Origin of the sequence: Nocardia sp. NPDC006982 (assembly GCF_042869435.1) — a bacterium.
Classification (GTDB): Bacteria; Actinomycetota; Actinomycetes; order Mycobacteriales; family Mycobacteriaceae; genus Nocardia.
On the sequence record NZ_JBIAFV010000026.1, the window covers coordinates 1 to 57,671 of the forward strand.

General features: G+C 63.6%; 51 protein-coding genes, 3 pseudogenes, 1 CRISPR repeat array and 1 other annotated feature. Of the genes and pseudogenes, 35 read left to right on the forward strand and 19 right to left on the reverse strand.

The window, feature by feature from the left end; all coding sequences use genetic code 11:
* Window positions 1-96: 96 nt before the first annotated feature.
* From cas6e to ACFYOW_RS45005, 5 genes and pseudogenes are all read left to right on the forward strand, one after another.
* Window positions 97-780 (forward strand): type I-E CRISPR-associated protein Cas6/Cse3/CasE, encoded by a 684-nt coding sequence (gene cas6e, locus ACFYOW_RS44985; protein WP_387297503.1) that lies wholly within the window; start codon window positions 97-99, stop codon window positions 778-780.
* Window positions 781-807: 27 nt separating this feature from the next.
* A pseudogene (gene cas1e / locus ACFYOW_RS44990) lies at window positions 808-1,623 on the forward strand (type I-E CRISPR-associated endonuclease Cas1e); the annotation flags it as partial.
* A 5-nt stretch (window positions 1,624-1,628) separates the two neighbouring features.
* Window positions 1,629-2,015, forward strand: a complete 387-nt coding sequence (gene cas2e, locus ACFYOW_RS44995) for a type I-E CRISPR-associated endoribonuclease Cas2e (protein ID WP_387297644.1) — start codon at window positions 1,629-1,631, stop codon at window positions 2,013-2,015.
* 91 nt (window positions 2,016-2,106) lie between these two features.
* A CRISPR array of direct repeats spans window positions 2,107-4,025; the repeat unit is 29 nt; unit sequence GTGCTCCCCGCGCACGCGGGGATGATCCG.
* Between the two features lie 432 nt (window positions 4,026-4,457).
* A complete protein-coding gene (locus tag ACFYOW_RS45000; protein WP_387297505.1) occupies window positions 4,458-5,333 on the forward strand; it encodes a glycosyltransferase family 2 protein in 876 nt (291 codons plus the stop codon).
* Between the two features lie 307 nt (window positions 5,334-5,640).
* A pseudogene (locus ACFYOW_RS45005) lies at window positions 5,641-6,510 on the forward strand (proline--tRNA ligase); the annotation flags it as partial.
* 13 nt (window positions 6,511-6,523) lie between these two features.
* Here the strand turns inward: ACFYOW_RS45005 and ACFYOW_RS45010 are convergent.
* Window positions 6,524-7,285, reverse strand: a pseudogene (locus ACFYOW_RS45010) (aldehyde dehydrogenase family protein).
* Window positions 7,286-7,343: 58 nt separating this feature from the next.
* Between ACFYOW_RS45010 and ACFYOW_RS45015 the strand changes: the two are divergent.
* From ACFYOW_RS45015 to ACFYOW_RS45025, 3 genes are read left to right on the forward strand one after another with little or no spacing between them, the layout of a single operon-like run.
* The gene (locus ACFYOW_RS45015; RefSeq protein ID WP_387297507.1) at window positions 7,344-8,315 is read left to right on the forward strand and encodes a hypothetical protein; all 972 of its coding nucleotides are present in this window, start codon (window positions 7,344-7,346) and stop codon (window positions 8,313-8,315) included.
* 9 nt (window positions 8,316-8,324) lie between these two features.
* Entirely contained in the window at window positions 8,325-9,371 is a 1,047-nt protein-coding gene (locus ACFYOW_RS45020) for an asparaginase (RefSeq protein ID WP_387297509.1), read from the forward strand.
* A complete protein-coding gene (locus tag ACFYOW_RS45025) occupies window positions 9,371-9,829 on the forward strand; it encodes a PPC domain-containing DNA-binding protein (protein ID WP_387297511.1) in 459 nt (152 codons plus the stop codon). Before ACFYOW_RS45020 ends, ACFYOW_RS45025 begins: the two co-directional genes overlap by 1 nt.
* Window positions 9,830-9,943: 114 nt before the next feature.
* Here ACFYOW_RS45025 and ACFYOW_RS45030 read toward each other — a convergent pair whose 3' ends face one another.
* Both ACFYOW_RS45030 and ACFYOW_RS45035 read right to left on the reverse strand, forming a co-directional pair.
* On the reverse strand, window positions 9,944-10,426 hold the full coding sequence (locus tag ACFYOW_RS45030) for a GNAT family N-acetyltransferase (RefSeq protein ID WP_387297513.1): 483 nt from the start codon (window positions 10,424-10,426) through the stop codon (window positions 9,944-9,946).
* The gene (locus ACFYOW_RS45035) at window positions 10,423-13,575 is read right to left on the reverse strand and encodes an orotidine 5'-phosphate decarboxylase / HUMPS family protein (RefSeq protein WP_387297515.1); all 3,153 of its coding nucleotides are present in this window, start codon (window positions 13,573-13,575) and stop codon (window positions 10,423-10,425) included. Before ACFYOW_RS45035 ends, ACFYOW_RS45030 begins: the two co-directional genes overlap by 4 nt.
* A gap of 383 nt (window positions 13,576-13,958) precedes the next feature.
* Between ACFYOW_RS45035 and ACFYOW_RS45040 the strand changes: the two genes are divergently transcribed.
* The 10 genes from ACFYOW_RS45040 (at window position 13,959) to ACFYOW_RS45085 (ending at window position 21,934) form a co-directional block, all read left to right on the forward strand.
* Window positions 13,959-14,582, forward strand: a complete 624-nt coding sequence (locus ACFYOW_RS45040; RefSeq protein WP_387297517.1) for a hypothetical protein — start codon at window positions 13,959-13,961, stop codon at window positions 14,580-14,582.
* 132 nt (window positions 14,583-14,714) lie between these two features.
* Window positions 14,715-15,149, forward strand: coding sequence for an NUDIX domain-containing protein (locus ACFYOW_RS45045; protein ID WP_387297519.1), 435 nt, complete (start codon window positions 14,715-14,717; stop codon window positions 15,147-15,149).
* 38 nt (window positions 15,150-15,187) lie between these two features.
* Window positions 15,188-17,050 carry a radical SAM protein gene (locus ACFYOW_RS45050; protein ID WP_387297521.1) on the forward strand — a complete coding sequence of 621 codons (1,863 nt, stop codon included), beginning with the start codon at window positions 15,188-15,190 and terminating at the stop codon, window positions 17,048-17,050.
* Window positions 17,047-17,694 carry a hypothetical protein gene (locus ACFYOW_RS45055; RefSeq protein ID WP_387297523.1) on the forward strand — a complete coding sequence of 216 codons (648 nt, stop codon included), beginning with the start codon at window positions 17,047-17,049 and terminating at the stop codon, window positions 17,692-17,694. The genes ACFYOW_RS45050 and ACFYOW_RS45055 overlap by 4 nt, the downstream gene beginning before the upstream one ends.
* Window positions 17,663-18,400, forward strand: coding sequence for a hypothetical protein (locus ACFYOW_RS45060; RefSeq protein ID WP_387297525.1), 738 nt, complete (start codon window positions 17,663-17,665; stop codon window positions 18,398-18,400). Before ACFYOW_RS45055 ends, ACFYOW_RS45060 begins: the two co-directional genes overlap by 32 nt.
* A gap of 23 nt (window positions 18,401-18,423) precedes the next feature.
* Window positions 18,424-19,062, forward strand: coding sequence for a hypothetical protein (locus tag ACFYOW_RS45065; RefSeq protein WP_387297527.1), 639 nt, complete (start codon window positions 18,424-18,426; stop codon window positions 19,060-19,062).
* Window positions 19,062-19,952, forward strand: coding sequence for a protein kinase (locus ACFYOW_RS45070; protein WP_387297529.1), 891 nt, complete (start codon window positions 19,062-19,064; stop codon window positions 19,950-19,952). The genes ACFYOW_RS45065 and ACFYOW_RS45070 overlap by 1 nt, the downstream gene beginning before the upstream one ends.
* Before the next feature lie 97 nt (window positions 19,953-20,049).
* Window positions 20,050-20,175 (forward strand): hypothetical protein, encoded by a 126-nt coding sequence (locus tag ACFYOW_RS45075; protein ID WP_387297531.1) that lies wholly within the window; start codon window positions 20,050-20,052, stop codon window positions 20,173-20,175.
* A gap of 95 nt (window positions 20,176-20,270) precedes the next feature.
* Window positions 20,271-21,206 (forward strand): aKG-HExxH-type peptide beta-hydroxylase, encoded by a 936-nt coding sequence (locus ACFYOW_RS45080; RefSeq protein WP_387297533.1) that lies wholly within the window; start codon window positions 20,271-20,273, stop codon window positions 21,204-21,206.
* 275 nt (window positions 21,207-21,481) lie between these two features.
* Complete coding sequence (locus tag ACFYOW_RS45085; RefSeq protein ID WP_387297535.1) at window positions 21,482-21,934, forward strand: hypothetical protein; 453 nt, start codon at window positions 21,482-21,484, stop codon at window positions 21,932-21,934.
* Between the two features lie 70 nt (window positions 21,935-22,004).
* Here ACFYOW_RS45085 and ACFYOW_RS45090 read toward each other — a convergent pair whose 3' ends face one another.
* Window positions 22,005-22,976: an SUMF1/EgtB/PvdO family nonheme iron enzyme gene (locus ACFYOW_RS45090; protein WP_387297537.1), complete on the reverse strand. Its 972-nt coding sequence runs from the start codon at window positions 22,974-22,976 to the stop codon at window positions 22,005-22,007.
* A 64-nt stretch (window positions 22,977-23,040) separates the two neighbouring features.
* Window positions 23,041-23,589 (reverse strand): aminotransferase class IV, encoded by a 549-nt coding sequence (locus ACFYOW_RS45095; RefSeq protein WP_387297539.1) that lies wholly within the window; start codon window positions 23,587-23,589, stop codon window positions 23,041-23,043.
* Window positions 23,590-24,037: 448 nt separating this feature from the next.
* On the opposite strand from ACFYOW_RS45095, the gene ACFYOW_RS45100 reads away from it, so the two are divergent.
* Complete coding sequence (locus ACFYOW_RS45100) at window positions 24,038-24,217, forward strand: hypothetical protein (protein ID WP_387297541.1); 180 nt, start codon at window positions 24,038-24,040, stop codon at window positions 24,215-24,217.
* Between the two features lie 126 nt (window positions 24,218-24,343).
* Here the strand turns inward: ACFYOW_RS45100 and ACFYOW_RS45105 are convergent, their stop codons facing one another.
* Window positions 24,344-25,144, reverse strand: coding sequence for a hypothetical protein (locus ACFYOW_RS45105; protein ID WP_387297543.1), 801 nt, complete (start codon window positions 25,142-25,144; stop codon window positions 24,344-24,346).
* 260 nt (window positions 25,145-25,404) lie between these two features.
* Between ACFYOW_RS45105 and ACFYOW_RS45110 the strand changes: the two genes are divergently transcribed.
* The gene (locus ACFYOW_RS45110; RefSeq protein ID WP_387297545.1) at window positions 25,405-25,683 is read left to right on the forward strand and encodes a hypothetical protein; all 279 of its coding nucleotides are present in this window, start codon (window positions 25,405-25,407) and stop codon (window positions 25,681-25,683) included.
* A 20-nt stretch (window positions 25,684-25,703) separates the two neighbouring features.
* Here ACFYOW_RS45110 and ACFYOW_RS45115 read toward each other — a convergent pair whose 3' ends face one another.
* A complete protein-coding gene (locus ACFYOW_RS45115; protein WP_387297547.1) occupies window positions 25,704-26,453 on the reverse strand; it encodes a helix-turn-helix domain-containing protein in 750 nt (249 codons plus the stop codon).
* A gap of 129 nt (window positions 26,454-26,582) precedes the next feature.
* On the opposite strand from ACFYOW_RS45115, the gene ACFYOW_RS45120 reads away from it, so the two are divergent.
* The 3 genes from ACFYOW_RS45120 to ACFYOW_RS45130 all read left to right on the forward strand — a co-directional run bounded on the left by ACFYOW_RS45120 (window position 26,583) and on the right by ACFYOW_RS45130 (window position 28,543).
* Window positions 26,583-26,783 (forward strand): hypothetical protein, encoded by a 201-nt coding sequence (locus tag ACFYOW_RS45120; RefSeq protein WP_387297549.1) that lies wholly within the window; start codon window positions 26,583-26,585, stop codon window positions 26,781-26,783.
* 428 nt (window positions 26,784-27,211) lie between these two features.
* Window positions 27,212-27,694: a hypothetical protein gene (locus ACFYOW_RS45125; protein WP_387297551.1), complete on the forward strand. Its 483-nt coding sequence runs from the start codon at window positions 27,212-27,214 to the stop codon at window positions 27,692-27,694.
* A gap of 195 nt (window positions 27,695-27,889) precedes the next feature.
* Window positions 27,890-28,543, forward strand: coding sequence for a hypothetical protein (locus ACFYOW_RS45130; RefSeq protein ID WP_387297553.1), 654 nt, complete (start codon window positions 27,890-27,892; stop codon window positions 28,541-28,543).
* A gap of 214 nt (window positions 28,544-28,757) precedes the next feature.
* On the opposite strand, the gene ACFYOW_RS45135 is transcribed toward ACFYOW_RS45130, so the two are convergent.
* Window positions 28,758-29,738 (reverse strand): hypothetical protein, encoded by a 981-nt coding sequence (locus ACFYOW_RS45135; protein ID WP_387297555.1) that lies wholly within the window; start codon window positions 29,736-29,738, stop codon window positions 28,758-28,760.
* Between the two features lie 235 nt (window positions 29,739-29,973).
* Complete coding sequence (locus ACFYOW_RS45140; RefSeq protein ID WP_387297558.1) at window positions 29,974-30,561, reverse strand: GrpB family protein; 588 nt, start codon at window positions 30,559-30,561, stop codon at window positions 29,974-29,976.
* Window positions 30,562-30,873: 312 nt separating this feature from the next.
* Here ACFYOW_RS45140 and ACFYOW_RS45145 point away from each other — a divergent pair, with 312 nt between their 5' ends.
* The gene (locus ACFYOW_RS45145; protein WP_387297560.1) at window positions 30,874-31,362 is read left to right on the forward strand and encodes a hypothetical protein; all 489 of its coding nucleotides are present in this window, start codon (window positions 30,874-30,876) and stop codon (window positions 31,360-31,362) included.
* Window positions 31,353-32,366, forward strand: coding sequence for a hypothetical protein (locus tag ACFYOW_RS45150; RefSeq protein ID WP_387297562.1), 1,014 nt, complete (start codon window positions 31,353-31,355; stop codon window positions 32,364-32,366). Before ACFYOW_RS45145 ends, ACFYOW_RS45150 begins: the two co-directional genes overlap by 10 nt.
* Before the next feature lie 1,057 nt (window positions 32,367-33,423).
* On the opposite strand, the gene ACFYOW_RS45155 is transcribed toward ACFYOW_RS45150, so the two are convergent.
* Window positions 33,424-34,269: a class I SAM-dependent methyltransferase gene (locus ACFYOW_RS45155; protein ID WP_387297564.1), complete on the reverse strand. Its 846-nt coding sequence runs from the start codon at window positions 34,267-34,269 to the stop codon at window positions 33,424-33,426.
* A gap of 627 nt (window positions 34,270-34,896) precedes the next feature.
* Between ACFYOW_RS45155 and ACFYOW_RS45160 the strand changes: the two genes are divergently transcribed.
* From ACFYOW_RS45160 to ACFYOW_RS45175, 4 genes are all read left to right on the forward strand, one after another.
* Entirely contained in the window at window positions 34,897-36,057 is a 1,161-nt protein-coding gene (locus ACFYOW_RS45160; protein ID WP_387297567.1) for an IS110 family transposase, read from the forward strand.
* 277 nt (window positions 36,058-36,334) lie between these two features.
* Complete coding sequence (locus tag ACFYOW_RS45165) at window positions 36,335-37,273, forward strand: hypothetical protein (protein WP_387297569.1); 939 nt, start codon at window positions 36,335-36,337, stop codon at window positions 37,271-37,273.
* Window positions 37,274-37,444: 171 nt separating this feature from the next.
* On the forward strand, window positions 37,445-38,644 hold the full coding sequence (locus ACFYOW_RS45170; RefSeq protein WP_387297571.1) for a hypothetical protein: 1,200 nt from the start codon (window positions 37,445-37,447) through the stop codon (window positions 38,642-38,644).
* 227 nt (window positions 38,645-38,871) lie between these two features.
* Window positions 38,872-39,906: a protein kinase family protein gene (locus ACFYOW_RS45175; RefSeq protein WP_387297573.1), complete on the forward strand. Its 1,035-nt coding sequence runs from the start codon at window positions 38,872-38,874 to the stop codon at window positions 39,904-39,906.
* Between the two features lie 105 nt (window positions 39,907-40,011).
* On the opposite strand, the gene ACFYOW_RS45180 is transcribed toward ACFYOW_RS45175, so the two are convergent.
* The 3 genes from ACFYOW_RS45180 to ACFYOW_RS45190 form a co-directional block, all read right to left on the reverse strand.
* Window positions 40,012-40,224: an integrase core domain-containing protein gene (locus ACFYOW_RS45180; RefSeq protein WP_387297646.1), complete on the reverse strand. Its 213-nt coding sequence runs from the start codon at window positions 40,222-40,224 to the stop codon at window positions 40,012-40,014.
* A 64-nt stretch (window positions 40,225-40,288) separates the two neighbouring features.
* Window positions 40,289-42,214 (reverse strand): tyrosine-type recombinase/integrase, encoded by a 1,926-nt coding sequence (locus tag ACFYOW_RS45185; RefSeq protein WP_387297575.1) that lies wholly within the window; start codon window positions 42,212-42,214, stop codon window positions 40,289-40,291.
* Window positions 42,180-43,271: a tyrosine-type recombinase/integrase gene (locus ACFYOW_RS45190; protein ID WP_387297577.1), complete on the reverse strand. Its 1,092-nt coding sequence runs from the start codon at window positions 43,269-43,271 to the stop codon at window positions 42,180-42,182. The genes ACFYOW_RS45185 and ACFYOW_RS45190 overlap by 35 nt, the downstream gene beginning before the upstream one ends.
* A gap of 253 nt (window positions 43,272-43,524) precedes the next feature.
* Between ACFYOW_RS45190 and ACFYOW_RS45195 the strand changes: the two genes are divergently transcribed.
* Entirely contained in the window at window positions 43,525-44,853 is a 1,329-nt protein-coding gene (locus ACFYOW_RS45195) for an IS30 family transposase (RefSeq protein WP_387297648.1), read from the forward strand.
* On the opposite strand, the gene ACFYOW_RS45200 is transcribed toward ACFYOW_RS45195, so the two are convergent.
* From ACFYOW_RS45200 to ACFYOW_RS45210, 3 genes are all read right to left on the reverse strand, one after another.
* Window positions 44,750-45,481, reverse strand: a complete 732-nt coding sequence (locus tag ACFYOW_RS45200; RefSeq protein WP_387297650.1) for an IS3 family transposase — start codon at window positions 45,479-45,481, stop codon at window positions 44,750-44,752. The genes ACFYOW_RS45195 and ACFYOW_RS45200 overlap by 104 nt on opposite strands.
* Window positions 45,389-45,518 (reverse strand) — a sequence feature (AL1L pseudoknot). It overlaps the preceding gene by 93 nt.
* Window positions 45,478-45,804: a transposase gene (locus ACFYOW_RS45205; RefSeq protein WP_387297579.1), complete on the reverse strand. Its 327-nt coding sequence runs from the start codon at window positions 45,802-45,804 to the stop codon at window positions 45,478-45,480. Its footprint overlaps the feature before it by 41 nt. Before ACFYOW_RS45205 ends, ACFYOW_RS45200 begins: the two co-directional genes overlap by 4 nt.
* Before the next feature lie 841 nt (window positions 45,805-46,645).
* Entirely contained in the window at window positions 46,646-47,023 is a 378-nt protein-coding gene (locus ACFYOW_RS45210; RefSeq protein WP_387297581.1) for a DUF4870 domain-containing protein, read from the reverse strand.
* A 406-nt stretch (window positions 47,024-47,429) separates the two neighbouring features.
* On the opposite strand from ACFYOW_RS45210, the gene ACFYOW_RS45215 reads away from it, so the two are divergent.
* From ACFYOW_RS45215 to ACFYOW_RS45235, 5 genes are all read left to right on the forward strand, one after another.
* Window positions 47,430-48,308 (forward strand): NADP-dependent oxidoreductase, encoded by an 879-nt coding sequence (locus tag ACFYOW_RS45215; RefSeq protein WP_387297583.1) that lies wholly within the window; start codon window positions 47,430-47,432, stop codon window positions 48,306-48,308.
* Between the two features lie 133 nt (window positions 48,309-48,441).
* A complete protein-coding gene (locus ACFYOW_RS45220) occupies window positions 48,442-49,707 on the forward strand; it encodes a tyrosine-type recombinase/integrase (protein WP_387297585.1) in 1,266 nt (421 codons plus the stop codon).
* Entirely contained in the window at window positions 49,707-52,271 is a 2,565-nt protein-coding gene (locus ACFYOW_RS45225) for a tyrosine-type recombinase/integrase (protein WP_387297587.1), read from the forward strand. The genes ACFYOW_RS45220 and ACFYOW_RS45225 overlap by 1 nt, the downstream gene beginning before the upstream one ends.
* Window positions 52,216-52,428, forward strand: coding sequence for a hypothetical protein (locus ACFYOW_RS45230; RefSeq protein ID WP_387297589.1), 213 nt, complete (start codon window positions 52,216-52,218; stop codon window positions 52,426-52,428). Before ACFYOW_RS45225 ends, ACFYOW_RS45230 begins: the two co-directional genes overlap by 56 nt.
* A gap of 83 nt (window positions 52,429-52,511) precedes the next feature.
* Window positions 52,512-52,982, forward strand: coding sequence for a hypothetical protein (locus tag ACFYOW_RS45235; RefSeq protein WP_387297652.1), 471 nt, complete (start codon window positions 52,512-52,514; stop codon window positions 52,980-52,982).
* A 49-nt stretch (window positions 52,983-53,031) separates the two neighbouring features.
* On the opposite strand, the gene ACFYOW_RS45240 is transcribed toward ACFYOW_RS45235, so the two are convergent.
* From ACFYOW_RS45240 to ACFYOW_RS45250, 3 genes are all read right to left on the reverse strand, one after another.
* Window positions 53,032-55,872 (reverse strand): tetratricopeptide repeat protein, encoded by a 2,841-nt coding sequence (locus ACFYOW_RS45240; protein WP_387297591.1) that lies wholly within the window; start codon window positions 55,870-55,872, stop codon window positions 53,032-53,034.
* 376 nt (window positions 55,873-56,248) lie between these two features.
* The gene (locus ACFYOW_RS45245; RefSeq protein WP_387297593.1) at window positions 56,249-56,398 is read right to left on the reverse strand and encodes a hypothetical protein; all 150 of its coding nucleotides are present in this window, start codon (window positions 56,396-56,398) and stop codon (window positions 56,249-56,251) included.
* Between the two features lie 57 nt (window positions 56,399-56,455).
* Window positions 56,456-57,226: a GNAT family N-acetyltransferase gene (locus tag ACFYOW_RS45250; protein ID WP_387297595.1), complete on the reverse strand. Its 771-nt coding sequence runs from the start codon at window positions 57,224-57,226 to the stop codon at window positions 56,456-56,458.
* Between the last annotated feature and the right edge of the window lie 445 nt (window positions 57,227-57,671).

The following is a 57,671-nucleotide window of genomic DNA, read 5'->3' on the forward strand; positions in this document are numbered from 1 at the left end:
GCGCCGTGGTCCGCGGCACCGTCACCATCGCCAACCCCCACGGAACATCCGCCCCGGTCACCGAGCACGACGCCATGTCGGTGTTGGAGGCATGAGTTGTTCCTGACCAGAATGCCGATCAACCCCCGCCGCCGCGGCGCCCGCACACTGGTGTCCTCCCCACAAGCCCTGCACGCCGCGGTATGCAGCGGATTCGCCGACGCCACCGCCACCAACGAAGGCCGGATCCTGTGGCGCCTGGACAACTACGGCCCCCACCGCGTCGAGTTGTATATCGCCAGCCCCGACAAACCCGACCTCACCCACATCGTCGAACAAGCAGGCTGGCCTACCACCGAAACCTGGGACACCAAACCCTACGACCGGCTCCTGGAACGACTCACAATCGGCCAACAGTGGCAGTTCCGGCTCACCGCCAACCCCGTCCACTCCGCCCGCCGCGACGGCTGGACCGACACCAAACCCCTCGCCCACATCACCGTCGCCCAACAACAGCAATGGCTCCTCGACCGAGCCGCCCGCATCGGCATCCGCATCCTGCCACGCCGGGCACCCAATGCCACCGTCGACGAAGTCGAACTCACCATCACCGACCGCACCGTACGACGCTTCACCCGTGGCCAAGGGCGGGTCACCATCGCCACCGCCACCTACGAAGGCCTACTCGAAGTCACCGACGTTGCCGCACTACGACATTCACTCACCTTCGGTATCGGGCGCGCGAAATCCTACGGATGCGGACTGCTCACCCTCGCATACCCAACGACCGATCCGCGATGACCACCATCGGCCGCCGACGAGCGCGGCACCGTGCACGTCCCCGCCGCCGCAGTCGGTGTGTTGCTGCTCGGGCCGGGTACCACCATTACCCATCAAGCGATTTCGCTGATGTCCGACAGCGGATCGACCGTGGTGTGGGTCGGCGAACGCGGCGTGCGGTACTACGCCCACGGCATAGCACTGGCACGGTCCTCACGGCTACTCACCGCGCAAGCCGAAGCTGTCACCAACACCCGCGCACGCCTGCAGGTAGCGCGGGCCATGTATGCCATTCGTTTTCCAGGAGAGGACGTCTCGGAACTAACGATGCAGCAGCTGCGCGGCCGCGAAGGCGCCCGCGTCCGCGCGGTCTATCGCCAACACTCCGAACGCACCGGCATCGAATGGAAACGCCGCCACTACGACACCGAGGACTGGGACACCGGCGATCCCGTGAACCAGGCCCTGTCAGCGGCGAATTCCGCGCTCTACGGAATCGTGCACTCGATCATAGTCGCGCTCGGATGCTCACCCGCCCTCGGATTCGTCCACACCGGCCACCACCGATCCTTCGTCTACGACATCGCCGATCTCTACAAAGCCGAGCTGACCATCCCGATCGCCTTCGACATCGCAACCGAACAACCCGACGACATCGCCGCGGTGACCCGCCGACGCGTCCGCGACGCAGTACACAACGGAAAGCTGCTGCAACGATGCGCACGAGACATCCAAACCCTCCTACGCGGTGAAAACCCGACCGAGGAATCAGATTTCGACGAACTCGAATTCGACGTGATCTCCCTGTGGGACGACCGCGACCATCAAGTCGCCGGCGGAGTCGGGTACGGAGACGAATTTTGACGATCGTGGTCCTCACCGCCGTCCCACCCGGCCTGCGAGGCCACCTCACCCGATGGCTGCTCGAAATCAGTCCCGGCGTGTTCGTCGGCAACATCTCACCGCGAGTGCGAGAACTCATGTGGCAACGCATCATCGAGTTCGTCGCCGACGGCCGCGCACTCATGGTGCACTCCGCACGCAACGAGCAACGCCTCGCCTTCAAAGTCCACGGCCACGACTGGACCCCCGTCGATCACGACGGACTCACACTCATGGGCCGCACAACCGTCCCCGACTACATCCCCGCACAAGCACCCACAGTCACCCGCGACAGCTCATCAAACAATGCCGAACACCAATCCGAAACGGTATGGCGCCGCCGCACCGCCAGGCGAAAATTCAAACCGAAATAGCAGTCGAAGCGCAAACATTCCCAGTGACGACATCCGAATGAAACCGAATGAAAACCGTTGATCCCACCCGGGAAAGACCAGGTCAACAAGTGTGCTCCCCGCGCACGCGGGGATGATCCTCGCCTTAGTTCGGGGCTGCGGCGCATCGACCCGTGCTCCCCGCGCACGCGGGGATGATCCGTTCCAACACCACCCCGCGCCGATCGTCCCGGAGTGCTCCCCGCGCACGCGGGGATGATCCGTGTGCGACACGGTGAAAGTTTCCAGCGCCTACGTGCTCCCCGCGCACGCGGGGATGATCCGCACAGGTTCGGGGTGCACGAGGACAACGACGAGTGCTCCCCGCGCACGCGGGGATGATCCGACGACACCGCTGCTTGGGACCGCGGACACGACGTGCTCCCCGCGCACGCGGGGATGATCCGGTAGACGTGTTGTTGATGGTTCCCGACGTGGCGTGCTCCCCGCGCACGCGGGGATGATCCGCCCGTTGACCAGACTCAGACGCAAGACGTCTCGTGCTCCCCGCGCACGCGGGGATGATCCGAAAATCCTGGAGGAGGCGCACAATCTGGCCGAGTGCTCCCCGCGCACGCGGGGATGATCCTTGCACGCCAGGCGCTGGGCAATCTGGACGGTTGTGCTCCCCGCGCACGCGGGGATGATCCGCAAGGCTGGTCGGACTGGCGGCAACGGCGCCCGTGCTCCCCGCGCACGCGGGGATGATCCGCGTGTTGATCGGTACCTGTTTGCTTGTGGGGCGTGCTCCCCGCGCACGCGGGGATGATCCGGGCCAAGGTCCCACGCGCGTGAAGGTCAGGAGGTGCTCCCCGCGCACGCGGGGATGATCCGAAAATTGCTGGCAAGACCTTCCTTTCCCCCGGGTGCTCCCCGCGCACGCGGGGATGATCCGGCACCTGTCCTTAAGTGCACCGGGTGCTACCGTGCTCCCCGCGCACGCGGGGATGATCCGAAAACCGACCTCGCCGAGGCAACCATCCGCCAGTGCTCCCCGCGCATGCGGGGATGATCCGGTATCGGCGTGCCCGGTATCGTCTCGCCGCCGTGCTCCCCGCGCACGCGGGGATGATCCGCGTTGTGTCCGTTGGGCTTCCGCTCGACCATCGTGCTCCCCGCGCACGCGGGGATGATCCGGCACTCACCGAGACCGCCGAGTACTTCACGATGTGCTCCCCGCGCACGCGGGGATGATCCGGGTCCGTTCCCGATGGGCACCTGGGATGCCGGGTGCTCCCCGCGCACGCGGGGATGATCCGCACAACCGGTAGTCGTCGCGATCCACACCCAAGTGCTCCCCGCGCACGCGGGGATGATCCGGCGCCCAGATCTTTTCACGCCACTCGGTCGGCGTGCTCCCCGCGCACGCGGGGATGATCCGCCGGTGGTTGACAGGTATTCGATCATGGTGAGGTGCTCCCCGCGCACGCGGGGATGATCCGAACGGGGACCCTCGTGAGTGAGCCCGGCATGAGTGCTCCCCGCGCACGCGGGGATGATCCGCAGGTCGCCAAACATCGCAAGACGATCAACCAGTGCTCCCCGCGGACGCGGGGATGATCCGGCGTACGGCGCGAGGTACTCGAAGAGACCGGCGTGCTCCCCGCGCACGCGGAGATGATCCGCAGGACGAGCTGGCTGCTCGCTACGGTGTGAACAGTGCTCCCCGCGCTCGCGGGGATGATCCGGGGAGTTGATAGCGCTACTGAGCGAGCTCGACGTGCTCCCCGCGCACGCGGGGATGATCCGCGGTAGCGGCCCCGGCTCGAATCGGGCTTGATGTGCTCCCCGCGCACGCGGGGATGATCCGCCGGTTGCCGACCATTCAGCGAAGCCTTCCTCGTGCTCCCCGCGCACGCGGGGATGATCCGGCGCGGGTTTCCTCCGCGCGCAGCCGCGACCCGTGCTCCTCGCGCACGCGGGATGATCCGCTGGAGAAACTCCGCCAGGCCGGGTGGAACACGTGCTCCCCGCGCACGCGGGGATGATCCGGAGTTGACACCGACCAGTCGGTGAGGGTGGTGCGCTCCCCTCGTCTCCATGGTGCGACCTGCAAAAATTCCGTCTCCGACGGCGCGGTTCAGGGGACGGCGGTGAACAACTCGTAGCTGTGGCCATCGGGGTCGCGAACGTAGACCCCGCGCCCCCGAGGCTGGTGCCGAAGCGATCACGGCTGACGGGGACATCCGTCGAGATAGCGGTGTTGGCACGGGTTCTCCATATTTCCCCGGTTGTACAAATGACGGCCGAGGTTTGTGTAGACGGTGGTCGGCTTTTCGGCGGTTTGAGCTGCGGTGGTTATTAGCCGCTTTGGGTGCGTGACACGTTGTTTTGACTTGACAGGCCGCGGCAGTGTGATCGACTGCCTGGTCGATGATTTGATCTCCGGCGCGGACGCGGCCGGAGGGTGATAGGTTCGCCGTCGTGCCCAGCTCGGATGAGAAGACTGTTGGCCTGGCCCTGGTCACCTACCAGAGCGCTGAAGACCTCCCCAGATTCCTGGCCACGTTGCCAGCGTCGGTGGAACCGTACGCGGTGGAGGTGATCGGGATCGACAACGTGTCCACCGACCGCAGCGCCGAGATTGTCGAAGAATTCGGCGGGCGAGTCATCCGCAATCCCCGCAACGTCGGTCTGGCTGCGGCGATCAACCAGGGTGCCGCAGCCGCCAGCGCGGAATGGATACTCGTGGCGAATCCCGATACCCAGCTGACACCGGGTGCGATCGCGGCGTTGGTCGAGACGGCGAAGTCCGATGACCGGATCGGAATGATCGGCCCCCGCATTGCCCGGCTGGACGGCACTCCTTACCCGAGTGGGCGGCGGTTCCCGTCGCTGGCGGTCGGTATCGCACATGCGGTGCTCGGCGGTGTGTGGCCGGGCAATCCCGCCACGCGCCGCTATTTCGGTGAGCCTGCCACCGAGGTGAGTGATGTGGATTGGATTTCCGGGTGCTGCATGTTGTTTCGCCGCGAGGCGTTCGACGCGGTGGGTGGGTTCGACGACCGGTATTTCCTCTACTTCGAGGAAACCAAGATGGCCCTGGACATGCACCGGGCTGGGTGGCGGGTCGTGCTCGATCCGAGCGTCGAGATTCGCCACCGCGAGGGCGGCAGCATGCGGTCCGCGCCTTACCGCAAGGTCCGCACTCACCACCGCAGCGCCCTGCGGTTCTACTGCGACTACCACAAGGGCTCCGCGTGGATCGTGTTCGCGCCGCTGGTGGCGGCCGGGCTGATCGTGCGCGGCGCTGCGGCGGTGGCGCGTACCGCGCTGCGGCAACGGGTCTCAAGGCGCTAGTCGAACGGCTGCTCGTCCAGGCGGACACCGGCTTGGAGGTCGTCGAGGGCTGGGCTGTGGTGCACGGGCCGGTAGGAAGAGTGGAACCGGAATGGGATCACCGGGGCCGGTGGGATTCGATGACTCTGCGTCCGGACCTCGGCTGATACGCCGACGTAGGAGAAACCGGCACATCACGTCGATGCATCTCAGCACGACCCGGTTCAGTCCCAGCCGTATCCGAGCCGGGCGCGCCCTGGCCACCAGTGGCGGCCAAACAATTGCACCTGATTGGTAGTCGAACAGACCCTGCCACAGGCTGTCGGACGCGGCGATGCCGGTGGTGGCGGGTGAGAAGACCGCTGGTGAGCGGTTCGCGGGCGCGGTGTCGACGGTGACGATCGAGTCGATGATGCGTGACGGCAAGGCGCTGCAGGCCGGTACATCGCATTACATGGGCACGAATTTCGCGACCGCGTTCGGTATCCGCTACGCCAGCGCTGATGGGTGAGAAGAGTTGTGCCACACCACGTCGTGGGGGATGAGTACCCGAATGCTCGGCGGTGTCGTGTTGACTCACGGTGATGATCGGGGTCTGGTGTTGCCGCCTCGGCTGGCGCCGTATCAGGTGGTGATCGTGCCGATCACCCGAGGCGATGGCGCGGATGTGGTGGCGGCTGCTCAAGCGCTGGCCGAGAGGTTGCGCGGTGCAGGTGTGCGGGTGCATGTCGATGATCGCGATCAGCTCAGTCCGGGATTCAAATTCAACGATTGGGAACTCAAGGGAGTCCCGGTCCGGGTTGAGTTGGGGCCGCGTGATCTCGCGGCCGGGACTGCGGTGCTGGTGCGCCGTCTGGGTGATCAGGGTAAGCAGTCGGTGCAGTTGGATACGTTGCCGCAACTCATGCCGAGCATCCTCGAAGAGTTCCAGGCGTTCCTGCTGGCTCGGGCAGCCGATTTCCGCGACACCCACACCGCCGACGTCGAGGACTGGGACGCGTTCGAGACCGCTGTTGCGACGGGGTGTGCGCGAGCGCTGCATTGTGGGCAACCGGCTTGTGAGGACGACATCAAAGCGGTGACCTCGGCGACGCCGCGATGCGTGCCACTGAACGGGCCGCCGGAGACGGGACGGTGCGTGCGTTGTGGCTCACCGGCCATCTACGGCAAACGGGTGATCTTCTCCCGCGCCTACTGAAACGCCGGGTGGATCACGCTGAGTTCAGGGTGATCCACGTGGTCTTTAGGTCGGAGTATTTCTCCAGCACAGCAAGGCTTTTCGATCGTCCATACCCGGACGGCCCGCGGCCACCGGCTGGCACTGTCAGGTCGTCGGTCTCGAATCCGTTGACCCACACCGTGCCCACGTGTAGCCGTTTGGCCAGTCCTACGGCGGTATCGATGTTGCGGGTCTAGATCGAAGCCGCGATACCGGTTTCGAATCCGGCCGCGAGTTCGGCGGCGTGATCGGGGCTCTCGACTTCCAGCACGGTTGCGACCGGTCCGAAGACCTCTTCGGTGAGGATGTGGGCATGGGGTGCGGTGCCGGTGAGTAACGTCGGTGCGACATACGCCCCGCTGGTCGGTGCTGATCGGACAGGTCCGCCGCGCAGGATCGTCGCGCCGTCATCCACGGCGGTGTCGATGAGGTCGGTGATGGTGCGTGCCGCCGCAGCGGTGATCATCGGCCCGATATCGGTGTCCCAGTTCATCGGGTCGGCGAGCACCAGGCCGTCGATGGCCTTACTTAGCGCGGCGACGAGATCGGTGGCGATGGCGCGTTCGACGAGGACGCGACTGACACCGGTGCACATTTGCCAGTTCTCGGTGTCGCCGCTGTCGGGAATCGACCACTTCCCGCCAGTACCTGCTGGCATGGGCGTGGGTATCCGTATGCCAGCGGGTCGGTTCTTCGCCGGTTCGTTGACTCCGGCAGTTGTGTTGCCAGCGAAATCCGACGGCGACCGCATCATTGCTACCGTAAACACTGACACGGCAGAAGATTTCACAGTGCACCATGCTCAACGTGGCATGGTGATAGCAACTGTAGACACAAACGCGGGAACCGCATTCTACGGCCTCGACCGTCGCCGCGTACGTACCTGGCTCGCTGCCTCTAATGGTGGTGCGCCACTGCTGGTTCCGCCTGCATACCGCATCGACGATTTCACCCTGGCCATCTACTGGGCGGTGACGAATCTCGATGACGCTTTGCTCGATGACGATGCAGAATTGGCCGCGGCAGCACTGCGGTCGGCGACCCTTGCCAGCCAGCCGCGCTCGCTCGCCGGTTCCGACCTGGCCCAAGAGTTGTCGGCGGTATCTCAGATGTGGGTGGGTTCGGACTTCTGCGCGCGACATATCCTGCGCCATGCCGACCAGCTCTCCGGAACTCCCACGTTCTGGGCTCGCGAACAGCGCGGTGAGGAAGCCAGCACATGGCTGCTTTTCGCGCACAAGTACCAGTATCTGCAACGCACTGCGACGATGTTCGGCACCGGGAAGACCCTGATCAGAGCGTTCTGTATCCCACCTTCAGCCGTCTCGGAGTCAGGTGCGCCCGAGCGGGTGTTACTGCTGCTCACCGCCGCGCTGATCGAGTCGTTCGGCTTCACTGGCGCGGTCTGCACCGAAGCTGAATACACCGCAACGGCAGGATTCGTTCTCGATCACGCGCACCGTGCGATCGTCGCCACATGGATCAACACCGACCGGATCTGGCATACCGATGTCACTGATCAGCGCCCGATCTTGCGCGAGTTCAACGAGGCCGCCGGATGGGCACGTAGCCACTCCATCCTCGCCGCCGCCACACCCGCCCTGCGGCTACACGCGCTAGCCGACTACCTCGGGCTCGACTGGTCCTGGCTGACCGTGCGCGCTGCCGAAATCGCCGACTACGGGACATCCGGATTCAGCCGACCTCGCAGCCGCCTGCTCTCCCTGATCGGCCTGGACCGCGCATGCCGATTTCTGGCTGACCTCACCAGACAAGATGGCTAGGCTGCCGGGGTGCCCACCGTCCAAACACGTCGCCGCATCGTAGTTTTCGGTCTCGGCGGCACCATCGCCATGTCGACCATTACCTCCGGCGGCGTCGCGCCCACCCTGTCCGCCGACCAACTCCTGACCGCCGTACCCGGCCTCACCGACACCGGCATCACCGTAGACGTGGTGGACTTTCGCCAAGTACCAGGCGCATCCCTCACCATCTCCGATATCACCGCCCTCGCCGCCGCAGTCGATGATCGGCTCACTGATGCCGACGGTGTAGTCGTCACACAAGGCACGGACACCATCGAGGAAACCGCGTTCCTGCTCGATCTCCTGCACACCGGTCCGCAGCCGGTTGTCGTGACCGGCGCCATGCGCAATCCATCCCTCGCCGGACCAGACGGACCCGCCAACCTCCTCGCCGCGATTCAAACCGCAGCTGACCCCTCAGCTCGCCACCAAGGGTGTCTGGTCGTATTCAACGACGAGATCCACGCCGCCCGCCGCGTCCGGAAAACGCACACCATCAGCACGGCGACATTCCAGTCGCCCAACGGTGGCCCCCTAGGCTATGTCGTCGAAGGACGGCCTCGCCTGCTAAACCAACTCAGCCACCGCTTCACGATCACAGCCAAACCCAGCGATGACACCCACGTGCCGATCCTCACCGTCACCCTCGGCGACGACGGGACTGCCCTGCACGCACTCGCCGATCACATCGACGGTCTCGTTCTCGCAGCTGTGGGAGCTGGCCACGTTCCCGCCCGCCTCGTGCCTGGTATCGAATCACTGGCTTCGAGGATTCCCGCAGTCCTGGCCTCCCGCACCGGCGCTGGTTCCGTGCTCGAATCGACCTACGGATTCCCCGGCTCCGAGCGAGATCTGCTCGCCCGGGGCGTGCTCTCCGCTGGATACCTAGACCCGATCAAAGCACGAGTTCTCCTGCATACCCTGCTGTCCATCGGCACCGACATAGTCGCAATCAGGGCCGCTTTCGCAGCCGCAGGCGGCTACCGTCCCGCCGAAACCTGGCCCTGGCCAAACGATTCCAGCAAGGACCTCTGATGCGCTCACACGAACTCACACTCGGACGATCCTTCGGGGTCAGCTTCGATCACGGCGAGGACTTCTACCCCGCGCTGGCAGAGTTCTGCCGCAGCCACGACATCCGCGGCGGCTACATCCCGTCCTTCATCGCAGGATTCAGCCACGTCGACCTCGTCGGTACATGCGATCAACTCGAGAACCCGGCCGCACCCGTCTGGTCGCGAGTCCACCTGCGAAACGTAGAAGCCTTCGGCGGAGGCACCCTCGCCTACGACCCGGAAACCGGCCAGATCCAACCACACATCCACGTCGCGGTTGGCCTCAAAGAGTATTCAGCCACCGGATACACAAGCCATCTACTCGATGCCCACGTCCAGTTCCTCACCGAGATGCTCGTCATAGAAGTGACCCACCCACACATACGACGCACACCAAACCCGGACTTGTTCGATGTCCCCGTACTGAAATTCGAGTAGCCCGCTTACGAGGATGCCGTATTTCCAGAGCTGCGGGGCGATGTCCGGATCAGTGGGTCCCTTACGCGTGTCATATGACTGGGTGTCGGCTGTGAATCTCCGCGCAGCGCGGTTTCATTGGCTCAAGACTAATTCGTAGACGGCGCGGCTGCGTCCGGGCCCTTTGTAGTCGGTGATGACCGAGACGCCGTCGATCTGGTGGTCGCCGGGTACGTTGACGAATCCGAGGGTGGTCCATGTGGCGTGTGCTGCGTGGTTTTCCGGTTCCGAGGTCAGATATATCCGCTGACAGTCCCATTTTTCGGCTTGGGTGCGGATGCTGTTCAGGAGTGCTCGGGCGATGCCGCGTTGCCGGTGCTCGGGATGGATCATGACGTCCTGGATGTAGAGCTCTGCCGGGTTGTCTTGGCTGCGGAATGCGATCACGGCGCCGGTGATGTTGTTGTCCTCGTCGGTCATGACGGGGCAGGTCGAGGAGAACAGTTCGGCGTAGAGCCAGTAGTCGGACAGGCCGCGGGCGCGGATGTAGGGTTCGCCGAGTTCCATGAGGTGGTGGATGTCGTTGATGTGCTGGACCTGCAGAGGGGTGATGATCACGGGCGCTCCTGTGCATGGATTTTTCGGACGATGCTGGTCAACTGGTATGCGAGATCGGTAGGGGCGACGGCGTCGGCGATGCTGCGGCCGATGATGGCGATGTCCCAGTGGGTGCTGCTGGTGAGTTCGTCGTCGGCTGTGCTGAATCCGCCGGACACTGCGAGGGGGAGCTGGCTGTAGCTGCGGATCGTTCTGGCCGTCGCGAGGGGGTGGTCACTGCCGACGCCGAGGTCGATGTTGGTGGTGACGACGAAGCCGTCGATTCCGGTGCGTTCCATGTCGCGCAGCCACGCGGGGTTGACGTGGGCGTGCGGCGTGTCGAGGACGAGTGCGACGCCGAGGCGGCGTGCGGCCGTCACTGCGGCGGAGACGCTGGCGGTGGATGCTGGCCCGATGAGGAGCACGACGTCGGCGCCGGCTTCGGCCGCGAGTTCGACTTGGTCGCGCCCCCAGTCGGCGGACATCATTTCGGCCACGACCGTCGTGTCAGGTGCGGCGCGTTTGACCGCTGCGATCGCTGCGACGCCAGATCGTTTGATCAAAGGATCGCCGACCTCGATGAAATCGGATCCAGCGTCCACGGCGGCACGGGCGATCGTGATAGCACGATCGAGCGAATGCACGTCAAGAGCGACCTGGAGCGACCTGCGGCCGCGCCGCCGCCGGTACTGTTCGCCGACGCTTCCTATGTCCGACTGAACGGCGTACCGTCGCCGAGTTGCGCGGGCCTCACGGGTGGTGAGCCAGCGCGTAGATGATTCGCCGCGAGCGATGAGGGATTGTTCGAGGCCGGGCGGAAGCGCGATCCAGCCGGTCCGGATTTCTCTGAGTAGCCCGAAGAGGCTCTCGTCCACGGCTGCCGACGCCTCGAGGCTGCTGTCGGTGCCCAAAAGGTGAATTCGTGTCAGGAGTTTCATCGCTGACGCTGGCGGCGTAACCCAGTCCGTCTCGCTGGCAGCAGTGGCGATAACGGTGCTGGAAAGGGCGGGATCCGGTAGCGGCGTTCGCGTTCCGGACAGGACTCCCTGCAGGGCGCACTCGCGCACGTGCCAGTTGCGATCGGTGAGCAGAGTTCGCAGGCAAGTCAGCGCTGAGGCGGTGTCGAACGTTCCGACTACACGGGCGACGGCTGCTCGGACTTTGTAGTCATCGTCGCGAACGAGACGGTCGACGATCCGGCCGACGTGCACTCGGGCGATTGTGCGGTGTCCGAGTAGCGCTTCGGCGAGCGCGGCGCGTACCCGCCAATCCAGATGCGTCAGAAGCTGTTCGAGAAGGTCTCCGCCGTCGTGGCCGGCTGTGGTGAACAGATCGAAGTGGCGGGCGACAAACGCGGCTTCCCCCACATGGTCGAGGTCGATGCGCTCGAGTATGCGGCTGCTTATCCGAATATCGAGGACGTGCTCGATATGGCGGGCGATGTCTTCCCACATCTGCGAGCCATGGATCTGCAGTTGCTTGATCACCCAATGCGCGTGCTGACCGGCAAGCCCTGCAGGAAGATTCGGGGTGGCAAGGAGTGCGCGGGCGAGCTGGCGTGCCGGGGCCTGGGTGCAGCGGTGCGCACATGCGCGGAGAACATCATCGGAGACGGATATGCCCTGTGCCGCTGCTGATTCGATCAACATAGGCAGCGCGGCATCCAGTGTGGTCGATGGTGCCAGAGCGATCATGTCAACGAGGTTCGGCGCAGATGTGCTCAGGGCGCAGACGACGAAATCGAAGACGCCTTGCACCACTGCGGACCGGGTGGCGTGAGCGGCGAGTTCGTTGAAGGCGGTGACGCTCGCCGCGGATCGGCCGCGCGCGGTCATCTCCTCGACGATCCGGGTCGCCAGGAAATACTCGCGGAATACGTCATGGCTGAACCGAATTCCTCCGCCGGGCGCCTGCTCGACGACCGGCACCCCAGCTCGCCCGAGATCTATGCGAGAGAGGTCGCTCGGGACCAGTACCGCATCGGTCAGCGACTCGGGGATGACCTCGGGCATCAGTTCACAAGCGATCTGCGTCAGATGGTTGATGACAACCTCGACAGGGTGTCCGCCGCCGGAGGCGAGAAGTGTTCGTACGCAACGATCGACCAGGTGAAACGCTCCGTTGACCTGGCGGTCTTTCTCGGCAGAATCTCCTGCATTACATAGCATTTGCATGTACAGGGGGATTCTCGCGAGCGATTGCACCGACTCCGGCAGTGCCGTGAGCGGCACATGATCGTCGTGGCGCTGCTGTTCCCACACCTGCCTGGCCTCGGCCGGGGTCCACGCAGTCAGCGAGTACGACGCCGCGCCTGCGGTACCCGGGGGGCCGAAGGTAGCTGCTGCCAGGACCGGGTAGGCCGAAAGATCGAGTTCCGGCGGGGTGCGAGCGACGATGACGAAGCGCAGATTCTTCGAATTCGCCTGTCGCAGAATGCTGTCGACCTGGCGGCCGACCACGACGAGCTGATTGTCGTCATCCACTCCATCGATGACGACAACACATGGGCGCTCGAGCGAGCCAGAGGCCCGTTCCAGACTCAGCAGGGCATCGTCTGCGCTCCTCAAGGAGGCGTATCGAAGAATCTCGGTCGCAAGGTCCGTGCTGGCCGGAGTCCACGTCGAGCAGGTGTGGAATTGGAAATCGGCTTGGGCCGACATCGTGTCTGCCACGTGCTGGGTGAATCGGGTTTTCCCGCTCCCGGCGCGTCCGGCCAGTACGAATGCCCTGGACGGGGAGTCAAGGAACTGTGCGAAACGCTCGACGGCGGCTCGATCCGGTCGATAGCTCGCTTGTGCAAGTTCCGATCCGACGGCATCAAGAAGCACTGCTGTCCGCTGACCGGAGCGATCACCGAGATACGCCCGCGCTGATGGCTCCTCAGCCTGCACCTCCACAGGCGTTGGCTCGTCGGCCGTCTCGGTTCGCAGGATGAGTTCGAACCGATCGCCCACGTCGGGCCCGGACTGGGTGAGGTCCATGTCGAGGATCTGCTGAGTCTCGTACCGCAGCCTTGCGTCGGCGCCGCGGCGTTCCCAGTTCGATACGGCGGCGTCGTTGACTCCGAGGTGGGCAGCGAACTCCCGGACGCTCATCCGTTTGGCCTCGCGCAGGGCACGTGCCTCCCGCCCGGTCCACCGCGCCACCACCGAACCCATACGTCGAATCATCCCCCATCCGTATCCGTCGTTGCCGCGCACCTACGGTAGCCGTTCGACCACAGAACTAGGGCAGAACTAGGACGACAGCGCATGGTCGCGGAGCTTCGCCCATGACAACGTGAATGTGTTCGCTCGAACAGCTGGCACCTCCAGTCCGTGAAGAGCGGCAGCGCCCTGGATGGTGTGAATAGTTCTGGGGCGCCACCTGTTCGAAGGGAGTTCCGCTCGTGGTGTACGCGATGACTCGTCCGCCCGCGGCGGCGGTGATCTTCGCTGGCCCGTTCTTCCGAGCGGAAGGTCGGCTGTTCGACATCCCCATCCCCGCAGCAGCAAGAGGTTGCCTGCGCTGCACTCCTCAGACCGCTCACATGCCCGAAAGGTGCCCGAACGCAATGCCTATGCTGCCGATGCATCAGCACCCGCTTGTCGTTGCGGCGCTGCGAATGGCGCGCGCTAGGTATGCGGGCCACGACAACCAGGTGACCGGGACTACCGCCCTGGCGCACGCGGTCGCGGTGGCCAATACGATCGGTGATCACGCCCCCGGGGCGGAGCCGGAGTGGATCGCCGCGGCCCTGCTGCATCGAGCCGGTGAGATCGATCCCGCCGCCGATGGCGCCGATCTCGACGAGCTGGCAACCGGATGCTCTCCGCACGATGTCGCACGCCTGATGACCATGCTGGGCACGGCCGGGCCGATTACCAACGTGATTACGGCCGCCGAGAAGTCGGTGACCCTGACCGCGGTTCTCGATCGAGCGGCCACCAGCGGTGATGAGGCGTCGTACTGGGCTGACCATCCGGAGTTGTCCGCGTTGATCAGCGAGTGTCGTCGCTTCCATTCCAGTGCCGCAACCACGGTGCCCGACAGCCTCGCGGATCTGCTGGACGCTCTGATCACTCGCGCCGAGGCAGGCCGCAGACCGCAACACACCGATCCACTATCTGCGCAATCGCGAAAAACTCTGGAACACAGGCTATTTGACGACAGACCCGGCGGTGTGGCGCCAGGGTGAACACAGTGGGTCCGCTACTAGACTGCCCGGCTGGAGACGGCCGTACGTGCCGTCGCAGGGCTGCGCTCGGCCTGGCAGCTCATTCATTCCACGCCACCGTGATTCCAAGATTCGCAGGAAGGATTGCCCCTGATGCCCGAGAAGGTCGTCAAGGAGAAGGTACTGGTCTACGTCGTTCGCGACGGCAAACTGCTGGTGTTCCGGCACACCGACTACTCGTGGGAGGAAGTCGGGATCCAGGTGCCCGCCGGCAGCATACGCACCGGGGAAACGCCCGAGGACGCGGCACTGCGCGAAGCACGTGAGGAGACCGGGCTCTCGGACTTCAAGACCGTGCGCAAACTCGGAGAAGCCGAGTACGACATCAGCCCCTACCGGTTCGAGATCCAGCACCGGCACTTCTTCGAACTGGAGTTGTGCCAGGACGCGCCGGACCGGTGGGCAAGCCAGGAAGACCACGACGGCGAGGCAGAACCGACACGGTTCGAATGCTTCTGGATTCCGCTCGAAGCCGCCCACGTCCTGCAATCAGGACAGGGCGCCCTGCTCGGCCGCCTCGTCGACTGAACCAGACCAAGCCACCGATTCCGGTTGGGAGTGAGCCTGTGAACGGGGACAACGACAGCCCGTACTTGACGATGACGCAAACCGGCACCGAGACAGCGGTGTCGGTCATCCTCAAGCTGCGCGGAGAGACCTGCGACATCGACTGCCTCTACTGCTACGAGAAACGCAAGGAATCCCCAGGCGGCGCCCGTATCAGTGTCGAGGACATAGCGCGGTTGCCGCAGCTGTTCGGCGGTCGTCGGTTGGTGGTGGAGCTGCACGGCGGGGAACCCCTGACCGCCGGGCAGCCCTACATCCGTGAGGTGCTCGCCGCCTTGGCCGAACAGCCGCTGGTACAACGCGCGACGTTGCAAACCAACGGAATCCGCCTCGACGATTCGTGGTTGGACCTGTTCGACGAGGTGTATCCCGACCTGCGGATCGGGATCTCCCTCGACGGCGACCGCCGCGGAAACATCTGGCGCGTCGGCTACGACGGCGAGGAAATCTACCCCGCCATCGTCGCCGCACTGCAGCGATGCGGTGCCCGCGACCGCAAGGTCGGCATCATCACCGCGGTGACCCCCGCCGTACTCGGCCGGGCGACGGCCGTTCTGGATCATCTGACAAGCTTCCCCGCAGTCGACGCGATCAGTTTCGTCCCCTGTTTCGACTCGTCAATCACGAAACAGACCGCCACCACTGGCAACCGGGAATCACCCAGTCGAATTTCGCAGCGCGCCAACATATCCGATGCAGGACCGGCATGGGCGATCACCCCCGACGAGTACGCCGATTTCGTTCTCGCCGCCGCGGTGCGATGGGTACACGGCGGGGCGCACCGGAAAGTGAAACTCGAGCCGGTCGTCTCAGCGATTCGGCGGCTGCGAGGCGCTGACACCGGGTTCTGCCACTTCTCCAACCTCAAGTGCGACCATGTGTTCACCCTCTATCCCGACGGCAAGTTCGGCAGCTGCGACGAATTGCCCTGGCCCGACGCACAATTAGGCCAGTTACCCGATTTCACGGCAGCACACGAGATCGCCGCTGCACAGAGGCAACTACCGCTGTTGGCGAAGGGCTGGTCCCTGACCGGCAAATGCAGCACCTGTCGCTACCGAAACAGCTGTGGCGGCGGCTGTTTGGCCACGCGGCTGCGCGCTGTCGCCGCCGCCGCCGGCAATGACGAGGACTACTGCCGATACCGGATGCGGCTGATCGACGGTGTTGCGGCCCTGATCGCCACCCCTGCCGCTCCTTCCGCCATATTCTGCCGACGGGTGCATGCGCGTCCGCGACAGATCAACGCAATGGCAGATGTCGCCGGGTTCCTCGGCCGCTGGCGCGACCCGCAGGCTCCCCACCAGCCCGTACGGTTGGAGGTCAGCACGCACGGCAACATCAACACCGTCGGCACCCCAGGCACGCACGAAGCCGATGATCTGGATCCGCTGCATCCGCTGTGGCGCAAGGCTATCGAACCCGGCGTATGGCCGCTGGTCGACGCGATCACCACCAGGTGGGGATTGGTGACCTACGACAGCTGCCAGGGCCATCCCTACACCGGACTGACGCTCACCCCAGCCGAACGTCGCGTCGGGATCCTCCCGCGTACCGCCGACGAATACGCCACCGTCGCCACCGCGCTGTGCCGCGCCGTCGCCTCGATCGAATCCCTTGCACCCGAATCTATTCAGGTCGTCATCGGCCGCGCGGACCTGTCCTGCACCACGACCGACGCCCGGTTCCCAGTGCTGGATGTACGGTTCGAACGCACCGAGGGCTCCGACTGGCTTACCTACTTCGCCGACCTCGATTCCGCGACCTCCGTCATGGTGAATGCACTTACCTCCACCTCACTGGATACCCTTGCCGAATGTGGTTGCAGCACAGCGTCTCACGCCGATAGCGGCGCGGCATGAACGTCGATGAGATGATCACAGTGCACCAACTCCTCGGCCGGATCGCCTATTTCCACATCGCATTCATCGAACCCGCCCTAGCCAACAAACCGCGGCCAGCGCACCCAACGCCGGTCCAGATCTGCTGTCGCCACCGCCCCGACAAGGCAGAACAGCCTGCGCCCTTGTCACCTGGCCTGGCCGATACGGCGTGGGCGGTTCCGATTGATATCGCGGCCTCGCTCAGGGTACGTGTGTGTCGGTCCGACCTGATCTCCTGTTGCGCGCGCTGCCTGATCCGGCACAGCGCCGCGGCGATCGCCGATGCCTGGCTCGAGGTCGAGACCACCACCTACGCCGATCTCGTACCGCCCAAGCAGCAACGTGCCGAATGGTGCGCGAGGATCGGCGCCCAGCTCGCTGAGGTCTTCGACGAGGAGTTCGGCGGCGCCTGCGCCCTGGAGCATCCGGATATCGGTCGCTGCGATGATCCACCGAGAGACCGGTTTCCCCTGGTCTGCGAACTAATGGTGCTCTGGGACCGGCCGATCGGGCATCAGCCGGTCACGAGCTGGCTCAATCATTGCGCCGACCTCGCCGACATCACCCGAGTACTACACACCCGGAGGGGACATGAACGAGCCATCGTTGATCGGACTCGGTGAAACCCTGGCCATCGGCAGCATCGAAGAATTCCTCACCGCCGCCAACGACCGCGAGCTCATTGCCATCATGGACGACTACCTGGCCAACACCGACCGGGCCGAACTCGAACACAACCGGACCGTGTCGATCCACGAAATCCCTGGCCACAGCGCCCAGGAGGCGATGTTGGTCTACGAGCCGGCCGGGCGGCTCGAGATCCCGGACATCCCCGCGGCGGCCGAGAAGATCCTCCAGGACGCCTTCGAACGGGCCCAACCAACCCTGGCGCGAATCCTGCCGTCGGTGACCTCGTGCCGACCGTGGACATACGTGGAATACAGTGCCGGACAACACATCACACCGCACCTGGACGGAATCGCCCCCGACCCACGACGCTGGCCCCGCCAGATCGCGGGCATCGGCGTCAGCCTCGGTGCGCGATGCGAGGGCGGGCACTTCTACGTCGAGACCACCTCCGATCCCCGGTTGTGGAACCCCGGCGTGGCCTCGGCCTGCCCCGGATACGCGCCGGGGATGATGTTCGCCCATGACGGCGCGGACAACTCCTCGCCCTGGTTCCGCGAAATGGCACGCACCCGCTGGAGCGTCGATCCCGAACCCGGAACCGCCCTGCTGTACGGATCACAGCTCACACACGGCACGACCCCGGTAATCACCGGCCTCGCCCGCAAATTCATCAGCTGGCTATTCGCCGACGCCAGCTGAAGTCCCGCTTCGGAGAAACCACCATGCTGATCGCCCTCGAAGGTGCCGCCGGCACAGGCAAATCCACGCTCCGTGATCGAATACTCACCTGCGCCGCCGACCGCGGCATCGCAATCACCCACCTCGGCCAGTTCTCGTGGCTGTCACTACCAGCCACACGCACCTTGGTCGCGCTGCGCGCCGGTCGCGCCCTTGTCGATGAAAATACCGCCACCACAGCAGTTCTCGACGACCTGGTCATGCACGCCCGGCACAATATCGTCCCCGCCGCCCGAGCACAGCACGTCCTCGCCGACCGGCTCATCCTCTCCTCGGCATGTCTGCTCGCCGCCACCCACACTCGCCCAGTCGAGCACTACCTCAGCACCTTAACGGCAGCATCCGGTGTCCAACCGGATCTCACCGTCGTATTGACCACCCCACCCGAGATCTGCCGTCGCAGACTCGCCCCCAGACCTACCGCAGCCCGCCCCGGCGATGCCCCCGACGCTGCCCTGCAACTGCACCGCCTCTACAAGCAGGCCGCAAACGCCTGGCAGCACACGGTCAACCGCCCGCTCTGGCGCCGAAGACTGCTCACTCCCCGCGACACCGACCGCGTCTGCGAGGAGATCCTCGACCACCTGCACCTGCACCGGCCCGTTCCGGGAGAAGCGTTGTGATGGAGCTACACCCTCTGCACCCGGCGGGATGGGTCCTGGACCAACTTCGCCGCCACGGCTTTCACATACAGAACCTCCTCGCCTTCACCCGCTCGAGCACCCTGGTACTCGCGCACCGCGACGGAGAGGAATCAGTCGTGGTGAAGGCCGGATTCGGCAGCAACCACGTGCTCGCCGCGATGCCCGAGGACGACCGGGCCGCCGCGTACGGCTTCTACTGGTACCAGCAAATGAGCCCCGCCGAACGAACCATGGCGCGCAGCGACTTCCACCACGAATCCGACCTCGCCCGCGAATGCACCGGAGCACCCCACGTCGTCCCGCTGCTCGCCGAAGGCCAATGCGAGGACTTCGACTGGTACACCATGCCGCACTATCCCGACGGCAACTTCGCCACCCTGATGGCCACCGCCGGAACCGAACCATCGGCACTCGCCGGGCAACTATCCATCCTGGCCGACATCGCCGAAGGACTCGCCGAACTCCACGGCCGCGGAGTCGTACACCGCGACGTCTACCAAGAGAACATCCTGATCGACCACGGACGCGGCCTCATCACCGACCTCGGCGCCGCCCGCCGCCTGAACATCCCACGCGGTCCCCGCTGCCGCGGCCCCGAAGTCCACTGGCCACCTGAATACCGCACCGACTACCAGAGTGCCGGACCGGCCGCCGACGTATTCAGCCTGGCGGTGTTCACCTATCGAGTACTTCTCGGCGACATCCCCCGACTCGCAGTGCCCCCATCCTTCGCGAGCATCCCCACCCCCTTGGGCGCTGTGCTCTCATCCGCACTCTCACACAGCCCGGCAGACCGGCCAACCATGACGGAATTCCGAAATGCGCTGCAGCGCGACGCCATCCGCACCACCACGGCGACAACGTCGTGACCGGACCAGGACAGGAGAACGCCAGTCAGACAACACCACAGACAACGCTGAAACCGTATTGGATTGCAACAGAATGGATTTCACAACCATGGCCAACATGACTGACGAGATGACCGACTTCCTGCAGACGGTCGAGGAACTGCGTGCGGACGACTCCCGGATCCGCACCACCGCTCACACCTCCAGCATCATCTCCGACGGCTGGACCGCCGCCGAGCGGTAATCGACGCCGGCAGAGAACTGCGCGGTGACTGCGGCGGCGCAAATGGCACCGCAGTCACCGCGCTGACCACATTCAGAACGAAAAGGGGTGCCCGAGTGAACGAGTTGGATGCGATCTTCGAACTTCCCCGCATCACCATGTTTCATCGTTCCCGAACCGAGACCATTCAAAGGCTCGTCGGAGCTTTCGGCGCCGGTGCCGGCCCCGATCCCAATCATCTCGAGATGAACTACGCCCTCGCCCACCATTGCCTCGAAGGCGCAGAACAGGCCGCACGCACTGGGGACCGAGACCGTTTCGCGTGGTACCGCGCCGCGGTCACCGACCCACCGGCATCGTGGTTCGAATCCACCTCTCGCGGACCGAAAGTCATCCAGGCTCCAAGCCGCGCCGGTATGCACGTGTCGCCAATCGCCGAGACTCCGTACTACCTTCTCGGCCCCGACACCGAGGCAGCACCTCCAGCTCTGGTCGAACTCACCGCCGAGGCACTCGGCATCGCCACAGAGCATGGCTTCGGCCAACTCGTTGACAACCATGCGCCCATCGTGTGCTTGCTGGAAACCAAGAGCCCCGACGCCACTCTCAACAGCTGGACCATCAGCCGGCTACCGGGCACCGTGTTTCTCGATCACACAGCGGACCCATCCATCCTGGCCCGAGACATCATCCACGAAGCCGGCCACAACTGGCTCAACGACGCACTCGCGGCCACCAGCACCACGATCAGCGACCAGGCCAGTTTCTACTCACCATGGAAGAAGGCTCAACGTCCCGCGTTCGGCCTGCTCCACGCCTGCTGGGCGTTTCCGCTCACCATGCTCTTCGCGACCCGCGCGGCCGCCACCGCTGCGCAGCCGAGCCGCCAGATTCTCGCCGCTTACTTAGCACAGCAGTGCGACACATTGGCCACCGTCAACGAAATCCACGAACAGGCGCTACGTCTGGTCACCGACGCCGAACTGCGAGAACGGCTCGGAGCCATCTATGCCGCCGCCTCGACGATCGGAATACCCAGAAAGACGGCCTGAACCGCCGTCATGGCCGAACCGCCTGCATCATCGACGTTGCGCGCCACGGGCGGTGGTCATATTCACCCGAAAGACAACGACTCCGGCTGTTGTCGCGAGCAGTACGTGTCGTGCACGGCGATCGAAGGCGGTATGGCACACCTCTCGGCAGCACTGTCACAGATCGGCAGGATCGCCTTCCGGAGCATCACGTGCGCCCCGAACTCGGGACCGTTCAGATCGGAGAGGAGGAGGGTGAACGCGCAGCAACTGACTCGGAGAGGTGGTGGTATGGATTGGGTGCGGAATTGGATGCGGTGTCGCGGCGATACGCGCATCGGCATGGGTTTTCTCGGACCGGCGAATGGCTGATGCTGAAGGTCGCCGAGGAAGCGGGCGAGTTGGTCCAGTGGTTCCTAGCCGCGTCCGGGCAAGGACGCCCGCGCGGCAAATCACCCGCCGAGCTCGAGGAAGCGGTCGATGACGAGATCGCGGACGTGATCTGTCATGCCCTGCTGTTGGCGCACCACCGCACCACCGATGTCCAAGCAGTGATCGACCGAAAATGGCTGCATCGCACCGACAATCACCCAGACACACCAGCAGTGACGATGCTGGGCCAGAATCCCGACCTCTCACACGCCGAGGTGGGGGAGCCCGTGCAGATTGTTGAACGCGTGCCGACGGTGGTCGAGTACCGGGCACTGCGGGCCTCGGTCGGCTGGAAGTCCCCGGAGTCGTTCTTTTGACGGCCGTGTGCTGGCCGAGAGGCGAGGCGCGAACACGACGAACGTCGCGCCCCGATTGAGCGCGAGTGCCTCAATGACTTCGGCTGCGGTCGACGTCGAGTGTCATCTGACGCTCGACTGAAACTGCCTCACTCACGAGATTTCCTGTGATGCAACGGAATCCGGTGTCATCGTCGAGCATGCTGCGCGAGGCATCGTTGAATGCGGCGGGTTCGCCTCGGTCGAATGGGCTGGTGAACGCGGAGCCTTTGAGCTCGAATCGGTCGGTGGTGGTCTCGGTGGTCGTCCATTCCCAGGTGTTTCCGACGAGGTCGTAGATGCCGAATGGACTGACTCCGCTGGCGTAGGTAGATACCGGCGTCGTGGTGCCGGGCCCGGAGCCGCGGACATTGCATTTGGCCGGGGTCGGCTGGTTGCCCCAGGGCCAGGTGTTGCCGCGGGAGCCTCGGGCGGCTTTCTCCCATTGTTGGCTGGTCGGCATAGCTTTGTGGGCCCATTGGGCATAGGTGTTGGCGTCGTTCCAGCTGACCCAGACCACGGGGTGGTCGGTGATGTCGCAGGCGGGGGTCGGGCCGTTCCAATGCTGGGGTGTGGAATGTTGGTGGGCGGCAACGAATCGCGCGTAGTCGGCGTTGGTGGTAGGGAAGACATCCATCCAGAATCCGGCCACCCACACGGGTTGGTCTTGCGGTCCGGCGAGGAAGATTCCTTCGGGCACCCAGGTCATCAACTTGCCGTCGGCGGGATGGCGGGTGTTGGTGCGTTGCTCGATGACGTCGGTGTCGTGAGCGTCGCTCAGGGCGGTGGGAGATATCGCTTCGACGAACCGGGCGAGTTCGTCGTCGTTCAGGCGCGACAGGATGGTGTCGAGGGCTGCTTGGTTCACCGGGCGGGGGCGGATGTTCGCGCCGCCGGCTTCCCAGCGGGAGATCACACGGGGGTTGACGCCGATATGCGCCGCGAATTCGATCAGACTCATCCGCCGGGCGTCTCGAAGTGCGGCTGCTTCGGAGCCGGTCCAGCTCCGGACCACGATGGCCATCGCGGGGTCCTCCCTTCCCGAGCGGTGGGGTCTGAGCCTAATCACAGCGGTGCTGCGGTGCGCGTCAGATTCGTTGCGGGGGAATGGATTCGTATTCCGCGCGGAGCCGGTCGATCATCTCGTGGTCGACGGGCAGGTCGATGTCGTCGATGCGGGCGACTGGACGCACGCCGACCGCGGCGTTGGTCGCGACGGCCGCGTCGACGTGCGGCAGTTCGGCCAGGGTGATGGGTTTGACGACGACGTCCTCATCCAGGGTCTGGCTGAGCAGGCGCATAGTGATGCCGGGCAGCACCTCGGCTTGCGGCCAGATCAGCTGGCCCTCGGAGATGACGCCGATGTTGGACGTCGCGATCTCGGTGATGGTGCCATCAGCCGTCGTGAAAAGGACATCGTCGGCGCCGTCGCGTTGGGCGAGGCGGCGCTGGTAGAGGGCGCCGAACAGGCCGACGTGCTTGGTTTTGGGTAGGTCGCGGGTGTATACCGCCGACTGCAGAGTCATCGGGGTTTGCGGGACGGCGGGCGCTTCACGCCAGGTCACGAGGACCTGGGGGTCGGCGTCGGCGCCGGGTCTGCCGAGGGCGATATGCGGGTCGAACACCGTGATCCGCACGACGCGGCGGCCTGCCCATCCACATCGTCGCGAAAATACTGGGCCACAAGGACCTCAACATGGTCCAGGCGTACGCAGCGGTCTTCGACGAGGAACTGGTGCGAGCGTATCGGCTGTTCGTCGACAAACGGCGCGCATTGCGGCCAGATGACGAGTACCGAGAGCCGAACGAGCAGGAGTGGAACGACTTCCAACAGCACTTCGAAGAGCGAAAACTGGAGCTCGGAACTTGCGGGCGACCGTATGGAACGCCGTGCCAGCATGAACACGCCCTATCCGATGCCCGAGCCTGCGGGTTGACCCCCGCGCTCGGAACAAGCTGGTCGAGATTGCCGCTAATCTCCGTGACCGTATCGCCGAAGCTCGCGCTAACGGTTGGACCGGAGAGGTCGAAGGGCTCCAGATCAGTCTCAACGCCGCGGCGGTCAAGCTCGCCAGCGTAGATCGCATGCTCACCCGCAAAATAGGCACGGCACCAACCGATTTGGGCATCCCGGCCCGCATCCGCGCGGTCACGAGCGGCAGTTCCGGCGACCAAGGCGGCCGACGGTCGCCGCGTCAGGCGCTCGACGACCGAGCGCACAACGTGGCCAATACCGGCGTTGACCAGCAGAAAAACGCTCGATAAGCGGCATGAGCGGATGCGGCGAGGGACCCGATTGCGAGCGGCAACCCCCGCCGGACCTCGAATGTTTCCGAACGCTCGCTGTGTGGTTGACCTCTGACGTTCGGTTCGTGGGGCAGCTGGCTGTTTCTAGCGCTCCTGCCAGGCCCGCAGCGTCCGTGCCGTGTTGCGTCGCCACGCTTGCTCGTAGTCGTCGGAATCGTCTGCGGCAGGCAACTCGGCCCCCTCTTGGACGAATTCGAGAAGGTCGTTCATCGCCGCGCGCACCGCTGGGGTAATCGTGAGGTTCTTCACCGAGATCCCCAATCGGTGTGCCCAGCGTCCGAGAACGTAGTAGCGCCAGAACAAGTCGGCTTCTTCCGGTGACCGTTCCAACATCTGTACGGACTCGGTGGCAGTCGAGCCGAAGATCGTGCCTACGTCGGTGCGTGGACGTAGCCGCTCCTCGATGAGAAGGCGGTGCAGGACACCGACGCCGTACCCGCGTGCCGCGACAACTCGGCGCCATTCGTACCACTGTGTCGGCGCTGCGAGTTCGGCGTCGTGGAATCGCCACACCCCGTAGTCTTCGACCGCTGGCGCTTTGCGCAGCACAACGTGCCGGGTGGCTCGCACATCGGTGCGGAACCGGGCGGGGGTGGCATGTGGGAGCGCGCTGCTCTGCGGGTCTTCGCCTGCGCGTGTGCGAGGCGTCGAGTCGTAGAAGGCCGTGGTGACCGCCAACCATTGGTTGCCGCATTCGCGGGCGTCGTCGAGCCAGATCTCGGCACTGTCGAGGTCGCCGATCTCGAGGGACAGCCGCCCGATTTCCTGGGAGAGCCATGGATGACGTGCTTCCGCGAGCGCAGCGAACTCGATGAGGATGGTGCGGATATGCGCGAGATCGTGTGTGCTGTCAGCGCCTTCGCCCGCACCGACCAGCATGGCCACCAGGTCGTCGATCCACTGCTGCCCGGGATAGTAGAAGAGAAGTACAGTTCGCCGTAGGTGTAGCCGAACTGCTGGGTGAACCGGAGCACCGGAGGATCGACCGGGTGGGGCAGCGGCGGTGTCGCTGGCGGAATCGGGTGACCGTCGAAAGTGTCCAGCAGGGTTCGCAGCCCGTATAGCCCGTGCACTGCGGTGAACGGCAGCTCGAACAGCCGGTCCATCACGTGTGTCGGCAGCACGTCCGCAACCAGTCTGCGGACATGGTCGAAGGCGTCCTCGAGCCCGTGTCCGTCACCCCCGTGGGTGACGAAGACCAACAGCTTCCGGGACTGGAGCTCGACGATCATTGGCGCGCTCACTTTGCCGGTGAGGCCGCAGCCGTCGCAGGTGATGGTGGCGAACGCTTCCTCGTCGGCGATCAGTTCACGAAACCGCGGCAACTTTGCGAGATTCACGTAATAGAGGACGTCGAACGGTGCACGCCCGGAAAATCCGGGGTGGGTCATCTCCGTCCGCTTCGCAGCGGCAACGCGCCGTAGCAGTGCATCGTCGTCGACCTTCACCCCGCGGCACCTTCCTGACCTTGTTGCATCCGTCGTCGTCGCACGACTGCGGCCAACGCGGCCACCGATCGGGCCGGGAACTCTACTTCGAACATCGCCGACCGGTCGAGCATCGGATCCTGCGCTCCCAGGACGTGCCATTGCGCCAGCAGCTGCAGTTGGTACGCGTAGGCTTCCGGCGCGGTGATCTTGAGGAAGAAACCGTCGGTGGCTGCGGGCTCCAACAGGTGGTGGCGGTCAAGCAGTTCGACTTCGCTTGCCCCTGGGACTATTTCGCCGACCATGAAGTATTCGTCGATCGGTGCCGCCGGGCTTGCACCCTGGGACACCGTCGATTCCGTTGCGGTGAGCACCTCGATCGCCAAGCGTGTCAGTTTCACTGCGTGGTCGGTGAAGTTCGAGACGCTGAAACGTACTTCTGCCCATTCGACGCCCGCCCACGGAGGCCGCACCGCTCCGATATCGAGCACCACACCCGCTCTGGCCGCAGCCAGCTCGACTGCTGGCTGATCGTGTTCGGCGGCGGCCTGGCGCAGTATCAGCCATGGCTTCGGGTCCGCGCCCAACGCGTCGGCGATCAGCGCGACGGTGCGTTGTGAGGGCACGGCCCGTCCGTTGAGTGCGCGGCTGACGGTCGTGTGGCCCAGACCGGTGCGCTGCTCCAACGCCAACACCGCCATCCGCCGCACGGCCAACCGGGCCCGGATCAGCTGGACCAGTTCGGTCAGGGCCGCGTTGCCGTCCACGTGCGCTCCTCCCCGCCCGCCCGATCACGGCGTACATTACCGTGCGCTGTACGGCAGCATACGTCGATTCCGGAATCGTTCGCGTCAGCACCAACCGTGAACGAAAGGCCGGAAATCATGCCGATGTCGTTGTCTGCCAAAATCATTCTTCTACTGCTGGGCGTCGCGGGAGTCCTGACCGGTCTGCTAGTCGCCGCCGGCGCGACCGCGCTCGCCCGCCACAGCGGAACCTCGTGGTCCGTCGCGATCCTCACCGGAGGCAAAGCATTCGGTTCGGCGTTGGCTCTGACCGTCGCGGTGCTGGCCCTGCTGGTTGGGCTACTTACCTGACCGAACCCCCACTCGGGACGGGGCGGCTGTCAATGGGTCGCCGTTCATGTCAGCCGTCACCCCGCGCGACAAGCTTCGCGCGGGGTGACGGCTGCGCGCTCGTCCCATGCCGCAGGTCGACGGCTCGCTCGGCCGATCGCGCTGCCGTCGCGGAAGGGAATGAAATGTGTTCGCCGGCAACAGTGTTGCCAGCGGACGGTCGAATGCCCTGGAATCGGCTAGAAGCGCGCGTTGGAAAGCACTAACAGCCAACCGATTGGACGCATGACCACCGCGCGGGTCGCGGCAATACAGGATGTTCTCGCTCAGATAGAGGTTGCCTGGTCGTCCTACGAAACCAAAAGCAACGCACACGGTTTGGAGAACACTGACTGTGAAATCTCGGGTTTGAGCTGTCATCCGCTGCGGCAGGCCCTTATCGTCGTGTGGTGACTGATGTGGTGGCGTGGTCAGCGCTTGCAATGTCGGCTCTGGCCCTCATCTGGCAAGTCGTGACGTGGGTCCGTTCGGGTCCACGAATCAAGTTCTCGGCAATGGCAGGGGACATGGTCATCGCCGAGGGGAAAATGACCCTGACCCTGTTCTTCACGGTGACCAACTCGGGCCGCCTCGCAGCGACTGTTCACAGCGTGTGCGTTGACCAGAGGATGGGGCGGCTCAGCGCACGGACGATGTTCATCGGACCAGGAACCGTGAGGGCCCTCGACGGTGCCCCTGATTCAGTCTTGCCGCGTCGACTGGAGCCTCATGACGGTGTGACGGGTACCGCCAGTTGGCAGTTCGTTCCGCTGCAACAAGGCCGTAGTGGTCACTTCGGATACCTGGTGCCTTATGCGTACGTCGGCGATCGAATGGTGACCGCCCGCTTGATCCGCACGAACACCGTATCCCGGAACTCCCGTCCCCAGTAACACTAGATCGACTGCGACAGCGCATCCGAGTCCGTTCTTGACTGCCAGTGTCGATATTCGGAGGCGTCGGAAAACGCACGATATTCGGCAGAAGAGGATGCACCGGGAAGCTGTGGGCCGACCCCGCCGAAGCGCTCATTCAGCGGTATGAGCGCATGTTCGTGCCAACCGTCGAGTCGGTATACCGTCAGCCGCGTGGATCTGCAGCCCGTCGTCGATTCGTCCGAGCGGCTCACACGCCGAAGCGAGTATTTCATTGCGAAGCACTGTGTTCGCTGCGAATGCCCCCCATTGGAGGAGTATCGGGACCGGTGGCTCGAAATCGGCATTCCCGCAACGCAGGTCGACCGTGTCATCGAGTTTCAGCGGCGGTGGGGCGGGCTGGTCCTGCCGCCGTCTCTGGACTATGAAGGCGGACCCAAGATGCTGCAGGCCGATATGCCAGGCGAGGCGCTCGAGCGGGGCGGATGGTTCGAGGCGGGGGTGGAGCGAGCGTCGATGGCCTACGCTTTCATGATCGGTCCCGCAGGAGAATTCGGCATCGACGGCGATCGGTGGGTGCCACTACACGCAAGCATCGAAGGATGGATCGAATCGCTTGCGCTGGCTCACCATGCGTCCTACTACGCCCAGCAGATCAGCACAATTCGCGGTGATGCGGTCGACGGGCTGGCGTTGAGCACCCTCGAACCCGTGACCGAGGTTCGCGGGCTGGCCGACACCTGGCGGCGAGGCACGGATTCGCTGATCGCGATCTATACGGGCGAGGCCGAATGCTACGACGCACCAAGGCTCCGCGTCGCCCGCATCTACACCGGTCTCGACAAATGGGGACTGAGCGGAGGATAACGGTGATCGTGCCGCGCGACCACCTCTGCATATGCGTCCGAAAATCTAACTTGCTAAATAGCTTGAGCCGCAACACATCTTACCCCAGCGACTGCGCGCCCAGCGGCATGAGCGTGTATTGCGACGGCGCTTTGTGACGACAGGCAATGTGCGCAACGGCGGCGCGTGCGATCAGCGACAGTACCGAGATGCTCTGTTGTCTGGTATCGGGCCCTTACTGAACCGTCTGATCTCGTTCGAGATTTGGGCCTATCGATGCCGTAATCGTCACTGTATTCGCGGGCATGAAACGGAAGTCACGGGCATCCAGCTCGCCAACCTGCTGCAAGAGTTCGCGGACTGCAGCTGGATTGCCCTTAACGATGCGCGAAGCGATGTCCGGCTGCCGGTCGGACCTCATCTCCTCCATTAAAGGGTGAGCAGCTCCGCAACTGCTGGTGCCAGTGAGCCAAAATGTCAAGAACCAAGCCCATGGCAGCGATTCCGAGAACATCTGCTCATAGGTCTGGGCGAGAGTCTTCGGCACGGCACTGACAGGCGCTACCACCAGGCCAGCATCCAATATGGGATTTCTACTCAACAGATTGGCGTACAGCTCCATGCCCTGAGTGAAGTCGAATATTTCCTTGGAAATATTGAGGTCACGAAGGTGGCGCAGTATCGCCGCAGTACTCGTGTCCAGGTCTTCGGGCCGGGGGCAGTAGAGCAAATATCGAATTAGTTCACAGTCTAGGGCCTTATTTACTTTTTCGGCTCTGCTGCGCTGCTTTTGATCTTTGGCACGAAAATCGGAGCTGAGTGAATATTTCCCGGTTGAATCTAGATAAAGCTTCTTGGCCTGAAGCAAGCAGGCTGCTTCCCAACCGAGCTCCGGCTTCACATTGTCCTCGTAGCGAACGACGAGGCCCAGATCAGATTGCGTTACATAACGCTCAACGCTCGAGGGATACTCGTGCGTGTCGATGTCAAACCTCAACTCCAGCAATGGAACTGCCCGGCTGAGACGCTTGTTCAGCCAGGCGAGATCCCTACGAAGTATATAGTCTTCCTGCGCATCAGCATCCATGAGGTCACACAGCAGGGACGTCAGTGCTGGCTCCTGCCATGGGCGCTTCCTAACTAGTTTCCGCGCCACGCACGAATCAATTGAGTCGAAGTACTTCAAGAGCGGACGAACAGCTTTCGGCGGCAGCACCAGCCAAGACTAGCTCCCTCCCCCGCAGCTCAAGAGACCTTGGACCCGTATCCGCACCGCTGTGGGCGCTCGGGCGAGCGGGGCGGGAGTTGGATGTGGACTGCACGGTCGGCGGGCGACGCCCGATATTCGGAAATGCGAACGTTCCAGAGGTGTTGGCGACGAACTGATCAACTATTCGCTGTTGGTTCTGCCGACGGGGCGCCTTGCGGCGGTATGTGTACGGCGGTCAGGCCTACTTCGACCCGGCAGCATGGAAAAGGCGGTCGTAGATCTCGTGGATCATGTGCTGTTTGCGTGCGTTGTAGTCCATGACGTGGCCTCCCCCGGGGACCGCGGCTCGTTTGGTGTCCTCGTAGATGGCGCGGTCGTCGGGGTGGGTGCGAAGCCAGTCGCGAAACATTCGGAGCCGGATGGTCTCCGGGCAGTCCGCGGCGAAGACATGCAGGTTGACGCGAGGAACTGCGAGCCTGAGGCACCGATGCTCGTGAAACGATGGCTCTCGAACCGTGAGGCGATAGCCGAGGCCTTCGAGCGGAGGGACGTAGCTGGTCTCCTTTCGCGGGTCGGCGACGGTAAGGACGATATCGATGACGTCCTTCGCTGCCAGCCCGGGGACCGAGGTGGAACCTATGTGCTCGATATCGAGGGCTAGATCGCCGAGAGCTGTGGCTATAGCAGCCACCAAGGCTTGAAATCGGTGCGGCCACTGGGGGTTGTACGGGACGATCCGGATCGTCTCGGGTGCGGGTGGTCCGTTGACCCAAGGATTCTCGGAAGGGTCGCGCTCGCGGTGGCGAGTGATCTCCTCGAAGGTGGACACTCGACCCAGTTTAGTGACGTGATGAGGACCTTGGCGCAGCGTTTTCGTACGCCCGCAACCAAAGTCAGACTACCGAGCGCACAGTCCAGCCCGCAGCGGCAGCTGTCTTCGAAAGACCCTCAACTCGGCATGTGCGGTATGTCCGCTTGATGCCGGAAGCCCTCTGCGCATTGATCTTCCGCCCCTTCGCGCTGGGCGGTTCGGTCAACGCGACCAGCGGCATAGATTTCCGCGCGCTCGGCGGCCACCATCGAACGACCTCCGCGCGCGGGTGCCGCAGTTTATGTCGGCGGCAGGTGCGAGGATCTATGCGTGAGCGAACCGTCCTTCTACCCGATCCGACCTACTCGTGTGCGCGAGCTGCGCCCGGGCGACCACATTATCGTGCCCACCGACGGCCCGGGCGCTGGCAGTCACGCCCTAATTACCGATCTTAAAGAGGACGAGAGCACACGGCTGATCACGATCAATGGCGAGTTCGTGGGCGAAGAGGCACTCTTCTACCACCAAGCTCCGCCTCATGAAACCGTGCAAAGGTTGGTGCAGCCTGGGGACCCGATTCCCGGTACGGAATCCATAATGGTGCGCGGTTCGGAACTATGGAAATGGATTGGGGCTACCTTCAACGACCCTCAGGGAACTGCCGAGCAGTATCGAATTCGCACGTTTCGACACATCGCTGATCCTGTAACTGGAGAACCGATCGCTGAGGTTGAGATGAATTCGCTGCGCCATTCAAGCAAGGTCCTGACGATCCACGTCAAGCTCAACGCAACAATCGGGTTCCCGGGGTGCCGGTGACAAGTTTCAATCCACCACTAAGCGTTCTCGGGCACTTCTCATGCGGTACAGGCCTTCATCTGAGCGCGGAATGTTGCGGCAAAAAATTCGATACCCGCACGTCGTCGTTCGATGTCGCGCTGTTCATTGCGAAGTTTTCAATACCTTGGCAGAACGCCCTACTCGACCCGCCCGAAGAAGTCGCCCCGAAATGTGAATCCGATATCGCGGACGCTCGCGAAAATTCTCTGCAGTGGGGTGTGGTTGTGGACTGGACTACTCACGGCAGCGGGCATCAGATACCAAGCACCGTGCGGGCCTCTCGCTTTGGCTTCAAAGTCACTCGCGCTGTCACAGACTCCACCGAACTCGATGACACTCGCATACGTGTCCTGTCTGAGCTCGACGCCTGGTGGACCCTCTTTAGTTCGTGGGTGGCGGTATTGACAGAACAGGACCCCCGCGATTATTGGCGAGCGGTTGAAGCTACCCGTATGGAACCGATCTGGACTTGGGTTGATGGCGAGCCGAAGCGACGCGCACAGACCGTCAGTGCGGACTGGCCACAACACAGGGATACCGACGCGTTGGACCAGACAACTTTGATGGTGTGCATGTCGCTTGCTGGTTCAGGCCAACCACCACCGGACGAGTGGATTTTCATTCGCGACGCTCGATCTGCTCTGAGGGCGGGCGACTACCGAAGGGCCATTATCGATGCGGGAACCGCCGCCGAGCTAGCGATTACCGAACTGCTAGATCAGGACTTAGCGCTTGTTGACCCGGCGATCCGTGAAGCGCTGTTTAAGCGCGCGCGGGCACTCGAAGGTAGGTCCAACCTTATGAAGGACCTCAAAGCAGGGACGGAACCGCCCGGGTTTACGGCAGGCTTGAAGACTCCCCGAAATGACGCAGCGCACAAGGGGCACCGCTCTTCGAAACAAGTCGCAGTCAAGGCAATCGAAGTCGCCGTTGAACTAGTGGAACAAGCGACCCCACTTCTAAGCTTGATTCCTCCCGTTTAACCCACCGGCTTCCGCTCTCGACAGCTGCACGACATTCGACGGAATCGCCTGTGCCGGAACCGGAGCGCCCTGTCTTCCAGGGACCGCCGGGTTGCCGCGTGCGCGCTGCGCAGACAGCTATCCTGTCTAGGCCGTCGATCCTCGGTGACGGCGCTCACTGAACTTCGGCGAGCGCCGTCATCGGTAGTGCGGTGTGCCGAATTGTCGGTCGAGGGGTGGCCGCCGATCTTGCACCACCACATCACGACGATCATGCGCGAGTATGCAATCTGTTCGTAGCACCAGGGTTGAGTCGCCGACCCGACTCTGAGGGTGTTGCCGATGTCGAGGATCGGATCGCGCCGTTCTGCAGCGATGCTGCGACAAGTCAGCTGCGTGAAGCATGCTGGGTCCAGCGGGCGGGATAGCTTCACGGGCCGCTGAACCGAGCCGTGAGTGCCGCAGGCGTTCACGACATATCCGGAGCCGGAGACACGGAAATCGGCTATGTGCGTACGTCCGCTTGATGCCGGAAGCCCTCTGCGCGTTGATCTTCCGCACCTTCGCACTGAGCGGTTCGGTCAGCGCGACCAGCGGCATGAGCGGATTCCGCCCAGCCTGGATGCGTTACGTGGTGCCTTGCGTCCGCTACTACGCGGACCGTCACCGTCTACGCCATCACCAGCCTGGACGCCCACCAGGCAACCCCCGCCCAGCTCGCCGCCTGGATCCGCGGCCACTGGCAGATCGGGGCCCTGCACCACGTCCGCGACGTGGGGCTACGGCGAAGACGCCTCCCAGATCCGCACCGGCAGCGGACCCCAGGCCATGGCCGCCCTGCGCAACCTGGCCATCGGCATCTTGAAAACGGCCGGGCACGCCAGCATCGCCGCCGCCTGCCGGCACCACGCCCGGGACGCCACCCGGACCCTCGACACCCTCGGACTGCGCCCAGCATGAGCAAAACGGACACGACGCGGCTACGCCGAGACCCTGGAGGTTGCCGTACTCCTCTGCCGTACCGTCACTGCCTGGCCCTCGCAGAGGGGTGAAGTTGCCGGACGTGGCCTGCGCTCGCTCAGGTGACCCGTGCGGCCACCAGGGTCTCGAAGGTATAGGGCCGCACGCCATCGGTACGGCCGGCGAAGTACCGCTGCTGGAGGTCTGCACGTGCGGGATGGTCCACGACCTTCAGCCCGCACCGGCTGATCAGCCTCTCGATCTCGGATACCGGCCAGCCGGGCTGAAGAGGCTCGCCGACAGAAGCCGCGATCGGCGTGTAGATACGGGCGAATTCCGTCCCCACGTCGTCGAGCGCACAGTCCTCGGCCCGGTAGGAGAACACCACCTCAGACCCGGGAGCAGCCGCCGCGATCGTGCGCAACCCCGACTCGATCGCCTGTGCCGTCAGATAGGGGGCGACGCCCGTCCAGCAGAACATCGCCGGCTGCGCCCAGTCGAACCCGGCCGGGCCCAGAGCATCCTGAACCGGTCCGGCCTCGAAATCAGCCGGCACGAATACCTGCGAGTCGCTGAGCGGCAGGCCGAGCTCCCTGACCCGCTCGAGCTTCCATGCCTGGGAGGCAGGGTGATCAACCTCGAACACCGTCAGCGAGCCGAGTAGATCCGGCCGCCGCCACGCGAACGAGTCAAGGCCCGCGCCAAGAATCACGTACTGCGTGAAGGCGCCAGCAGCCAGCCGGTCCTCGGCGTACCGGCTGCGGGTGCAGACAGCCGCGCGGGATTCGCGACGGACCGGGCCGGGGAACAGCGGATCGAACTGGTCTCGCAGCTGCTGCCATACCGGGCCGACAAGCACCAGGGCCAGCACATCGTCCAATACCCACGGCGACGCCGTCTCCAGGCGAAACAATCCACGCGACACGGCCGCAAACATCGCCGTCCTGCTCGGCGCGCTTTCCATGCATTCCTCCTCGCTGGCCAGAACCCAGCATGCCGACCACGCTCGCCCACTCTGCGCACTTCACAGGATGCGCCTGAAGCGCCCTGACGGCCATAGCCAGATCGCCTGGCCGCCACGATCTGCTCACCATCGGGATACTCCAAAACGGCCATGCACGCCAGCATCACAACCGCCTGCACGCCACCACGCCCGGAACGCCACCAAGCCCTCGAGGCCCTCCGACTCGACCCCGCATGAATAAAACGGACATAACGCGACTATGCCGAGGCCTTGGGCTCACCCCCAATCTCATGTCGCCAACGCAGCTGACCATTGCTGGATCTCTCAGAATATCGCTGGACGAATGCCCTAGTGCGCCAATGGATTAGTACGAACGAACATCCGGCATTCGGCTAGTTAGACACTTGCTGTCAGGATCGGATCCCGGCCAGGATTTGATCCAGGTGCCCGGCGGGATGCTCCCAATATTCGGCTGCCCACCGTCTGTATTGGTGTGGCTCTCTAATGGCTTGCCTCCCACCGGGTGCCGTGCAGGGAGTGGCTGAAGAGGGGCCTGCCCCAAGCTCGAACTAGCGGTGCCCTCCCGCACGGGCACCACGATGTTTCGTTGATATGGGAGGCGCGGCGATGACCGTCATCATCGGAATGGATCCACACAAACGCTCGGCTACCATCGAAGCCCTCGACCCGACCAGCAAGATTCTGGCCACCGGCAGATACAGCACCGACAACACAGGTTATGCGGAAATGCTCACTGCTGGAAGGCGATTCCCCGACCGGATCTGGGCTGTCGAAGGCTGCAACGGCATCGGCCGCCACCTCGCACACCGCCTCGTCCACGACGGGGAAACCGTCATCGACGTGCCCGCGAAACTCTCGGCGCAGGTGCGAGTGTTCGCGACCGGCAACGGCCGCAAAACCGACCCGGTCGATGCCCACTCGGTCGCCCTGGCGGCCTTGCATGCACCGAATCTTCGTCGCGTCGAGGCCGATCCGGACCTGGTCGCTCTGGGCATGCTCGCCGACCGGCGTGACGAACTCGGGCGTTCCCGCACCGAAACCGTGTGCCGGCTGCACCGGTTGCTGCTCGAGCTGATTCCCGGCGGCGCCAAGACGTTCCTCTCGGCCCGCCAGGCCCGCGAACTGATCGCCCCGATCGCACCGGCCGACGCGGCCGCGCGGGTTCGGTTGCGTCTGGTCGTCGAATTGATCGAGGACCTGGAAACGATCGACCGCAAGACCAAGGCCGCGGACAAGGAGCTGCGGCAGTTGGTCGCCGAGCGTGGCTCCACACTGATGGACCTGCACGGGATCGGACCTTCCTCCGCGGCAAGGCTTTTGGCTGATACCGGTGATATCCGCCGGTTCCGGGACCGGGACCGGTTCGCGTCCTGGAACGGCACCGCACCCCTGGACGCGTCTTCGGGTGATCAACAGCGGCATCGACTTTCGCGCGCGGGCAATCGCAAGATCAACCGGGTGTTGCACATCATGGGCATCGTTCAGTTGCGCAACCGCACTGCCGGGCGCGTCTACTACGACGGCCGAAGGGCGGGTGGGAAGACCTCGATGGAAGCGTTGCGCGCGCTCAAACGCCGGTTGTCGAATGTCGTCTATGCCCGGATGCTCGCTGATCAGCGGCGGCGTGAATTGGCAGGCCCGGGAGGGCAATCGGGAACGACTCTTGACTCCAGCGTGACCGGTTCCAACCCGCACACCGGCCCTTCGGACAAGCCACATCCCGGACCCAACAAACAGGTTAACCCCACACCCGCACCGACATCTTGACATAGAGGGGTGCCAATACCGGACATCGGGAAGCGCTGTCGACCAACCGATTTGGTCGATTGACTAACGCGCTCCATGCGGCCATTACCGGACGTTCGGTGCCGTGCTGGAGCTGTCGCGCTCGTTGTCGAGATTATCCCGCTCCAGAACGCCACGCGGTCCGCTGCGGCTCTGGCAAATCAGCGCTGAGGCGACTGCGCCGCCGCCTATTTGAGCAGTCCTGGACGGCCTCAACCGATCTCGCGTGCTGAGTACAGATGTGACTTAACCTTGCCTCGTGACATCGTCAGCGGATTCGCACCGTGAGTCGCCCGCCGTACCAACGGAGTCGGTCGAATCGCGGCCAGCGGACCCGGTCGAACTGCCACCAGTAGAACGGTCGGGGCCAGCGGATCGCAACGCATCGCCCAAACAAGCCGAGGGGGAGGATGACACAGGTGAGCAGTCCGATGTGTCATCTATCGAAAGGTGGTTCAGGGGAGTCATTCTTGGCCTAGGCGCTGCCACCGTAGTCTCCGGCCTCATCTTCGCTGCATTCGGTCCGGAGGCCAGCAGCTCGTACAGATACTTCCCGCTCCTCTTTGGTCTGGTCCTGATATCGATGGCAGTGCGACCTTTCAAGCGGGCAGTCTTTGATCGGCAGGCTGACGACATCCGTGAACGGATCGAAGCGCGAGAGCCGCCGTTCGTCATCAATGCGACTGGCCGCGCCTACGTTCGAGTGGACTCGGTGGGGTCGGACGTTTCGATGATCCGGACGTCGGAATCGTTGCAGAAGCAGGAGAAGATCCTGCGCGAGATGTACACCCAAGGCCTCGCACAGGCGAAGGTCAGCTTTATCGTCAGCATCATCGCCGCGTTGGCCGGAGCTGGCCTGCTGATGTGGGGCGTCTTCCTGGCGATCTCGAACGCGCCGACGGCCGATGGCCAGGAGTACGCCAGTCTGGTCGCCGTATGCGCCGGTATCGTGACGAACGTCCTGTCGTCGATCTTCTTCGTCCAATCGAACCGGGCACGAAGGGATATGGCTCAGCAGGGCCTGCTGCTTCGCGAAGAGAGCCAAGAGGACCGCCGACTTGCGGCGGCGCGTGAGCTGGTCGGCGGCATCCAAACCGACGACCTGCGCGACTTGGTGCGCGCCCATCTGTCCATGACGCTGCTGTCAGTGGATCCTGACGAGAACCAGAAAAACAAACTAGAACCGAAACCGCTCTAGAAGTTCGAAGGGGTTGACCGTGTTGTCGACCGAGGCACCAACCTTGAAGGGGGCCCGCTGTGCGACGGTGAACGACCGTCCGAAATTTGGCTTGATCCGAGTCGGAAGCCGTGTTCGCATTGAGCAATGCGTGGTGGCTCTTACTGGTCGACCGAGGCGGGACGACGTCAGATGGACCTCAACCGATCCGTTTCCACGCTGCGGCTTAGGCTCAGTCGTGAACCGAGGTCAAAACGGGTCAAGGGAAAGGCCGGGGCACAAGAACTTCGGGACCTGATGTTCCAAGGCGCAGCCTCATGGCATCGCATGGACGGAGCGCTCGGGCGATGGCCGCAGTCGCGCGCTCACTTGGCACTCGACATTGAATTCAATACGACGAGGCGGAACAGCCCGCGGATCGACAAGCTTTGCAAGTGGCTGTTGGACGAGCTGGGCGGCGCGCACGGCGCTCCGATCGTCTACAACGACGACCGGCAGGTGAAGATGCTCTTCGCTCGCCACCTCCGGGATGCGGATACACCGATGATCTCTGTCACCGCGCAGACGGTGGCGCAAGTGGGTGCAGGGCTTCGACGGGCTGCCAGCTTTGATACTCAATGGACGATCGAGCACGCGAACTGGGAAATGAGCTTGCATCTCGGTCTCGACGAGGACCTCAACCCGGACTTCTTGCGGGAATTCGGTATTGATCCGCCGGCAGACGGCGAGCTCACACTGAGGGAGCAGGTCAGATTCCGGCTGCGCCGTCAGGCCACGAACCTTGCTGTTACCGACGAACTTTCGTCTTCGGCGATGTTCACCTATGCCGCTGAGCGCCATAGAAAAGAGGCTGGGCTGCCAGCGACTAGCGATGCGCTGCACCGGCTGCTCGACTATGGCCTGGCAGTTGATCTGGGACCACTACCTAGCCGATCTGGAGAATCGGCCGACTTCTGCGCGCGTACGACGACGAAGCTGAGCGATCTTGTGGCGGACAAGAGATGGATCACTCCGCTTTTGCCGTCAGTCGGTGTCACGCTGTTCTATCTGGAGACCGGCGCGGGCAAGGACCTCGACAACATCTTCCTCACGATCCTTCCGGTCATTCTTGAGACGTTTCGGCCGCCGGTTGCCTCATTGGCCGACTACTCGCCAATCGATGACCTGCAAACATGGCACGTGGATGCAGAACGTGGGGCACGCACCACCATCGGTGACACAGCGTTCATCGAAGCGGTCTCACTGCAGGGTATTTCGAGCGAGCGACTTTCCCCTGGGACGATTGTCTTGGCGCTCTCGCATGGCGGCCGAATGGAAAGCTGGTGGGACAGTGCGCTTCGCTTCGTGGAGGAACACAACGACAACATGCCGCTAACGGACGACGGCCTCTAAAGGCTTTAGTCAGCGTGCACCGTTCGCCGGCGTCCAGGTGGTTGTGGCCTCGACACAGTCGACCATGTGGCTGATCGGCGATCTCGGCTGCGCCCGGTCCGCATCGGCGGATTAGACCACGCCGAGGACGTCGATTACGTCTTGGCGCTGTGGGCGTCGCTGGCATTGTTCGAGGGAAGTGCTCGGCGAACATCGCCTTCACCGTCCTGGAGCGCTAGTACAGTCTGATGTCCATGTCGTCCCTGTGCTCCGAAACGCGCCTTGCCGCATATGGTTCCGTCGCGACGTCCCTGGTTCTGCTCAGCGATCGCGCGCTGCAGCAGGCCCTTGACGCCGCGGAGCCGGTCGGATCGGGCATCGGCGGGAAGTCGGTGTTGTTGGAGGTTGCCGGGAGGCAGGTGTTCGTCAAGCGGGTACCGCTGACAGACTTGGAACTGCGGCCGGAGAACGTCCATTCCACGGCCAATCTCTTCGAGCTGCCGATGTTTTGCCACTACGGCATCGGCGGCCCGGGGTTCGGAGCGTGGCGCGAACTCGCCGCGCATGCCATGACCACCAACTGGGCGCTCGCGGGCGAGTTCGCGGGCTTCCCGTTGATGTACCACTGGCGGGTGCTGCCGGATACAACGCCGCTGCCCGAGGAGCTGGCCGATGTCGATCGGGTCGTCGACTACTGGGAAGGCGGGGCGCAGGTCCGGCGGCGCCTCGAGGAGCAGCGCTCGTCCTCGGCGAGCATCGCGCTGTTCCTGGAATACATCCCGCGGAACCTGTTCGGCTGGCTCGGTGAGCAGCTTCGGGCCGACAGTGCGGCCGCTGACCGCGCGTTGGCCATGGCGGATCGGGACCTGGCGGCAGGTATCGCGTTCATGAACGCCAACGGCCTGCTGCATTTCGACGCCCACTTTCAGAATCTCCTCACCGACGGCGAGCGCCTCTACTTCGCGGACTACGGACTGGCGATCTCCTCCCGGTTCGAGCTGGCGAAGGACGAGCTCGCCTTCTTCGAGCGGCACCGGAACTACGACCGCTGCTACGCCGCCATGTACACGGGGCAGTGGCTGGTGACCGAGCTCTTCGGTCCTGGGCGCGATCAGCGCGAGTCCCGCCTGCGTGCGTACGCGTCAGGCCAGGCGCCAACCGGGATCCCGGAGACCGCCGCGGCGATACTCACCCGCGACGCGCCCGTCGCCGTCGCAATGACGGACTTCTTCAATCTGCTCCGCTACGAGACCAGGCGAGCACCATACCCGGCAGGGCTCTGATCCGGTCGGCGGATCGACTCCACCCGGTTCCGGCGAGCCGGGCGGACGGACCTCGAACCGGATGCCCCGGGCTGAACCGTCACGTGTAAGGGACCGGCTTCGGTTTCAGACCAGCGCCGGTCGGCGTGGCGGTTGTTGAGAGTAGTACGCGGCTTCGTATTCGGCTGGGGTCAGGTAGTCCAGCCGGGAATGCAGACGGGCGTTGTTGTACCAGTCGCACCATTCCATGAGCGCGTACTCGACGTCGGCGAGAGTTTTGAACGGGCCGCGCCGGGCTACGACCTCGGTCTTGAAAAGCCCGATGATCGATTCCGCCAGCGCGTTGTCATAGGCTTATCCGGCTAATCAGGGCTGATCTTGTTCCGCTGGTTGGGTTTCGCGGTTATCCGGCTGATTTCTGGATGTCTGTGATGGCGGCGTCGAGTCGGGCGATGAGTTTGTGGTGGCGGTCGGCTTCGGTGATCCAGCCGCGGCGTTGGGCGTCTTCGGCGAGTTTTTGGGCGTCGGCGCGTTGGGCGGCGAGGATGGGCAGGTAGGTGAGGTCGGTGCGGAAGTTCGGGCAGTGTTCGCAGATGTTGGCGTAGGGGCAGGCGCCCTGGGCGGGGGCGCGCAGGCAAAAGCCTCCTGCGAGACGGGATTTCAGCGTGGGTGTGTCGGTCCAGTCCTTGCCGCCGGTGATGTCGGCCAGAGGCAGGGCTTTGGTGCCGGCGGGTGTGGTGGGCAGGGCGGCGAGGTGGTCTTTGGCGAGGTTGAGGGCGCGTTCGTATTCGGTGCGGACGGTGGTGTCGAATAGTTTTCCGTAGCGCAGGCTCATCTGAGCGGAGACGTGTCCGAGCAACGCCATCAGCGATTGCAGGGAGACTCCGGCGTTGACCAGTGCGGTGGCGTAGGTGTGGCGCAGCTGGTGTGGGGTGATGTGGCCGATTCCGGCGGTGGTGGCGGCGCGGTCGAGTTCGTTGCGGACGGCTTGTTGGGCCAGGCGGCCGCCGTGGTGGGTGAACAGGAACTGGGCTGGTTTCCCGGTCCGTGGGTGCGGTAATGGTCTTCCGGGACTGCGGATTTCGATGATCCGGTCGATCAGTTCGACGGTTTCGTCGTCGAGGGGGACCATGCGTTCGGTGTCGAGTTTGCCGAGCGGGACTTTCAGCCAGGCTCCCTCGCCAGCAATCTCGTGGAGGCAGTCGATTTCGAGGTCGAGCAGTTCCCCGATCCGCAGTCCGCAGGCGCGTGCGAGCAGCAACGCGGAGGCGGCGAGTTCGTGGTCACTGGCGCGCAGGGCATCGGTGAGGCGCCGGTCGGCGTCGACCGGGATGTAGCGTGGCAGCGGGCGCGGGAGACGGGGAACGTCGTTGCGGAACAACAGTTTCCGATTCGGTGCGTCGTTCCATCCCCATTCGGTGATCTCGGTGAGGAAGGTGTTGACCGCGACGACGCGGCGGGCGTGGTCGGCGACGCCGATCGGTTCGCCGGTCTTGCTGCTGACCGCGTCGGCCAGGCTGGTCAGCCAGGGTTCGATGTGGCGGCGCCGGTCCAGCTGCGACAGCCGGGTCAGGGTGGGGTCGAGATCGGTGAGGAATCGGCCGAACCCGGTCAGGCGGGTGGCCATGCTGGAGACGGTGTGTCGGGTGCAGGTGCCGCGTTTGGCGTTGAGGTAGTCGATCATCGCCTCGGCGATCGCCGGGGCAACGCCGTCGAGGCGGACCGCGAAGTCCCAGGGGCCGCCGCGGCGGGGCGGTTCGGTCAGGATGCCGAGGTGGAACAGCACCAAGTGCGTGTTGGCGAGCGCGGCCTTGTAGTGGTGCCAGCCTTTGCCGGTGCGGTGCTGACGCATCCGGCAGGCGTCGGCGAACTCGTCGAGATCGCCGGTGGTGAGCTGGTGCAGGCGGCGTCCGGTCTGGATCAGCAACCGCGCCGGTGCCTGCGAGCCGGTGGCGGTGCGGACCCGCTGGCTGAATCCGAGTTCCCTTGCGACTGTGAGGTATCGAGCGAGATCTCCTCCGATCGGGGAGGCGTCGATCTCGCGCCAAAGGCTAGATATCTTGCGTTCCAACAGATAGTCGTAGCCGGGCCGCAACCAGTCGTGCAGCATCAGGAACGTGATGAACGGCCGCGTTGAGGAGTTCGCCGAGCACCGCAGCTCGAGCGGCTCATCAGCCCAGGCTTGCGGATCGGGCCAGCGCTGCAGGAATGTGCGGGCCGAACTGTAGTAGGGGCCGCTGCCTCGGCCGGTGCGCGCCAGCTCGGCCAGGTAGGTGTGGTAGATGTCGTCGGCGTCAGACCTGGCGGCGAATACGTGCGCGTGCGGCATCGAATTCCTCCTTCACCCGCTTCGGGGCCAGATGGATGTAGCGGGCGGTGGTGTCGACATGGGTGTGCCCGAGCAAGGCCTGCATCACCGACAAATCGACTCCGGCCTCGGCCAACGCGGTGCCGAACGAATGCCGCAACGCGTGCGGATGCCCGGCCGTGACACCGGACAGTTGCCGGTGATAACGGAAGATCGTCCGCAACCCGGCCGGGGTGAGCGGCTGGCCGCGGTTCGGGCCCTTGGCGACCAGAAACAAACGCGCCGAAGCTGATTCGGGTCGCTCGGCCAGCAGATAGCCCTGGATCACGCGGGCCAGGTCGCCGTCGAGCGGGACCGCGCGTTCGGTGGCGCCCTTGCCCCAGACCCGGATCCAGCCGCGACCGATGTCGACATCGGCGACGTCAATAGCCAGCACCTCGCACGACCGCAACCCGCAATACAGCATCAGCCCGGCGATCGCGCGGTCACGCCAGGTCCGCAGACTCGCCAGCAGCCGCGCCGCCTCCGACACCGCCAACGGCCTCGGCAGCCGCCGCGGTTCCCGCAACCGCAGTGCCGACCGCGGTCGCGGTTTGCGCACCAGATGCGCCAGCAGGCCGGTCTTCTCACCCGGCACGAACCGTTGCGCTTCACGGCCTTTCGGCACCGGACTCGGCAACGCCGGATCGCGCATCGCGCGGAACGCGAACAACCCCGACACCGCCACCAGCCGCCGGTTCACCGTCGCCGCCGCATACCCATCCAGGCGCCGGCCCGCCAGATCCACCACATTCGGGCCCGGCCGTCCCGGCAACCGCGCCGCCCGGCACGCCGCCAAAAACCGCAGCAGCATCGGCGTGGTCACATCCTCGACCCCGAGGCCCTCACCGAGCAGCCACCGCCCGAACATCACCAGGTCGAATCCATAGGCCCGCACCGTTTTCGGTGAATAGTTGCGATCAGCCAGATAACCCAGAAACTCATCGATCACCCGCAACCCATCGGCACCCGGGCCGGCCAGATACCACCGGCTGGCGTCGTGTTCCAGGCGCAGTCGATCACGGTTGTCCGTGCTCATGCCCGACAGGTCTACTCCCGGTTAGCCGACACGCGAACACACGAATCGCCGAAGGCCACCGAACCCCCCTTGACCAGGGGAATCGGTGGATATTAGCCGGATAAGGGGCAATCGCCCACCGAACCTACCGACGCTGAGAGTCCTTGCAGTGCAAGAGATTCAGTGAATTTCACCGAGGTGTATTGCTCAGGTTCAACCGGTGGACGCAACACCCGAGGTCACGGAGGGTGTTATGGGAAGACCGTCGGACTGGATGCGGGAGGTCACCGGACGGGCGCCGATGCGGTCGCCGGGCGCTCCTGGGACGCAGCGTTCAGTGGAGCGCCTGTTCTGGGACAAGATCGCCGAGGGCCTGCTGCCGGCGGAAGCCGGTGTCGCAGTGGGGGTATCGCCTGTCAAGGGCAGTCGATGGTTCCGCGATGCTGGCGGGATGTCACGGGAGGAGATCGCGCTGCTCAGGGTGCAGGGCAAGGGAGTGCGGCAGATCGCGCAGGCGTTGAGCCGCAGCCCGTCGACCATCTCGCGGGAGTTGCGGCGGAACGCGGCGACACGCGGAGGCAAGCTCGACTACCGCGCCTCGGTGGCCCAGTGGAAGGCCGAACTGTTCGCCAGACGGCCGAAAACAGCGAAACTCGTTGATAACCAACAGCTTCGGGAATACGTCCAGCATCGACTGTCGGGGCGGATCGCCGACGCGAACGGCAGGATCGCCGCCGGCCCGGCGACCGGAACATGGACCGGCCGGAACAAGCCGCACCGCTCGGACCGGCAATGGGTGCAGGCGTGGAGCCCGGAGCAGATCTCACGGCGGCTGCGGATCGACTTCCCCGACGACACGTCGATGCGGATCAGCCACGAAGCCATCTATCAGGCACTGTATATCGAAGGGCGGGGAGCCCTGGACCGGGAACTGATCTTGAATCTGCGGACCGGCCGGTCGCTGCGGATGCCGCGGGCCCGCGCCAAGCGTGTGGCCTGGGCCCACGTCACCCCCGACGTGCTGATCAGTGAACGCCCGGCCGAGGCCGAGGATCGCGCGAATCCGGGCCACTGGGAAGGTGACCTCATCATCGGCACCGACCGCTCCGCGATCGGCACCCTTGTCGATCGGTCCACCCGGTTCACCGTGCTTGTCCACCTGCCGCGCGAGCGCGGATGGGGGAAGTCGGCGCCGGTCAAGAACGGCCCTGCTCTCAGCGGGTACGGGGCGGAATCGATGAACAACGCTCTGTCGGTGGCGTTGAAAAAACTCCCGGCCCAGATTCTGAAGTCCCTGACCTGGGACCGGGGAAAGGAGATGTCGGCACACGCGGCGTTGACATCGAGCACCGGTGTCCCGGTCTTCTTCGCCGACCCGCACAGCCCTTGGCAGCGCGGAACCAACGAGAACACGAATGGGCTTCTGCGACAGTACTTCCCGAAAGGAACAGACCTATCACGTTGGACCGTAAAGGATCTCGCGGCAGTCGCGTACACCCTCAATACGCGACCGCGGAAGGCACTCGGATGGCGCACTCCGGTCGAAGCGGTGGAGCATCACCTACAATCGCTCCAGCAGAGAAATGTTGCGACGACCAGTTGAATCCGCCTTGCGACCCGGCATCCGAATGAAAAATCAGGCCTGGCTCGACCGGGTTGCCGTAGTGATCTCGCCGCCACACGGCCATGTTGAGCGCCTTGGATACCAGCGCGGTCGTCTTCGTGACCGCGACGTTCCAGCCAACGATCGAGCGCGAGTACGCGTCGAACACGAACGCCACATACGCCCACCCGGTCCAGGTCGAGACATACGTGAAATCCGCGACCCACACCATATTCGGGGCATCGGCGGTGAAATCCCGGTTGAGTTTGTCACCGGCACGCACGCCGTCCTTGGCCGGAATCGTCGTCCGATGCTTGCGGCCTCTGACCGCGCCATTCATACCGAGTTCGCGCATGATCCGGTCCACGGTGCAGAACGCGACATCATGGCCCTGGCGGCGCAGGTAGCGAGTCATCTTGCGACGCCCATACATTTCTTCTGGACTGCCTTGCAGATCGCGTAACGCGTTCTCCACGTACGCATCCGCGAAATCCCTGCGCGAGGCCCGTCGGTGGCGGGCTTTGCGGTAGGTCCGTGGTGCGATCTGAAACCCGTACGCCGAGAGCGCACGGCAGATCGACTCGACACCGTAGACCTGGCGGTACTCGTCGATGAACCCGACGATCAGCGGCGTCCCGGGTCGAGCTCCCGGGCGAAAAAACTCGAGGCCAGCTTCAGAATCTCGTTGGCCTGCTTGAGTTCCCGGTTCTCCCGACGCAGCCGCGCCAGCTCCTCACGCTCGGCAGCAGCAAGATCCGACCTGCCCTTGCCACCCGGGCGTGCCCCCTCGGCCAGGGCTTTCTTCACCCACACCCGCAAGGTTTCATAGTGCACATCGACCCGCGGGCCGATTGCCTTCGCCGCGGCATACGGGGACTCGTATTCATCGAGGTGTTCCAAGACCAGCCGAACAGCCTTCTCACGAACCTCTGGCGGGTAACGCTTCGACATGATGGGAACCATCTTCCTCTAGGAAGAAGCGGCCCCCAACCCGTGACGGTTCAGTCGAAGCGATCATCGAGAAGATTGCGGTCAGCAAGGGGCGTGTCGCCGGGTTGGAGGTTGCCGCCGGGAGAAAGGATGGGGTTCGGCCTTTTGCGCATCGGATGTCTCGGCCCGTCCGGGTGCTCTTCTACTGCTCGGTGGTCATCGGTATTTTGTTGCTAGTCCTGCTGTGTGTAGGAGTGGCCTTCTTCGGGTTCCTGGTCTTCCTCTTTTAGTGGCGCTGCGACGCCGGTTTGCCAGTACCGAGCCTCGACTGCGACGACAGGCCGGGGCGCCGACCGAATCGCTTGGCACAAAACGCCTTACACTGATTGCAGAAGGCTATCTGCAGCGTGTGCGGGTGACTCCGGCGGCGTGAGGTGTGACGCGTCGTCCCAATGCCCTCGAGATCGCCGTCTAAAGTGCGGCCACGCATGGCGGGGATGCGATCGGGAGATGGGTGTGGATCGGCATCCCCGAACCCGGAGTCTGTCCCAGCTCCCACTCCGCTGCTGCCGCGAACCGACTGATGTTCGCTTCGGACCCGGGTCCAATCGAATTCCGTTGCGGTCGACGCGATGTCGGCGGCAGGCTCTCCATCTTCTCGCACGGCGCGATACTCGGCCACGCGTGGTCACAACACAAATCGACTGCACTCAATTCGGCATTTTCGGATGTTCCGCGCGGACGCCAACGGCCCGAGATAGCCTCGGGCCGTTGATCTTCGGACTGTCGCATCTGGCCGCCGTGCAGGGGTGCCGACTGCATCCTCGATGACGAAATCCAGCTGGGGACTTCGAATATGCCGCTACTTGACCGAGTTGGCCAACTGATCGGCATATGGGGCAGTGAATTTTCCGACGATGGGAAGCTGCGCGCGGACACCGCCGGTGTTGTTCGCCTGGACCATGGCCATGATCCAGACGACGACCGCGAAGACCGCGACTGCGAGTCCGGCGAGGCTGAAGATGATCGCCAGGACTCCGAGGAGCGAGCCGACGATGCTCAGAACGATATTGACCACCGAGACCGCCCCGAAGAAGACGATCGATTGTGCGGCATGGAATTTCACATCGGGATCGTTCTTTCCCACGAACAGGAAGATGATTCCGGTGAGCCACCCCAGTGCGTACGACAGGATCGCGCTGGTCTTTTTGTCCAAGCCGGCGGACTGCGGTTGGTTCATTGGAGGTTGAGAAGATGTCATGGGGTAAGTAGATGCCGCGCTCGCCTCCTACCGATCCCAGGTTTCAGCACGAACCCACAGGTCGCGGGCCCGCCGGCGACCGGGATCCTGGATGTGGTTCTCTCGACGAGATGACTGCCGACGACCTCGAAACGCCTGGGTGATGGATCATTACACAATCGAGCACCGAAAAGCCGCAGAGTAGCCGAGTCGGTCTCCGAGCAAGGGCCGCTGCACGGTCATCGTCGAGCAGCGGTGTGTTCGGTCGGCCTCGAAGCGAACAGCCACCGCTTCGACATCCTCCGTACTCCAAATCTGGGTGTCGCTTAGTCGCGGTGCCCCGCGGCAGGTGCGAGACCAGGAAATTCGGATGACAGTGGTCGGATGGGCGGGTTAGCGTCGCCAGGTGAATCGCCAGTGGATTCTTGTTCGACGACCGGCAGGCATGGTTGACGACAGTAGCTTCCAGCTCAGGAGCGGCCCTGTCCCTACGCCGGGCCCGGATGAGGCACTCGTCAGGGTGGTCTGGCTGGCTTTCGATCCGACTCAGCGTGGCTGGCTCAATGACGGCCCGAATTACCTGGATCCAGTGCCACTCGGCGCGGTGATGCGGGCCGGTGGCGTCGGGCAGGTGGTGGCATCCCGCAATGCTGACTACGCAGTGGGAGACTGGGTTTGCGGGATGGTCGGATGGCAGGACTACGTGATCGCCTCGGGCCAGGGGTTGCTGGGACTGAATGTCGTTCCGCCGGGCATCGACCCCAAGGCGATGCTCGGCATCTTCGGTGCGACTGGATTGACCGCCTACTTCGGCATGATCGATATCGGCAGGCCCTCGGCCGGGGATACCGTGCTGGTGTCCGGAGCCGCCGGCGCGACAGGGTCCATCGCGGGCCAGATCGCGAAAGCGCTGGGATGCAGGGTGATCGGGATCGCGGGCGGCACCGCCAAATGCGCCTGGGTCACCGAGATCGCCCGGTTCGATGCGTGCATCGACTATAAGGCCGACGACGTCGAGGCACGGCTGCACGAATTGGCTCCCGATGGTATTCAGGTGTTCTTCGACAACGTCGGCGGCGCCATCCTGGACGCCGGGCTGGCGAATATCGCCGAGCGAGCTCGAATTGTGCTCTGCGGCGCCATCTCTTCCGGAGATGAACTCGTCCAAATGACGGTCGAACTCCGACAATGCCCCTGCCTCCCACTTACAGTGTTGCCTGTGGATGTGCCCCGACCGGACACGTTCCGGCATCGACTCCCAAGTGCCCCGCATCAGATCCAGTAGCGTCGGATCAGCGTCCCGTCACTCCACGACTCCACCGATTCCAGTGTGCCGCCGCAAGATTCGATGATGTATTAACTGAACTTACTACGTAATCTTTGCAGGTCAGTGGCGGTTTCTGCTAGCTTTCCTCGCCATGCGTGATGAGGGCGCTGGGCGGGATCTGTCGAGGCTTGTCGTGCCGGACGTCGGCCGGTTGCAGGCGACCGGGGATGTGTGGGAGCCGTACCGGCTACTCGATGCGAACGGCGCGGTGATCAGACCTGCGGCGATCTACTTCGCCGAGCTGCAAGGCACGGAAAGGCGGTCGTCGACGATTCGGTCGTACGGCAACGATCTGCTGCGCTGGTGGCGGTTCCTCGCGGCGATCGACGTGGCGTGGGACAAGGTGACTCCGGTGGAGGGGCGCGACTTTGCGCGGTGGATGCTGTTGGCGGACAAGCCAACTCGGGTCCATTGGCGACACCAGGACAGCGCCGATCCCGCCGGTCCGCGCCGCAGCCGCCACGGCGCGGCCGTCAACGCTGTCACCGGCAGACCGAGTCCCGGGCCGAAGTACTCGGCGGCGTCGCGGGCGCACGCGGAGACGGTGCTGCGAGCGTTCTACGATTTCCAACTGGAACTCGGAAAAGGGCCACTGATCAACCCGTTCCCGCTGGATCGCTCACGACGGCCAGGCCGGGCGCACGAGCACCACAATCCGATGGAGCCGTATCGGAAGGAGCGGGTCGGTCGCTACCGGCCGAAGGTTCCTCAGCGGATCCCGAAGAAGATCCCCGACGAGCATTTCAACACGGTGTTCGCCGCGCTGAAGTCGAACCGGGACCGCGCCCTGCTGGCATTCTGGGTTTCCACCGGCGCCCGCGCCGAGGAACTGCTGTCCGCGCGGCAGGGCGACGAAGACCCTGGCCAGCAGCTGATCACGGTGACCCGCAAGGGATCTCGCAAGGCTCAACAGTTGCCGGCATCACCGGACGCGTTCGTATGGCTGCGGCTCTACCAAGAAGAACTCTGGCGTCGCGGCGCTCCGCGCGGCCGCCGTCATCCGCTGTGGTTCACGCTGCGCCGCCCGTGGCGGCCGCTGACCTATCACGCGGCCCGAGCGATGTTCACTCGCGCCCAGCAGGCGCTCGGCTCCAACTATTCGCTCCACGCCCTGCGCCACTTGGCGGCCTACCGCATGGCCGACGACCCGGACATGAACATCACCGATGTCCAGTGGATCCTCGACCACGCCTATCTGACCACCACACAGCTCTACACCACCCCCACCCAGGACGAAGTGATTGCCAGCGCGCTCGCTCACCACGCCCGCCAGGCGGCTCGGGCAGCGTCGCCGCCGACGCCTCCAGCGCCTGGCTACAACCCAGAATCGCTCGACATCCTGTTCGGAAGGACGTAATGCCCTCGGCCACAACAACACCGACGTCCGAAACCAATAGGGCCAGCGGCAGAGTGGACCGGACAAGGGCAACTCGGGGGCTGCTCGCTGAGAAAATCCTGACCCAGTTCCCCGCTCGGCCGTCGGTTTCCGGATCACCTCAGGTCCTGACACTCGACGAAACCATCGAACGACTCGACGCACCACCGTTTTCCCTTGCGCCCAATGACACACGATGGCGGCGCCGCCGACATTGCGTCAGGACGCTGCTCGAGTGGCTGGAGACCTTCCCCGGTGAGACCTGGCAGCAGCGCTGGGAGACCAGCGGCGCCGAAACCGCCGAAACGCACTGGACTGCAGCAGCAACGGAGTGGCACAACACACGGGGCAGGCGCGGCAACCGGAGCGACCTGTTATCCGGGCTGATGCTCCTGTCGATTGCGAAGATCATCTGCCCAAGCGCGGCGTTTCTGCTGACCATCATGAAGACCGGACGTTGGACAACATCCATCGCTGAATACAGGGATCGGTCAGGTTTCGAACTTGTCGACGCAACGATGAAGCCCGAAATCCGGTCGACGAACTACACAGCTGTAATCCGTTGGCAGATATGCATTCTCATCTTGACCAAGGGCGGCCGTGTTCGCGACATCACAGTCGGAGACTGCATCGAGCTGCGCAAACAAGAAATGGCGATCGGCTTGCCCGGCAAGGGGCGCTACCTGTTCTATGGCATGCTCGAATCTGCTGGGATCTTCCCGCCCGGCGCACCAGCGACACTGCGCGGGATTATGAATTTCGGTGGGCAATACAGCATCGAGAGAATGATAGATCGCTATCACATCGCCAACCGTGAGGTTCGTGACCTCCTGATCAGCTATCTCGCGGAGCGCCAAGCCTCCATGGACTACACCACACTGGAACAGCTTTCCCGCACACTCGCGCTGAATTTCTGGAAGGACCTGGAAACACACCATCCCGGCATCGGGTCGCTTCAGCTCGCTCCAGAAGTTGCGCGGGAATGGAAAGAACGTCTTCGCACCAAGATCGAACGGAAGCGGCTTCCGGACGGCACCGCGGTTGAGGTGACGTCTCCCCGTGTCAACTATCTCCAACTCCTGACTACCATTCGGGCGTTTTATCTTGATATCGCGCAGTGGGCCACCGAGGACCCCGCGCAATGGGCGCGATGGGCCGTTCCGAGCCCGATCCGTGCATCAGAAACCGCCAACTCCACCCGGAAAATGGCTTCCCGCCGCAAGGCACGCATGGACCAGCGAACCCGCGACCGGCTGCCTCTACTGCCTGTCCTTGTCCAGACCGCCGAGCGTCGCGCAGACGAGGCCCGCATCAGGCTTGAAGCAGCATTGGACTCCGAGCCCGGTGAGCCGTTCACTGTCTTGGGCGAGACGTTCACCAGAGTCTCCGTGCAAGGACGGTTCAGCCAACTCACGGGCGTCTTCGACTCGACCGGTCGGCGCCACAACCTTCGCGCGGAGGAGCACCGCGCTTTCTGGGCTTGGGCGGCAGTGGAATTCCTTCGACACACCGCCGTCCGGATCGAGGAGATGCTCGAAACCAGCCACCACAGCATCGTCCAATACCGCCACCCCGAATCAGGGCAGATCATCCCACTGCTCCACATCGCGCCATCCAAGACCGACGAGGAACGCCTTCTCGTCATAAGCCCAGAGTTGGCTGACGTCGTGTCCGCGATCATCGCCCGAGTTCGACAGAAGGACGGAACAATTCCGTTGGTCCCCTTCTACGACCTCTCCGAGCGATGCTGGGCCGCACCAGCTCCGCTGCTGTTTCAGTGGAACAGCGGCGGCCACACGAAAGCCATTGCCGCCGCGACGATCCGCAGATGCGTCAGAGAGATATTCGACGCTACAGGCCTGAAAGACGCAGAAGGTCAACCACTCTACTTCCAGCCCCACGACCTGCGCAGAATCTTCGCCACTGACGCAATCCTCAACGGAATGCCGCCGCACATCGCGCAAATACTGTTGGGGCACAAGGACATATCCACGACCATGGGTTACAAGGCGGTCTATCTCGAGGAAGCGATCAATGGGCACCGCGCGTTCATCGCGCGGCGCCGGGCAGTGCGTCCGGGTGAGGAATATCGGAGTCCCACCGACGCCGAATGGGATGAGTTCCTCGGTCATTTCGAACGCCGCAAGATCGCGCTCGGTGAATGCGGCCGAGCATACGGCACCAGCTGTCAGCATGAGCACAGCTGCATACGTTGCCCAGTCCTGCGGGTCGACCCCGCCCAACGCGGCCGGCTCGAGAAAATCCGCGACAACCTCACCCCTCGAATCAACGAGGCCGAACAGGAAGGCTGGCTCGGCGAGGCCGAAGGCCTGCGCGTCAGCCTCGCCGCGGCCAACGACAAGCTGGTTCAGCTCGACGAGCGAGCCCGTCGAGCCGCCACCGTGTTCCTGAGCGTTCCCTCGTTTCCCGAAGTTGCCGGCCGCGTGGTCACCGCCACTGAACTCGCAGCTACCCCCATAGGAACTGACCATGCGCGAACCCCGCGAACTTCCCATCAGCGGTCGGCTCGCCGACCTCCTCGATGAATTCTTGCGCAATAAGGAACTGCCGGCCAGGGAGCTGTTCACCGAGTTCCTCGCTGCTCGCGGCAGCAAGCACCCAGCCTTCGATGCGGCCAACCTCATCGACGAGCTCGGCTTCACCGTCCTCCGATTCCGGCGACACAACGAGCGGGACCGATGAACTGAAACACATTCTCCGAGACCGGGATTCGATCGATCAGGTAGTTCAGAGAATTCGGCCGTGACACCGCCATCGCCGCTGGGCTGCAGCGACTCCCACACTGTGTACGGCAGCCGTCAGTTCTGATGGTGTCGGGTGTGCCGGGGGCGGGCAAGTCCTCATTGCTGCGCGCGGGGATCCTGCCGCATATCCGCGGCGAGGTCCTGGCTGAGGCGCCGCAGGCGCACGCCTGGCCTGGCCTGGTGCTCACCCCCGGGCACACCCCGCTCGACACGCTCGCGGTGGTCCCCACCAGGACGGCTCCAGATACAGCTGTTCCAATTCCGCGTCAGCGAGGACCAGCAACCCCACCACGACCGCGTCATCGGCCACCGCGACCCAAGTCTCGCGCCGCGCGGCACGACTACATCGGCGAACCAGCTGAACTTCGTCGTCGTGCACTCGCCGCACAGTCGGAAGTGCCGCAGCAAAGGATCGTGGCCATACCCGGGAGATCTTGCCAGCATCCGCCCGCGCCGCAAGTCCGAAATGAAGATCCACATCACGGACGATAAGCGTCACCCAGATCTGCCGAGTCCAATTGCTTCTGTCGGCTCACTTCGCTCAAGCCCGTAAAACAGTTCTTAACCAGTCGCCCCAAAATACCGCTGCTTTGGCGTCGGCCGCTCTGACGCCACGTGCCGACGCTTGAGCGTACCACCGGTGAGACTCCTCGGTTTCCCCACGTTTCTCAAGCAAGACGGCATAGGCATACGTCTGATCCGGATCGCCGTTGAACGCTCCTGTTCGAGCGTGCCAATACTCGGATTCTTCCTTGTCGCCGTTCTTTTCGAGAAACTCGGCAAGATTGCACATAGCATTAACGTCGCCTGCCTCTGCGGCTTTGCGGAACCACTTCTCGGCATCACGATTTTCTCCGCGCATAGAAAGTACTAGCCCAAGTCTTGCCATACCCTCCGTGCTCCCCAGGTAGGCAGCGGTGCGAAAAGCGGCTTCAAGAGAGGCGCGGTCTCCCTTCCTGTGCAGCAGGGCCCCGAGGTTGGTAATCGCACGGAAATTTCCAGCGTCGATTGCAGCGCGGTACAATTTCTCGGCCTGGATCGAGTCTTCGCGCTCGTCGAATATGGTTCCCAGGACGTACATGGCATCCGAATTTCCTACGTCTGCAGATCTCTGAGTCCACCTTACCGCTTCGTCGGTTACCGGTCCTTCTCTGCGCACCAGATGTTCAGCCAGCAGAACCATTGCCACATCGTCTCCAGCTTCAGCGGCCCTCCGCAACCACGAGACACTGTCTCTAGCCGTGTGGGATGCGCCGAAAACATAAAGTGCGATCATCGCGCCTGTGTGACCGGCTTCCGCATGTGCGTCAAGCATGCTCATGATGAGTTTATCGACGGTATCGCGGGTTATATATCGACCCGACTCGTCGACCTTCCAGGGATCGAACGTGTCAAGAAAACGGTCTAGATTTTTAATTGCCCTATGGTCGATATTCTCGATAGCTACGATGTACCATTGAATCGATTCTATGTGATTACCCTGTCCGTGAAGTGCCACCGCGAGCGGATAAGCGGCTCCACGGATCCCTAGTTCGGCTGCCTTGCGGAACCAGGACGCAGATTTATCGTCGTTGCCACGTTTTGCCAACAACGTTGCGAGATTGAACATTGCTTCCGGGTGGCCAGCTTCAGCTGCACTCTGCAGAATATCCTGTGCTTCAGTAGGGAATCCGCGTTGTCGGGCGGTCAAACCTACCGAGAAAAACGCATCTCGGTCGGCCCCGTGTGTAGCCTTTCGCCAAAAACTCGTTTCGACGGCCCGGACGCCGTGGTTTTGACCGTCGTCCGCAGCCACAAGATAATCGAACGGTCTATATCCGCGGGCACCGTCCGCAAGGAAGGTAGTCGATATCGCTGACGCCAAGCCGGCGCCCGCCGGGGGCATTCGAAGGCTCTTGATCTTAGTCCGTAATATGTCGGGCGATACCACTATCTCCGGTCTCGTCGAATGTAAGGACTCTTCCGCAAGCTGCGCCAGTGTGTGCTCAGGAATCGGGTCCGGTCGGCCCACACGGGCCCAATCGATCGCGACCTGGATAATGGAGTGCGCAATGGGATCGCTATGGCGCGAGTCGTCATAGCGTTGTAATAGGTCGTTCGCACCTGCCAGCAATTCGCCCAGTCCGTACTGTCCGAATTTCAGTCCCGGATAGGCATGTGCGGCCGCTGACTGCTCATCCGAGTCGTCACTGGTTGAGGCAAGGTCGATGGTTACTGCGCGTTCAAATATTCTCCGCGATTCGCGGTAGATCTCCCCGATGTTCGCACGTAACCGTTCTCGGGCCTCGGAACGAAGCGTAGCGACAAATCGTGTTCTTCCCGGCCGGGATCTCATGCGATCCAGTAACGCGGAGCTAATCGGGTCCGAACTGATTAGAAAACGATCGAGATCATCAAGCCACACGACAGCATCATCGTCGGTGCTTGCGATGCGCGGATGCATCGCAAGCAGCCTGAGCTTTCCAGGCAGCGGTGCGATCAGCGATGCCTCGGGGTGTGCATGACGCAGAGCCTCGAAGAGGGTTCTGGTTTTACCCGCTTTCGACGGACCCACCAAAATTGTAAGCCGAGTTGTTGACAGTGCGGTCACCAGCCTGGCATCCACCTGGTTGGCGAAGCGCGAAACATAAGGATCGAGACGGCCATGGCTGTCAGAATTACCGAAAGTGGAGGGGGTGGCACCGAGTGTATAAGGGTCGAGGTCCGCAACCTTCGGCAAGTCATCGGAGCCGAAGAGCTCCACCAGTTCCGCCAGATGCGCTGAGGTCGAATCGATCGACTCTCCGTAGTTGATCACAATATCTCGCCCGGCCTTCACGTCTTCGACGTTTACTCTCGGAGCGTTCGACTTCGACTTCGACTTCGACAGGGCATCGGGCGAGAATTCCGTGCTGTCACCGGACAGTCCATTTTCTGATTTGCCAGCGGTAATGCCCCGAATCTCGATGTTCTCCGTGAACCGGCTGTCCTCGAGATGCACCGAAATATCCGGAGAATAAACGTCGGTTATCCGTAAGTTCGCAGCCTCGATACGTTGAAGATCGACACCGATCGAGGCGGCCGGATCCGGATTCTCGTCTCGCACCGCCCGGTGCACCGCCCTAGCGGCGTACACGAGTTCCGCATCTCCGGCCGCACCTGCCATCTCCAAATCCTCACTAAGTGACAGCCGTGCCGGTACAGATCCGGGCGACTGTTCCAGCGCCCGTAAGCCCACCGAGCCGTATCGCTCTGTGATTACTCGACGCAGTCGCCGGTACGCAGCCGCGACGATGGGAGAAGTCGAGTCTTCGCTCGCTACAGCGGCGCCCACCGCCACTGCAGTCGCGGCCAACGCAGCCGTGGGATCCACGCCACGGATCGCAGCATCTTCGGATGACATATCAACTCGCAATCTCAGTGACGCCGAAAGGTCACCCCGTCCGTCCGTGCGGACTGGTTGTCGATCTCCGAACGGATGCGTCAACGATAGGTCCCGTCAAAAGCATAGATCCGTGATATGGCAGAATCATCGGCCCGGCTTGACCTTTGACGTTATGCGAACTCGCCGCGTGGCAGGCTGGTCGGGCATGGGCGTACCGTTGCAGAGGTCTTTGGGTCACAGCCTCGTGTGCGGGAGGGGAAACGTGCTGGAATCGGTACCGACGATCGTGGCTGACGCAGTGGCGGCTGGTGCTGCGGCGGGGATGAGCGACACTGCCAAGCAGGTGGTGCTCGACGCCTACAATAAGGTCAAAGACCTTATTGCACGCCGGTATTCAGTAGCGGATGTAGCACCGGTGGAGCAGCGCCCAGCGTCGGCTGCGCGGCGCGCAGTTTTGGCTGAGGCGTTGGATGACGCCGGCGCTGTTGATGATCGCGAATTGCTCGGTGCGGCACAGCAACTCATCGCAGTGGTGCGTGCCCATGAGGCCTCGGTGGGTGCGGCAGTCGGCGTCGATCTAGAACGAATCCAGGCTGCCGCACTAAGGGTCGTCAAGGTCGAGTCTACGGGCACCGGAGTGCGGGTCGTTGACGGAACCTTCGACGGCGCGATAGATATCGGCTCGGTTCAGGCTGGCAGGCCCGATCCGGAGATCCCTCCGCAGAGGTAGTCCTGTTACTGACGCGCGCCACCAGAGCGTTCGCGGGGCTCTTGTCAATCCTCCAGTCAATGCTTGTGGTTCGGCCGGGCAGTGGAGCCGGCTAGTTCCAATCTCTAGTTCAGAGAAGATCCGGCGGCTTCCATCGTTGCCGTCGTCGCACGTGATGAACACCCGATCGATGCCCATCCGGTGCGCGAGATCGAGACTCTGCCGCAGGATAGCGCGGCCGTAACCTCGGCGTCGGTGTTCGGCGAGGACGGCGTAGCCGATATGTCCGCCTCTGCGAGCCAAATAGTCGTTGAGCGTGTGCCGGATGTCGGCGCGGCCGACGATTTCGTCGTCGAGGGTGGCGATCAGAAAGGTCGCGGGAACGATACCTTCCGGCAAGTTGCGGCCCCGACGGTAGTCCTCGAGCCTCTCGAGGTACTGCTTCCAGTCCATCCCCGGTTCCAGACCGAGAGCGAAGTCGAAGCCGTCCTCGACGGCCATCACCTGATGGGCCGCGCGTACGACCTGCTCGTCGCCCATACGAGGGGAGCGCAGAACCACGGTACCGATGCCGAGACCGTTGACGGACATGGCAGAACGATAAGCCCACGGGAGTGCGGAGTCGATCGCTTTTCCCTCCAGCACATCGAGGTTCACTGCCATCAGGCGGCCAGTCCGAGACGCCTACGCAGCGAGGCCCGCTCCAGCAACGAGACCGATGTTCTACGCAACCTCTACAGAGGTCGCGAGAACACGTGAAAGAATTGACCCGACAGCTACCTTCAGTTCGACGAACTCGTCGAAGCCATGGAATACCGCGCCAAAGCGGCATCGTTGTCCGCCAACGCGAGCCGAGGTAAACCCGCTGCCCAATCACTACAACCCACTGCGGCTCCGCAGGACAGCCGTGGAAGGGTTGGCGGGGTCGGGAATTCAGGTTGGATACGGTCGGCAACGTTGAACATGTTTCCAGCGGTACGCATTTCACACTTCCGGCGTTACCAATCAGACGTTCATGATGCGGCCGATCGGGTGGTCGCGGTGTCGCAGCGATGCACCGCGCAGTCGAATGAGGTTCGTCTTCGCGGATGGCCGAGCAGGCATACAC

What these genes read in the sequence shown, in the direction of transcription:
- ACFYOW_RS45015 (WP_387297507.1), top strand. Translation starts at nt 7,344, where the DNA reads ATGGTGATAGCAACTGTAGACACAAACGCGGGAACCGCATTCTACGGC.
- ACFYOW_RS45025 (WP_387297511.1), top strand. Translation starts at nt 9,371, where the DNA reads ATGCGCTCACACGAACTCACACTCGGACGATCCTTCGGGGTCAGCTTC.
- ACFYOW_RS45035 (WP_387297515.1), bottom strand. Translation starts at nt 13,575, where the DNA reads ATGATTCGACGTATGGGTTCGGTGGTGGCGCGGTGGACCGGGCGGGAG.
- ACFYOW_RS45040 (WP_387297517.1), top strand. Translation starts at nt 13,959, where the DNA reads ATGCCTATGCTGCCGATGCATCAGCACCCGCTTGTCGTTGCGGCGCTG.
- ACFYOW_RS45045 (WP_387297519.1), top strand. Translation starts at nt 14,715, where the DNA reads ATGCCCGAGAAGGTCGTCAAGGAGAAGGTACTGGTCTACGTCGTTCGC.
- ACFYOW_RS45055 (WP_387297523.1), top strand. Translation starts at nt 17,047, where the DNA reads ATGAACGTCGATGAGATGATCACAGTGCACCAACTCCTCGGCCGGATC.
- ACFYOW_RS45060 (WP_387297525.1), top strand. Translation starts at nt 17,663, where the DNA reads ATGAACGAGCCATCGTTGATCGGACTCGGTGAAACCCTGGCCATCGGC.
- ACFYOW_RS45065 (WP_387297527.1), top strand. Translation starts at nt 18,424, where the DNA reads ATGCTGATCGCCCTCGAAGGTGCCGCCGGCACAGGCAAATCCACGCTC.
- ACFYOW_RS45070 (WP_387297529.1), top strand. Translation starts at nt 19,062, where the DNA reads ATGGAGCTACACCCTCTGCACCCGGCGGGATGGGTCCTGGACCAACTT.
- ACFYOW_RS45075 (WP_387297531.1), top strand. Translation starts at nt 20,050, where the DNA reads ATGACTGACGAGATGACCGACTTCCTGCAGACGGTCGAGGAACTGCGT.
- ACFYOW_RS45090 (WP_387297537.1), bottom strand. Translation starts at nt 22,976, where the DNA reads ATGGCCATCGTGGTCCGGAGCTGGACCGGCTCCGAAGCAGCCGCACTT.
- ACFYOW_RS45100 (WP_387297541.1), top strand. Translation starts at nt 24,038, where the DNA reads ATGCTCACCCGCAAAATAGGCACGGCACCAACCGATTTGGGCATCCCG.
- ACFYOW_RS45110 (WP_387297545.1), top strand. Translation starts at nt 25,405, where the DNA reads ATGGTCGAAGGCGTCCTCGAGCCCGTGTCCGTCACCCCCGTGGGTGAC.
- ACFYOW_RS45155 (WP_387297564.1), bottom strand. Translation starts at nt 34,269, where the DNA reads ATGGAAAGCGCGCCGAGCAGGACGGCGATGTTTGCGGCCGTGTCGCGT.
- ACFYOW_RS45160 (WP_387297567.1), top strand. Translation starts at nt 34,897, where the DNA reads ATGACCGTCATCATCGGAATGGATCCACACAAACGCTCGGCTACCATC.
- ACFYOW_RS45170 (WP_387297571.1), top strand. Translation starts at nt 37,445, where the DNA reads ATGGACCTCAACCGATCCGTTTCCACGCTGCGGCTTAGGCTCAGTCGT.
- ACFYOW_RS45175 (WP_387297573.1), top strand. Translation starts at nt 38,872, where the DNA reads ATGTCCATGTCGTCCCTGTGCTCCGAAACGCGCCTTGCCGCATATGGT.
- ACFYOW_RS45185 (WP_387297575.1), bottom strand. Translation starts at nt 42,214, where the DNA reads ATGCCGCACGCGCACGTATTCGCCGCCAGGTCTGACGCCGACGACATC.
- ACFYOW_RS45190 (WP_387297577.1), bottom strand. Translation starts at nt 43,271, where the DNA reads ATGAGCACGGACAACCGTGATCGACTGCGCCTGGAACACGACGCCAGC.
- ACFYOW_RS45195 (WP_387297648.1), top strand. Translation starts at nt 43,525, where the DNA reads ATGCGGGAGGTCACCGGACGGGCGCCGATGCGGTCGCCGGGCGCTCCT.
- ACFYOW_RS45205 (WP_387297579.1), bottom strand. Translation starts at nt 45,804, where the DNA reads ATGTCGAAGCGTTACCCGCCAGAGGTTCGTGAGAAGGCTGTTCGGCTG.
- ACFYOW_RS45210 (WP_387297581.1), bottom strand. Translation starts at nt 47,023, where the DNA reads ATGAACCAACCGCAGTCCGCCGGCTTGGACAAAAAGACCAGCGCGATC.
- ACFYOW_RS45220 (WP_387297585.1), top strand. Translation starts at nt 48,442, where the DNA reads ATGCGTGATGAGGGCGCTGGGCGGGATCTGTCGAGGCTTGTCGTGCCG.
- ACFYOW_RS45225 (WP_387297587.1), top strand. Translation starts at nt 49,707, where the DNA reads ATGCCCTCGGCCACAACAACACCGACGTCCGAAACCAATAGGGCCAGC.
- ACFYOW_RS45230 (WP_387297589.1), top strand. Translation starts at nt 52,216, where the DNA reads ATGCGCGAACCCCGCGAACTTCCCATCAGCGGTCGGCTCGCCGACCTC.
- ACFYOW_RS45240 (WP_387297591.1), bottom strand. Translation starts at nt 55,872, where the DNA reads ATGTCATCCGAAGATGCTGCGATCCGTGGCGTGGATCCCACGGCTGCG.
- ACFYOW_RS45245 (WP_387297593.1), bottom strand. Translation starts at nt 56,398, where the DNA reads ATGGGCACGCACCACTGCGATGAGTTGCTGTGCCGCACCGAGCAATTC.
- ACFYOW_RS45250 (WP_387297595.1), bottom strand. Translation starts at nt 57,226, where the DNA reads ATGGCAGTGAACCTCGATGTGCTGGAGGGAAAAGCGATCGACTCCGCA.